The sequence below is a fragment of the Streptomyces ossamyceticus genome (assembly GCF_001418475.1).
GTDB lineage: Bacteria > Actinomycetota > Actinomycetes > Streptomycetales > Streptomycetaceae > Streptomyces > Streptomyces ossamyceticus.
Map to the genome: position 1 here is coordinate 1 of NZ_LIQX01000002.1, position 54,363 is coordinate 54,363.

The 54,363-nt window shown below is 68.1% G+C and carries 39 protein-coding genes and 4 pseudogenes; 22 read left to right on the forward strand and 21 right to left on the reverse strand.

The window, feature by feature from the left end; genetic code table 11:
* Positions 1-494, reverse strand: a 494-nt coding sequence (locus tag AOK15_RS48695; RefSeq protein ID WP_055511301.1) for an L-rhamnose mutarotase, incomplete at its 3' end; no start/stop codon positions are given.
* Positions 495-823: 329 nt separating this feature from the next.
* A complete protein-coding gene (locus AOK15_RS00050) occupies positions 824-1,501 on the reverse strand; it encodes a FadR/GntR family transcriptional regulator (RefSeq protein WP_167738773.1) in 678 nt (225 codons plus the stop codon).
* A 213-nt stretch (positions 1,502-1,714) separates the two neighbouring features.
* On the opposite strand from AOK15_RS00050, the gene AOK15_RS00055 reads away from it, so the two are divergent.
* The 10 genes and pseudogenes from AOK15_RS00055 to AOK15_RS00095 all read left to right on the forward strand — a co-directional run bounded on the left by AOK15_RS00055 (position 1,715) and on the right by AOK15_RS00095 (position 11,122).
* Positions 1,715-2,830, forward strand: a complete 1,116-nt coding sequence (locus AOK15_RS00055; protein ID WP_055511306.1) for an enolase C-terminal domain-like protein — start codon at positions 1,715-1,717, stop codon at positions 2,828-2,830.
* 155 nt (positions 2,831-2,985) lie between these two features.
* Entirely contained in the window at positions 2,986-4,353 is a 1,368-nt protein-coding gene (locus tag AOK15_RS00060; RefSeq protein ID WP_107099295.1) for an ABC transporter substrate-binding protein, read from the forward strand.
* Positions 4,354-4,365: 12 nt separating this feature from the next.
* A complete protein-coding gene (locus AOK15_RS00065; protein ID WP_055511311.1) occupies positions 4,366-5,286 on the forward strand; it encodes a carbohydrate ABC transporter permease in 921 nt (306 codons plus the stop codon).
* A 77-nt stretch (positions 5,287-5,363) separates the two neighbouring features.
* Positions 5,364-6,248 carry a carbohydrate ABC transporter permease gene (locus AOK15_RS00070; protein ID WP_055511313.1) on the forward strand — a complete coding sequence of 295 codons (885 nt, stop codon included), beginning with the start codon at positions 5,364-5,366 and terminating at the stop codon, positions 6,246-6,248.
* 4 nt (positions 6,249-6,252) lie between these two features.
* Positions 6,253-6,585 (forward strand): L-rhamnose mutarotase, encoded by a 333-nt coding sequence (locus AOK15_RS00075; protein WP_055511315.1) that lies wholly within the window; start codon positions 6,253-6,255, stop codon positions 6,583-6,585.
* A 93-nt stretch (positions 6,586-6,678) separates the two neighbouring features.
* On the forward strand, positions 6,679-7,557 hold the full coding sequence (locus AOK15_RS00080; protein ID WP_055511317.1) for a fumarylacetoacetate hydrolase family protein: 879 nt from the start codon (positions 6,679-6,681) through the stop codon (positions 7,555-7,557).
* A complete protein-coding gene (locus tag AOK15_RS00085; protein ID WP_055511319.1) occupies positions 7,554-8,312 on the forward strand; it encodes an SDR family NAD(P)-dependent oxidoreductase in 759 nt (252 codons plus the stop codon). Before AOK15_RS00080 ends, AOK15_RS00085 begins: the two co-directional genes overlap by 4 nt.
* Positions 8,309-9,310, forward strand: coding sequence for an aldo/keto reductase (locus tag AOK15_RS00090; RefSeq protein WP_055511321.1), 1,002 nt, complete (start codon positions 8,309-8,311; stop codon positions 9,308-9,310). The genes AOK15_RS00085 and AOK15_RS00090 overlap by 4 nt, the downstream gene beginning before the upstream one ends.
* An 11-nt stretch (positions 9,311-9,321) precedes the next feature.
* Positions 9,322-9,640: pseudogene (locus tag AOK15_RS46345) on the forward strand (amidohydrolase family protein); the annotation flags it as partial.
* Positions 9,641-9,904: 264 nt separating this feature from the next.
* Entirely contained in the window at positions 9,905-11,122 is a 1,218-nt protein-coding gene (locus tag AOK15_RS00095; protein WP_055511323.1) for an IS110 family RNA-guided transposase, read from the forward strand.
* Positions 11,123-11,455: 333 nt separating this feature from the next.
* Here the strand turns inward: AOK15_RS00095 and AOK15_RS45980 are convergent, their stop codons facing one another.
* From AOK15_RS45980 to AOK15_RS00110, 3 genes are all read right to left on the reverse strand, one after another.
* Positions 11,456-11,608 carry a hypothetical protein gene (locus tag AOK15_RS45980; protein ID WP_205632061.1) on the reverse strand — a complete coding sequence of 51 codons (153 nt, stop codon included), beginning with the start codon at positions 11,606-11,608 and terminating at the stop codon, positions 11,456-11,458.
* A 917-nt stretch (positions 11,609-12,525) separates the two neighbouring features.
* A complete protein-coding gene (locus AOK15_RS48255) occupies positions 12,526-15,540 on the reverse strand; it encodes a right-handed parallel beta-helix repeat-containing protein (RefSeq protein WP_167738774.1) in 3,015 nt (1,004 codons plus the stop codon).
* A gap of 394 nt (positions 15,541-15,934) precedes the next feature.
* Positions 15,935-16,159, reverse strand: coding sequence for a hypothetical protein (locus tag AOK15_RS00110; RefSeq protein WP_055511330.1), 225 nt, complete (start codon positions 16,157-16,159; stop codon positions 15,935-15,937).
* A 422-nt stretch (positions 16,160-16,581) separates the two neighbouring features.
* On the opposite strand from AOK15_RS00110, the gene AOK15_RS00115 reads away from it, so the two are divergent.
* Together AOK15_RS00115 and AOK15_RS00120 are read left to right on the forward strand one after the other, a co-directional pair.
* Entirely contained in the window at positions 16,582-18,633 is a 2,052-nt protein-coding gene (locus AOK15_RS00115) for a family 43 glycosylhydrolase (RefSeq protein WP_055511332.1), read from the forward strand.
* Between the two features lie 171 nt (positions 18,634-18,804).
* Positions 18,805-21,990: a glycosyl hydrolase family 95 catalytic domain-containing protein gene (locus AOK15_RS00120; RefSeq protein ID WP_055511335.1), complete on the forward strand. Its 3,186-nt coding sequence runs from the start codon at positions 18,805-18,807 to the stop codon at positions 21,988-21,990.
* A 28-nt stretch (positions 21,991-22,018) separates the two neighbouring features.
* On the opposite strand, the gene AOK15_RS00125 is transcribed toward AOK15_RS00120, so the two are convergent.
* The 3 genes from AOK15_RS00125 to AOK15_RS00135 form a co-directional block, all read right to left on the reverse strand.
* On the reverse strand, positions 22,019-22,759 hold the full coding sequence (locus tag AOK15_RS00125; RefSeq protein WP_055511337.1) for an IS5 family transposase: 741 nt from the start codon (positions 22,757-22,759) through the stop codon (positions 22,019-22,021).
* Between the two features lie 381 nt (positions 22,760-23,140).
* Positions 23,141-23,371 (reverse strand): hypothetical protein, encoded by a 231-nt coding sequence (locus AOK15_RS45985; protein ID WP_055511339.1) that lies wholly within the window; start codon positions 23,369-23,371, stop codon positions 23,141-23,143.
* Between the two features lie 512 nt (positions 23,372-23,883).
* On the reverse strand, positions 23,884-24,816 hold the full coding sequence (locus tag AOK15_RS00135; protein WP_055511341.1) for an AraC family transcriptional regulator: 933 nt from the start codon (positions 24,814-24,816) through the stop codon (positions 23,884-23,886).
* A gap of 105 nt (positions 24,817-24,921) precedes the next feature.
* On the opposite strand from AOK15_RS00135, the gene AOK15_RS00140 reads away from it, so the two are divergent.
* Together AOK15_RS00140 and AOK15_RS00145 are read left to right on the forward strand one after the other, a co-directional pair.
* Positions 24,922-25,953, forward strand: a complete 1,032-nt coding sequence (locus tag AOK15_RS00140; RefSeq protein WP_055511343.1) for an aldo/keto reductase — start codon at positions 24,922-24,924, stop codon at positions 25,951-25,953.
* A gap of 79 nt (positions 25,954-26,032) precedes the next feature.
* Positions 26,033-26,449 (forward strand): pyridoxamine 5'-phosphate oxidase family protein, encoded by a 417-nt coding sequence (locus tag AOK15_RS00145; protein ID WP_055511345.1) that lies wholly within the window; start codon positions 26,033-26,035, stop codon positions 26,447-26,449.
* 102 nt (positions 26,450-26,551) lie between these two features.
* Here the strand turns inward: AOK15_RS00145 and AOK15_RS00150 are convergent.
* Positions 26,552-27,452 (reverse strand): annotated as a pseudogene (locus AOK15_RS00150) (MmyB family transcriptional regulator).
* Positions 27,453-27,861: 409 nt separating this feature from the next.
* On the opposite strand from AOK15_RS00150, the gene AOK15_RS44760 reads away from it, so the two are divergent.
* Positions 27,862-28,029, forward strand: coding sequence for a hypothetical protein (locus AOK15_RS44760; RefSeq protein ID WP_157870129.1), 168 nt, complete (start codon positions 27,862-27,864; stop codon positions 28,027-28,029).
* Positions 28,030-28,087: 58 nt separating this feature from the next.
* Here the strand turns inward: AOK15_RS44760 and AOK15_RS00155 are convergent, their stop codons facing one another.
* Positions 28,088-29,029 (reverse strand): aromatic alcohol reductase, encoded by a 942-nt coding sequence (locus tag AOK15_RS00155; protein WP_055511347.1) that lies wholly within the window; start codon positions 29,027-29,029, stop codon positions 28,088-28,090.
* A gap of 15 nt (positions 29,030-29,044) precedes the next feature.
* On the opposite strand from AOK15_RS00155, the gene AOK15_RS00160 reads away from it, so the two are divergent.
* On the forward strand, positions 29,045-29,530 hold the full coding sequence (locus AOK15_RS00160) for a MerR family transcriptional regulator (RefSeq protein WP_205632062.1): 486 nt from the start codon (positions 29,045-29,047) through the stop codon (positions 29,528-29,530).
* A 187-nt stretch (positions 29,531-29,717) separates the two neighbouring features.
* On the opposite strand, the gene AOK15_RS00165 is transcribed toward AOK15_RS00160, so the two are convergent.
* A complete protein-coding gene (locus tag AOK15_RS00165; RefSeq protein ID WP_079058218.1) occupies positions 29,718-30,257 on the reverse strand; it encodes a pyridoxamine 5'-phosphate oxidase family protein in 540 nt (179 codons plus the stop codon).
* 190 nt (positions 30,258-30,447) lie between these two features.
* Positions 30,448-33,240 carry a DNRLRE domain-containing protein gene (locus AOK15_RS00170; RefSeq protein ID WP_055511351.1) on the reverse strand — a complete coding sequence of 931 codons (2,793 nt, stop codon included), beginning with the start codon at positions 33,238-33,240 and terminating at the stop codon, positions 30,448-30,450.
* Positions 33,241-33,706: 466 nt separating this feature from the next.
* Between AOK15_RS00170 and AOK15_RS00175 the strand changes: the two genes are divergently transcribed.
* From AOK15_RS00175 to AOK15_RS48975, 6 genes and pseudogenes are all read left to right on the forward strand, one after another.
* Positions 33,707-34,717 carry a LacI family DNA-binding transcriptional regulator gene (locus AOK15_RS00175; RefSeq protein ID WP_338059871.1) on the forward strand — a complete coding sequence of 337 codons (1,011 nt, stop codon included), beginning with the start codon at positions 33,707-33,709 and terminating at the stop codon, positions 34,715-34,717.
* A gap of 101 nt (positions 34,718-34,818) precedes the next feature.
* On the forward strand, positions 34,819-37,776 hold the full coding sequence (locus AOK15_RS00180) for a glycoside hydrolase family 2 TIM barrel-domain containing protein (protein WP_055511375.1): 2,958 nt from the start codon (positions 34,819-34,821) through the stop codon (positions 37,774-37,776).
* 67 nt (positions 37,777-37,843) lie between these two features.
* A complete protein-coding gene (locus AOK15_RS00185; protein ID WP_055511355.1) occupies positions 37,844-39,151 on the forward strand; it encodes an ABC transporter substrate-binding protein in 1,308 nt (435 codons plus the stop codon).
* Between the two features lie 100 nt (positions 39,152-39,251).
* Positions 39,252-40,232 (forward strand): carbohydrate ABC transporter permease, encoded by a 981-nt coding sequence (locus AOK15_RS00190; RefSeq protein WP_055511357.1) that lies wholly within the window; start codon positions 39,252-39,254, stop codon positions 40,230-40,232.
* Entirely contained in the window at positions 40,229-41,119 is an 891-nt protein-coding gene (locus AOK15_RS00195; RefSeq protein WP_079058220.1) for a carbohydrate ABC transporter permease, read from the forward strand. Before AOK15_RS00190 ends, AOK15_RS00195 begins: the two co-directional genes overlap by 4 nt.
* A gap of 46 nt (positions 41,120-41,165) precedes the next feature.
* A pseudogene (locus AOK15_RS48975) lies at positions 41,166-42,615 on the forward strand (alpha-N-arabinofuranosidase).
* A 162-nt stretch (positions 42,616-42,777) separates the two neighbouring features.
* Here AOK15_RS48975 and AOK15_RS00205 read toward each other — a convergent pair.
* From AOK15_RS00205 to AOK15_RS00250, 9 genes and pseudogenes are all read right to left on the reverse strand, one after another.
* The gene (locus AOK15_RS00205) at positions 42,778-43,398 is read right to left on the reverse strand and encodes a histidine phosphatase family protein (RefSeq protein ID WP_055511378.1); all 621 of its coding nucleotides are present in this window, start codon (positions 43,396-43,398) and stop codon (positions 42,778-42,780) included.
* An 88-nt stretch (positions 43,399-43,486) separates the two neighbouring features.
* Complete coding sequence (locus AOK15_RS00210) at positions 43,487-43,702, reverse strand: hypothetical protein (protein WP_157870130.1); 216 nt, start codon at positions 43,700-43,702, stop codon at positions 43,487-43,489.
* A gap of 126 nt (positions 43,703-43,828) precedes the next feature.
* Positions 43,829-45,409, reverse strand: a complete 1,581-nt coding sequence (locus AOK15_RS46355; RefSeq protein ID WP_240508244.1) for an ATP-binding protein — start codon at positions 45,407-45,409, stop codon at positions 43,829-43,831.
* A gap of 351 nt (positions 45,410-45,760) precedes the next feature.
* Positions 45,761-47,824: an alpha-L-fucosidase gene (locus AOK15_RS00225; RefSeq protein WP_055511363.1), complete on the reverse strand. Its 2,064-nt coding sequence runs from the start codon at positions 47,822-47,824 to the stop codon at positions 45,761-45,763.
* Positions 47,825-48,459: 635 nt separating this feature from the next.
* Positions 48,460-49,338 (reverse strand): annotated as a pseudogene (locus AOK15_RS00230) (AbfB domain-containing protein); the annotation flags it as partial.
* A 515-nt stretch (positions 49,339-49,853) separates the two neighbouring features.
* Complete coding sequence (locus tag AOK15_RS00235; protein ID WP_055511365.1) at positions 49,854-50,555, reverse strand: FadR/GntR family transcriptional regulator; 702 nt, start codon at positions 50,553-50,555, stop codon at positions 49,854-49,856.
* A 91-nt stretch (positions 50,556-50,646) separates the two neighbouring features.
* Positions 50,647-51,690, reverse strand: coding sequence for an ABC transporter permease (locus AOK15_RS00240; protein ID WP_055511367.1), 1,044 nt, complete (start codon positions 51,688-51,690; stop codon positions 50,647-50,649).
* A gap of 2 nt (positions 51,691-51,692) precedes the next feature.
* Positions 51,693-53,306 carry a sugar ABC transporter ATP-binding protein gene (locus tag AOK15_RS00245; protein WP_055511369.1) on the reverse strand — a complete coding sequence of 538 codons (1,614 nt, stop codon included), beginning with the start codon at positions 53,304-53,306 and terminating at the stop codon, positions 51,693-51,695.
* 123 nt (positions 53,307-53,429) lie between these two features.
* Positions 53,430-54,363 (reverse strand): sugar ABC transporter substrate-binding protein (locus tag AOK15_RS00250; RefSeq protein ID WP_055511371.1); only part of this gene is annotated, 934 nt, incomplete at its 5' end.

Below are 54,363 nucleotides of genomic sequence, written 5' to 3' on the forward strand. Positions count from 1 at the left end.
AGTTCCGTCCACTGGCGGGAGTCGCCCCGGTCGGGCCACGGCTCCTGGCAGGGGTCGGTGAGCTTCCACCACTCCTGGGTCTCGGGGTCGGCTTCGAGGGCGGCCATGTCTGCCTCGGAGCCGTCGACGTACAGCTGCCGGGTGTCGAACCCGGTCCCGACGTCGGCCTGCCAGATGTTCTTCGCCGAGTCGTGCAGCGTCCAGCCCGTGGCCCGCCGCGCGCCGGTGATGACCGGACGGGCGCCCAGCGCGGCCTTCCAGATCACCGAGTAACCGCTGGTGCCGGAGTCCGCCGAGGTGAAGGTGAGGGGGTTCGTCAGCCGGTACGTGCCGTCGGCGACCTCCACGACGATGTCGCCCGTCATGGAGTTGTTCATGGCCCGGACGTTGGTCTTGGCCTGGGTGGGGGAGCACGGCTGGCTGGTCGAGCAGGCGGTACCGGTGCCGTTGGGGGACACGTGGAGCGTCGCGGCGGTGGCGGCGGACGCGGGCACGGCCTGCGCGACAACAGCACCGGCAGAGGCAGTGAGAGGCGCGAGTGCGGCAGGACATGGTCTGAGCCGGTCACGCACTGCGGGGCGAGAGCGGGTTGGGCGCATCTGAGACCTTCCGATGATGGAAGAGGGCACGCGCGGGGCGTCCTCCACTCATGGGGATACGGTCCTGCGGCGATTGCGAAGGTGATACGGCGACGTAACATTAGTCGTCATACGTATGCTGTCAATATGGTGCCGCAGACATAGATCTGCACCACAAAAGAAACCCGCCCCCGGCCTGATGGCTCGGGGGCGGGTTCCGGCGCACGCAAGGGCGCGGGACGCACTCAACCGGTGATACCGGGATGCGGGTTACGGCGGCGGCTCCAGGCCGCTTCGATATGGGCCGTCATGGCCTGCGCCGCACCCTGGGAGTCGCGGACGAGGAGCCGCTCGACGATCCGGCGGTGCTCGGCGTTCGCCTGCTCGCACGCGTGGCCGTCGGGAGTGCCGGTGTACAGGAACGTACTGCGGGCCTGGGTGTGGACGGTTCGGATGATGGAACGACCCAGCCTGTTCCTGGACGCCTGCATGATCCGGTCATGGAAGAGCACATCGGTCTCGACGAACCGGGCAGGAGTGGCGATCTCCTCGTCGAGGCGGTCGAGCAGCCCTTCCACCCCCCGGAGATCGTCATCGGTGGCGAGTTCGGCGGCCTGGGCCGCCATCTGCGCCTCAAGGGCCGAACGCACGCCGACAAGCTGGTCCAGTACGACGAGTTCGTCGTCGTGCTGGACGGTGGCCGCCAGGACGACAGGATCCAGGAGATTCCACTCCTCGGACTGGGTGACCGTGGTGCCGGAACCCTGCCGGGCCCGAACCAGCCCCTTGGCCTCCAGCGACTTGACCGCCTCGCGGATCGTGATGCGGCTGACGCCGAACGTCTCGCACAGTTCAGGCTCGACCGGCAAGGTGGAGCCGGGAGGGATGGCACCCGAGACAATGATGTCGGTAAGGGACTCCACCACCGCATGGGCCAGCCGTGCCGGTCGCCTGGGCCAGGGTTTCAGGGCCGACCGATCCTCGAGGCCGCTTCGGCCGCTCTTCGCCATATGGCCCCTTCGCCGGTGTGGACGATCGCTGAGTCTACTGCTCCGAACACCTTGACAGCATTCGTATGACGACTTACGTTTCACGAAAATTTCGCAGCAGTAGCTGCCGTTGCAAGGGGTACGACCGTGCGCATTGCCGACGTGGAGAGCTATTCGGTGCGGGTTCCGGGTGCCAGTCCGCCGTTCGTCTGGCGTGACGGGTTGCTGGGCAGCCCGCCGGACGGCGAGGCCGCCGTGCTGCGCATCTGCACCGATGAAGGGGTCGAGGGCATCGCGATGGCCCCCCGTCGGGGCAGTGCCGTCATCCTGGCGGACCTTCTGGACCGCTTCCTGCGCAAGGAGCTCGTGGGCCAGGACCCGCTGCAGCGGGAATGGCTGTGGCACCGCATGTGGGAGCTGGACCGCACCGAGGAGCTGCCCCTCTATCTGCTCGGCCTCGTCGACACCGCGCTGTGGGACCTGGCCGGCAGGCTCGCGGACCGGCCCACCTGGCAGATGCTGGGCGGTTTCCGCACCTCGATCCCCGCCTACGCCTCGACCGTCACCTACTCCTCGGTGGAGGAGTACCTGGACATCGCCGACCAGGCCCTGGAGCTCGGATACCCGGCCATCAAGCTCCACGCCTGGGGCGACGCACGCCGCGACGCCCGGCTGTCGGTGGCCCTGCGGGAACACGTGGGGGACGCGATTCCCCTGATGTTCGACGGGTCCGCCGGATTCGACCTCCCCGACGCGATCTACCTCGGGCATGCCTTGTCCGACGCGGACTACCTCTGGTACGAGGAGCCGATCCGGGAGTTCAGCATCACCGCGTACAAGCGCCTCTCCGACGCGGTGGCGGTGCCCCTGCTGGTGGCCGAGACCTCCGACGGGGCCCACATGAACTCGGCCGACTTCATCCAGGCCGGCGCCGCCACCTTCGGCGTCCGCGCCTCCACCCAACTGCGCGGCGGCTTCACCGGCGCCATGCGCACCGCTCACCTCGCCGACGCCTACCGGCTGCGCGCCGAGGTGCACGGGCCGGAGATCCCCAACCGACACCTGTGCATGGCCATCTCGAACACCACGTACTACGAGTCCCTGGTCATGGGCAATCCCATCAGCCGCGAGAGCGGCATCGACGCTCAAGGACTCGTCCACGCCCCCACCGGGCCCGGCGTGGCGCTGCCCGCCGGCCTGGACTACCCTCCCGTCCTTCAGCGGTTTGTCGACAAGGGGACTTTGACGCCGCCGAAGGCCTGATCAGCCCAGTCCACCCACTCCCGCCCCGCCGCTCCCACGATCGCCCCGTACCCGACCCTCCACGCCTTCGGTACCTGATCCCTCCACACCTCCTCTCTCCGGTGCTTGCGCCGACATCCCGCGGATCTCCGCAGAACGCAGACATGAGGTCAGTCATGAACAGCGACGTTCCCGTCACCTCCCGCCGCCAGGTCAGACGCGTTGCCGGCGCGGCCCTGGGCGCCGTCTCCCTTCTCGCGCTCTCCGCCTGCGGCAGCGCGGATCCCGCAGCCGCCGGGGCGTCCGCCTCCCCCGTGACCTTCAAGCCTGTGAAGCAGGAGGAAGGCAGCCAGATCACGGTCTGGGCGGACGCCGCCCGAGTCCCCGGCGTGCAGGCCTATCAGAAGGCTCACCCGGACGTGAAGATCAAGATCGTCACGTACAGCGGCGACGCCAACGGCGCCAATGACCTGCAGACAAAGGTCCGACTGTTCGACCGGACCGGCAGCGGCTGGCCGGACGTCGCCTTCAGCGCCAACGTCAACGACGGCAGTTGGACCACTCAGGGCAAGACCCCCTTTGCTGCCCCGGTCGACAAGGGCCTGATCCCCCAGTCCACCCTGAACGGCTTCGCGTACGGTGCGCTGAACCCCTGCAAGTTCAACGGCACCACCTACTGTCTGCGCAACGACCTGGCCCAGAACGTGCTCTGGTACAACAAGAAGCTCCTGGACAAGTTCGGCTACTCCGTCCCGACCACCTGGGAGGAGTACGAGGCACTCGGCAAGAAGGTCGCCAAGGAGCACCCGGGATACCTGGTCGGAACCGCCGGAGACGCCTGGAGCCCCGAGGTGTACTTCTGGGCGAGCCAGTGCCCCGCCAGCACCGTGACCGACGGCAACAAGGTCAAGGTCGACCTGCAGGACGCCAAGTGCACCCGGATGGCCAAACTGCTCGACAGCCTGATCGCCCAGGGCTCGGTGTCCAAGGACACCGTCTTCAGCGCCGGCTTCGTCAAGAACCAGGCAAGCAAGGTCCTGATGCTCCCCGGCCCCTCCTGGTACGGCCAGGTGCTCTTCAACTCCACCTTCAAGATCCCCAAGGGGCAGATCGCCGCCGCCTCGCCGCTGAAGTTCCAGGGCGACGCCAAGAACTACACCGGCAACGTCGGCGGCGGGCTGTGGTTCGTCTCCTCTCACAGCAAGAACCTCAAGGCGTCCGCCGACCTGGTCACCTGGATGACGACCTCCAACGAGTACCAGGCCACCGCGGGCACCTACCCCGCGTACAAGGAGGCAGCCGTCGCCTGGCTCGCCGGCCAGAAGAAGACCGGCTACTTCGCCCAGGACGTCGGCCCGGTCTTCCAGGACGCGGCGGAACTCGTCTGGCCCGGCTGGTCCGCCACCCAGTACAGCCAGGAAGCGATCTACTCCTCCACCGTGGTCCCGGCCCTGAACTCGGGCAAGACCCTCACCGACACCCTGGGCACCTGGCAGACGGCCATCACCGACAAGGCCAAGTCCCTCGGATACACCGTCAACTAGCGAAGCGGACCGATGACCACCCACCTCGCAACGGAGCGGAGCGGCCGCCGCGGCGGCCGCTCGGCCCGCAACCCGGTCGGACGTGCCGGTTACGTCTTCGTCTCCGGCTATGTCCTGTTCCTGCTCGCCTTCGGCGTCCTGCCCACCGTTTATGCGGTGTGGCTGGCGCTGTCCAACTCCCGCAACCAGCTCGTCGGGATCGGCAACTTCACCCGGACGTTCACCGACTACCGCTTCGGTCCGGCCTTCCTCCACATCGGCCTGTACCTGGTGGTCTGGCTGGCCAGTCTGATGATCCTGGTGGTGCTGCTCTCCCTGATGCTGCACGGACGCATGCGTAGGGCCTCCACCACCCTGAGGTTCCTGTTCTACCTGCCGGGCGCCCTCGCCGGGGTGGCGAGCGTACTGCTCTTCCTGATCCTCCTCGACCCGGCCGCCAGTCCGGTCGGCTGGCTGCTGAAGGGCTTCGGCTGGAACACCCTCGCCCAGGTCAACGCCCCCGGCCACCTGCCGGTTCTCTTCACCGTCATCGCCTTCTGGACCGGGGCCGGCGGCTGGATCGTGGTCATGTACGGCGCACTCAACAGCATCCCGGACGAAATCCTGGAGGCCGCCCGCATCGACGGCGCCAGCACGCTCCAGATCGCCCTGCGCATCCAGATCCCCATGATCACCAAGTGGATCGCGTACATGCTGATCCTGGCCTTCGCGGCCGGCACCCAGCTCTTCGTCGAGCCACAATTGGTCTCCCTCGCCAGCTGGGGCATGATCCCCGACAGCTGGTCACCGAACCAGCTGTCCTACCAGTACGCCTTCCAGGCCGGCGACTTCAACGGAGCGGCGGCGCTCTCCATCGACCTCCTCGTCCTGGGTCTGGCCTGCGCGGCGCTCGTCGTCTTCCGTACCGGCCTGTTCGACAGGGACGAACGATGACCACGGCTCCCACGACCACAGCCCGCCGAACCCAGCCGCCCCGAACCGCCGGCGCCTGCACCAATCCGAGGAAGCCCATGCACCGGACGCGCCGCCCACGCTCACTGGCCGCCCGGCTGGCCTGGCTCATCGTCATGGCCCTGGCGGTGCTGTTCTTCTGTGTGCCGGTGGTGTGGCTGCTGCTGGCCACGACCAAGACCGACGGCCAGATCGTGCGGGACAACCCGTTCTCCTTCGGTTCCCCCACCGCGATCGCCGACGCCTGGCACCATCTCTACGCCTTCCAGGAGGGCGCCATCCTCACCTGGCTGAAGAACTCGGCGCTCTACACGTTCGGCGCACTGGCCATCACCCTGGTGACATCGATCCCCGCCGGGTACGCGCTGGCTCTCACCCAGTTCATCGGGCGCCGGATGCTTTTGACCATCACCATGCTCGTGATGCTCATGCCGACAGCCGCCATGGTGCTTCCCCTGTACCTGGGGATGAACGCCGTGCACCTGGACGGCACGATCTGGTCGGTGATCCTTCCCTTCTCCTTCTTCCCGTTCGGGGTCTACCTCACCTACATCTACTTCTCTTCCAACGTCCCCGCCGACCTGCTGTCCGCCGCGCGGATCGACGGCTGCTCGGAGTGGCAGGTCTTCCGTCTCGTCGCGATGCCGCTGGCCAAGCCGGTGATCGCCCTGGTCGGGTTCTTCAACTTCGTCGGCAATTGGAACAACTTCTTCCTGCCGTTCGTGATGCTCCCCGACAGCTCGCAGTATCCGGCGCAGGTGGGGCTGAACAACCTGCTCGCCGCCTCGCCGCTGTTCAACACCTCCGGCGGCGCCGGCAACCAGATCATGCGGCCCGAACTGGCCCTGGCCACCCTGGTCACCATCGTCCCCGTGCTGATCGTCTTCCTCTTCTCCCAGCGCGCCCTCGTAGCCGGCATGCTCGCCGGCGCCACCAAGGAGTGACGACATGGCAGCTCCCCTACGTGTCGGCTCTGTGATCCGGCTGCGTCCGGACAAGGCCGAGGAGTACCTCGCACTGCACCGCGCCGTCCCGGCCCCCGTGCTCGCGGCACTGCGCAGAGCGCATATCACGAACTACTCGATCTTCCTGCGGGACGGCACCCTGTTCGCGTACTACGAGTACACGGGCGAGGACTACGCCTCGGACATGGCCGCCATCGCCGCGGACCCCGACACCCAGCGGTGGTGGACCCTCACCGACCCCTGCCAGCTCCCCCTTGACAGTGCCGCCGAAGGCGAACGCTGGGTCGAGGCGACAGAGGTCTTCCACCTTGACTGAGCGGCACGGCACCGACTCGGGCCGCCGCACGGCCCCCACCCGACGACCGGCCCGAGCCGACCCACGCGATTCCCGAAAGAGGAACTTTCCCCCATGAAGCTGATGAGGTACGGAGACGCCGGACTCGAGGTCCCCGCGGTCCTGGCCCCCGACGCCGACGGCCGAGAACGGGTGCTCGACCTGTCGCCGGTGACCCGCGACATCGACCGCGGCTTCTGGGAGGCCGGTGGTCCGCTGCTGGTGCGCGACGCCCTGGACCGAGACCTTCTCCAGGAACTACCGGTGTCCGGTCTGCGCGTCGGGGCCCCGGTGGCCCGCCCGGGGAAGGTGGTGTGCATCGGACTGAACTACCGTGACCACGCCGAGGAGACGGGAGCCGCCATCCCGGCGCGGCCGGTGGTCTTCATGAAGGACCCCGGTACGGTGGTCGGTCCCTTCGACACGGTGTCGATTCCCCGTGGTTCGACGAAGACCGACTGGGAGGTCGAACTCGCGGTCGTCATCGGCCGGCGCGCCCGCTACCTGGCCTCGCCGGACACGGCGCTGGAGTACGTGGCCGGCTACGCGATCAGCAACGACGTGTCCGAGCGGGAGTTCCAGCTCGAGTACTCGTCCCAGTGGGACCTGGGCAAGTCCTGCGAGGGCTTCAATCCCCTGGGACCGGCTCTGGTGTCGGCGGACGACGTGCCGGACCCGCAGTCCCTGGGCCTGCGTCTGCACGTGGACGGGGTACGGCGGCAGAACGGCCACACCAAGCACATGATCTTCGACGTGGCCCACCTGATCTGGTATCTGAGCCAGTACATGGTCCTGGAGCCCGGCGACCTGATCAACACCGGGACACCCGCGGGCGTCGCGCTGGGGCTGCCCGATGCCCCGTATCTGCGCGCGGGTCAGGTCGTCGAGCTGGAGATCGACGGCCTGGGCAGCCAGCGGCAGACCTTCACCGCGGCGGGCGACGCGACGGCATGAGCGAGCTGAAGGGCCTGCGGGCCGTCGTCACCGGCGGCGCTTCAGGTATCGGTGCCGCCACCGCCCGGCTCCTCGCCCACCGCGGGGCCGAGGTCTGCGTCCTGGACGTCGCCCCCCGAAGCGTCACGGAACCGCTGCACGGCTGTCAGGCCGACGTCAGCGACGACGCCTCCGTCCGCGCAGCGATCCAGGCCGCGGTCACCGCCATGGGAGGCCTGGACATCCTGGTCAACAACGCCGGCATAAGCGCGGTCGGCAGGGTGGAGGACAACCCCGACGAACTGTGGCACCGCGTGCTGGACGTGAACGTCCTGGGCATCGTCCGCACCACCCGGGCCGCCCTGCCCCATCTGCGCGCCTCCCGCCACGCCGCCGTCGTCAACGTCTGCTCCATCGCGGCCACCGCCGGACTGCCTCAGCGCGCCCTGTATTCCGCGAGCAAGGGAGCCGTACTCTCCCTCACCCTGGCCATGGCCGCCGACCACGTCCGCGAAGGCATCCGCGTCAACTGCGTCAACCCCGGCACCGCCGACACCCCCTGGGTGGCCCGGCTCCTGGACGCAGCCGACGACCCGGAGGCGGAACGCGCCGCCCTCGACGCACGCCAGCCCCTGGGCCGCCTGGTCACCGCGGACGAGGTGGCAGCGGCCGTGGTCTACCTGGCGAGCCCCGCCGCGGCGTCCGTCACCGGCATCGCCCTCGCCGTCGACGGTGGCGCGCAGGGGCTCCGGCTGCGCCCGGTGGCCGGTATATGAGAACGACCACGCTGGGCACCACCGACGTCAGGGTCACCGAGCTGTCGTTCGGGGCCGCCGGCATCGGCAACCTCTTCCGCCCGGTCACCGACGAGGCCGCGTCCGCCGCGGTGGAGGCGGCCTGGGACGCGGGCGTACGCACCTTCGACACCGCCCCGCACTACGGACTCGGGTTGTCCGAGCGCCGCCTGGGGGCCGCGCTGCGCGGCCGGGACCGCGACGTGTACACCGTCTCCACCAAGGTCGGGCGGCTGCTCGAACCCGACCCGGAGGGCGGCCGCGGGGACGATCTCGCCCACGGTTTCGCCGTGCCCGACACTCACCGCCGCGTATGGGACTTCAGCTCCGACGGCGTCCTGCGCTCCCTGGAGGCGAGCCTGGACCGCCTCGGCCTGGACCGTGTGGACATCGCCCTGCTGCACGACCCGGACCACCACGCCGAGCAGGCCCTCACCGAGGCGTACCCGGCGTTGGAACGGCTGCGCGGTGAAGGCGTCGTCAAGGCGATCGGCGTCGGAGTGAACCAGTGCGCGCTCCCCGCCCGCTTCCTGCGCGAGACCGACATCGACGTCGTGCTGCTCGCCGGCCGCTACACCCTCCTGGAGCAGGAGGGACTGGCGGAGGTACTGCCGGAGGCCGCCGCCCGTGGCAGGAGTGTCATCGTGGGCGGGGTGTTCAACTCGGGTCTGCTCACCGACCCCAGACCCGGGGCCATGTACGACTACGCGCCCACCCCGTCCCATGTACTGGACCGGGCGCTGCGCATGAAAGCGGTCGCCGACCGCCACGGCGTACCGCTGCGCGCAGCCGCTCTGCGCTTCCCGCTCGGCCATCCGGCGGTCGCGAGCGTGCTGTCCGGCGCGCGTTCCGCCACGGAGGTCCGGGACACGGTGGACCAGATGCGGCGAACTGTACCAACCGCGCTCTGGGACGAACTACGTGCCGAGGAGCTGCTGCCCCCGCACGTTCCCGTCCCCGCCGCCGCACCGGAGTCGTGAGGGTGACCGCCATGGGGACGAGCGCCGCTGAGGGCGTCATCGACCCACACCACGACGTGTGGGACCTCTGTCCGCGACCAGGACTGGATCACCGGACAGGAACTCGCCCTGCTGCGCCGCGACTTCCTGCTCGCCGATCTGGATTCCGCGGCCCGGGCCGCCGGCGTCACGGCGACCGTCCTGGTCCAGACGATCGACGGGCCGGAGGAGACACCCGAGTTCCTGGCGTTGGCCCAGGGCAGCGACCTGGTGGCCGGCGTCGTGGGCTGGACCGACCTGACTTCCCCGGATGTCGCCCGCGCGCTCGCGGCGCTGCGGGAGGGGCCGGGAGCCCCGTTATGTTCTTCGCGGTCCTGCAAGAGGACCGCTGGCCTCCGGGCCCGGCATGACTGGTGCCCCCTGTCGAACGGATGACCTGGGGGGTGGTGTCACCGGGCCTGGGAGGTGCCGTCGGAGACGCTGATGAGAGGTCCGGCCACCGCCCGGTCCGGCGCAATGCCGGGCAGTTCGCGGGCGGCAGGTCTGCATAACGTGGATGCGCGCGTACGACACCGCTGCCGAGGCCGGCACGTTCAACACTCCTGGAAGGGCGCGATGTTCGACACCGAAGACGTGGGCGTGTTCCTCGGCCTGGACGTCGGCAAGACCGCTCACCACGGCCATGGGCTCACCCCGGCCGGGAAGAAGGTCCTGGACAAGCAGCTGCCCAACAGCGAGCCGAAGCTGCGGGCCGTCTTCGACAAGCTGACCGCCAAGTTCGGCACCGTGCTGGTGATCGTGGACCAGCCCGCATCCATCGGCGCTCTGCCGCTGACCGTGGCCCGGGACGCGGGCTGCAAGGTCGCCTACCTGCCCGGACTCGCGATGCGGCGGATCGCCGACCTGTATCCGGGCGAGGCAAAGACCGATGCGAAGGACGCCGCGGTCATCGCGGATGCGGCCCGGACCATGCTGCACACCCTGCGCTCGCTGGAGCTCACCGACGAGATCACCGCCGAACTCACGGTCCTTGTCGGCTTCGACCAGGACCTCGCGGCCGAGGCCACCCGCACCAGCAACCGGATACGCGGCCTGCTCACCCAGTTCCACCCGTCGCTGGAGCGCGTCCTGGGCCCCCGCCTCGACCACCAGGCCGTCACCTGGCTGCTGGAGCGCTACGGCTCCCCGGCCGCACTGCGCAAAGCCGGCCGCCGCAGGCTCGTCGAGCTCATCCGCCCGAAAGCCCCGCGCATGGCCCAGCGGCTGATCGACGACGTCTTCAACGCGTTGGACGAGCAGACCGTCGTGGTCCCGGGGACCGGCACCCTCGACATCGTCGTGCCCTCCCTGGCCCGCTCTCTCGCCGCTGTCCACGAACAGCGCCGGGCCCTGGAAGCCCAGATCAACGCCCTGCTGGAGGCCCACCCTCTTTCCCCGGTCCTGACGTCGATGCCCGGCGTCGGCGTCAGGACCGCCGCCGTCCTGCTGGTCACCGTCGGCGACGGCACCAGCTTCCCCACCGCCGCACACCTGGCCTCCTACGCCGGTCTCGCCCCCACGACGAAATCGTCCGGGACCTCGATCCACGGCGAGCACGCGCCCCGAGGCGGAAATCGGCAGCTCAAACGCGCCATGTTCCTCTCCGCCTTCGCCTGCATGAACGCCGATCCCGCCTCCCGCACCTACTACGACCGCCAGCGAGCCCGCGGCAAGACCCACACCCAGGCCCTCCTCCGCCTCGCCCGCCAACGCATCAGCGTCCTGTTCGCCATGCTCCGCGACGGCACCTTCTACGAACCCCGCACGCCCACAAACGTCGGACTCGCCGCATGACCCCAGCAAGACCGAACCACCCCAAACCCGACAGGGGCGCCTTGACGAAGGACATAGAGGCACCCCCACCATCCATCACCGGCAGCCGCCGCGCCCTCGCCGACCTGAGCGCCCTGCGCCCTCCGTGCACCGCTCGCGGACTGGTCCAGGGCCTCGCGTCGGATCACGGAACCCCTTGTGGGTGCGGTGGCACGGTGGTAGCGGGTGGTTGGCGGGGTCGTCGGTGTAGGCGGTGATCCGTGCGGCGACCGTCTGGGCGCGGGCGAGGAGGGCGCGCTTGAGGATCTTCTCGCCCAGTATTCGGGGAGCCGGAGGGTGTGGAGACCAGGGTCATCAGGTCTTGGGAGTGAGGGAGTCGGTGAGCAGGCCGCGATGCTGGGCTTCACCCTGGACGGTGATGGGGTCGACCATGTAACTGTGGTGCACCCGAGGTGTGAGGCGATCGGCCTCCCCGATTTCACGTTGTGGACGGTAGCGGTCGGTCACTCCTACTCGCCTCGGCGGGAGGCCAGGTTGATCACCCCTGTCCTGTGGCCGATCATCGATTCCAACTCCGCGTAGTCAAGGGTGAGTTGCCGAAGAGCCTGCCAGTCCTGCTGTGCTGCCCACTGCTCGAAGGTTGTAGTGGTCAGGCCGTTGCGTACGGCATCGTGGGGCCGTGCGGGGTAGCCGACACGGTCCTGCCAGATCTGGTTGTCCGCCGCCGGCGCGCCGATGCGCTGCTCCTGCTCCTCCCTGGAGAGGAAGATGACGGTGATGTCACTGTGTGCAGCCTTGGGAGGACGGCCGCGATCTCGGTGAACGTCAGCGCGTCGCCTGCAAGGTCAATCTCGGCCCCGTGGAACCTCTCAGGGTCAGCCACGGCTGCGGCAAAGGCCTCATCGCGTTGACCGTCCCGGAGATCCGCCGTCTCGTCGATGCCGTCTCCCACTCGTCGGCATGCCGACGTGGCACCGCAGCGGCCCACCGATCCGCACCATCCCGTCCGCAGCAACGGCCCCCCGCGTTGACGCTCGCCATGCTCGCCCTGGCCTTCCTGACCGCTCTCGCAGCTCTCGGCGCTGGGCAGGCTGGCAGGCGGGACAGGAACCGCAGGGTCGAGCTGGACGGATCGACGGCCGAAAGAGGGGCGGCCCGCCGACACAGGCAGACTGCCCCTTCGCCAGACTCCTACGCCAACCGCATCCCGAGCGCGTCCAGGGCGGCGATCTGATCCTCGGAGAGCCTCCTCCGCCGTGCCCGCAGGTATCGCCTGTTCGTCGGCCGACGGCGGAAAAGATCTTGACCTGTTCCGGTTGCAGCTCCTGCCCCGCATGTGCCCGGCTGTTGCTGGGGTGGGCGCAGGGCGCCGCCCGTGCCGGTGGGTCGGCACGGGCGGCTGAGGTGCGGTCGGTGGCGGAGCGTCAGCGCACGTCGAACCGGTCGATCACCAGCCAGCTCCCTCCCGTCTTGGTGAGGGTGAGGGTGTGCCGTCCGAACGGCAGGCCGCTGACGGAGTAGACGGTCTGCTGGGCCTGGCGGCTTGCGGAGAACGCGTTGACGGTGCCCTGGGAGGTGCCGTCGAGGGAGACCGCGATGCTTCCTTCGTCGGAGTTGGTCTCGGTGACGAGGCTGATCCCGGTGCCGGTGAAGGTGACGCTGGCCGAGTCGCCGTTGTCCCTGGTCGCGTGGACGTCGTCCTTGTAGTCGCCCAGTCCGCGGTTGGCCGAGGAGCGCCAGGACCCACCGTTGTACGTGATCTTCGAATTGGTGTCGTTGTAGGTGCTGGCCACGTCGAAGGCGTCCAGAGTGGCATAGGTGCCGCTGCGCTTCACGACCTGGATCGTGTGGCTTCCCAGAGGCAGGCCGCTGGTGCTGTAGATGACGGCCTGAGCCTGGCGTGTGGCCGAGGCGGTGTCGAACAGTCCTTTGGACGTGCCGTCGAGGAAGACCTCGACCTGTCCCTGATCGCTGTACTTCTCGCCGAGGACCGAAACCCCGGTGCCGGTGAACGTCAGGCTTGCGCCATCGCCGTTGCCCCTCGTGACGTGGACATCGTCGACGTAGTCGCCGTAGCCGCGGTCGTTGCTCACGCTCCAGTTTCCGGTGTAGGTGATCGCGGAGTCGTCGTCGTTGATTCTGCCGGTCAGCCCCTCGCTGATGGGGTTGGGTGTGCTGGGGCCGGCGGCGGCGATGATGGACTGCGCTGCGGAGGGCCAGGCGCCGCTGGAGACGACGGTGGCCTGCTGGAGGGAGATGTTGGTGCCCTTGTTCGAGTAGTTCGAGGTGTCGGAGTAGATGTCGTGGAGGTTGATGTCGTGGATGGTCGGAGTCCACATGCTGACCCACCAGCCTGCGCCGCGGCGGATGACGTTGTTGTACGTATCCCAGTTCGAGCTGCCCTCGTCGTGGTATATGGCGTTGCTGCCCTTGTAGGTCTCATCGAGGTTGCCCGCGAGCACGGACCTGACGGAGAGGTCCCCGTTGCCCTGGCCGCCGAGGGTGTAGATGGCGCCGCCGTCGTGCAGGACACCCATCACGTCGTGGATGTGATTGTTCAGGATCTGGTTGTCGCCGGCGTAGATGGTGCCGTGTGCGCAGGTGCGCAGGCCCTGGGCGGACTGCATGGAGCACGGTGAGGCATAGCCCCAGCCCCAGCCGAGCGACATGCCGGAGTAGGGGGTGTGGCCGATGTCGTTGTGCGAGACGGTCAGGTCGCGGGTGTAGCCGGCCCAGATGCCGACCGCGTCGGAGTAGTCCTGGCCGACGTGGGAGATCCAGTTCTGGGAGACGGTGTCGCCGGTGGTCATGCGGTTGGTGTCGGTGAGGTAGTAGTCGTCCGCCTCGCCGACGGAGACGCCGCCGCCGGAGGTGTCGTGGATGTAGCTGCCGGTGATGGTGGAGTCCTGGGTACCGTCGGCGAGGTCGATGCCCGTGCCGCCGGTGTGTGTGACCTCCACGTCGTCGAAGGTGATGTCCGAGCCGCGGTGGACCTGGACGGCGGCGGGGATGCGGATGGGGGCGTTGTTGTTGCTGGGGTCCCACAGCACGCCGGCCTGGTTGTCGATGTAGCCGGCCGTGGAGGGCAGCGTCCAGGTGGTGTAGGCGAAGGTCAAGCCCCGGAAGGTGATGTCGTGGACGGGCGTGATCGTGTCCGGCACCACGGTGAAGCCGTCCAGGAGCATGGACGTCCCTCCGGTCTTGACCAGCTTGATGGTGTGCTGGCCCTTGGTCAGGCCGCTGACGGAGGCGACGACCTGCTGGGCGAGCCGCGAGGAGCCGGCGGCGGACACGGTCTGGACCTTGGCGCCGTCGACGTAGACGTCGATGTCGCCCTCGTCGCTGTTGGTCTCCGACAGCACGTCGATCCCGGTACCGGTGAAGGTGTAGCTCACCGAGTCGCCGTTGGTCGTGGTGGTGTGCACGTCGTTGTAAAGGTCACCCAGGCCACGCCCGCTGGAGGTGCTCCAGGAGCCGGTGTAGGTGATGTCAGGGTCCGTGTCGTTGACGGGGGCGAGGTGGCCGGGGGTGCCCTTCGCGTTCAGCAGCGTCTCGGTGGTGGGCAGTTCCACGTCGGCGGTGCTGAGGTCCTCACCGCTGCGCGGCTTGTAGTAGAGGAACCCCGCTGAGCTGTCGAGGTAGAACTCGCCCGGCGAGTCGAGCAGCTGGTAGGCGTTCTCCACGTAGCTGATCGCGGCCAGCTTCGGCAGTCCGGCGCCGTTGAAGGGGAAGCCCCGGTTGGGCACCGAGGTGTTGTTGTTCTTGAAGCACGCCGGGTCGACGTTGAGGCTGGACCCGCCGCCACTGGGCGCGGTGATGCTCGCCAGCGGGCAGCGCATGTGCTTCCAGTCCTTGTTGGCCACGATCTCCACGGAGGAGGCGTTGGTGAACGAGGTGTAGGAGGAGTCACTGGTGGTGAAGCTGGACCCGGAGAGGGTGAATCCCGAGGGGTTCAGCGGACCGCGTGCGCGCTGGGCCCGCACTCCGTCGACGAACAGCTGCCGGCTCTGCGTGCCGGCCGGCACGGCGGCGCGGTAGATTCCATTCGAACTGTCGAAGAGGGAGAACCCGGTGACCTTGGTCCCCCCGCTCAGCAGCGGCTTCTCACCGGGGTAGGCGGCGTAGACGACCTTGAAGCCGTTGCGCCCGGAGTCGGAGGCACCCAGGGCGAACGCCTGGGACAGCCGGTAGGTACCGCCGCGCAGATAGACGTTGATGTCGGCGGCCATGCCGGGGGTCAGGCCCGCCACCTTGCTCTTGGCGCCCTCCAGACTGCATGGCGCGCTCAGCGAGCATGTGCTGCCGGAACCGGAAGGCGATGCGTACAGCACGGTCGGGGTGGCGGCGTAGGCCGGGCTGGGCGCGGCGATCGCGGCGCATATGATCGCACCGACTGTCCCCAGCACACCAGGCAGGCCGATGGCTCTGGAACGGAACAACGGCATTGGTGCTCCTTCAAGGATGGCCGGGATGCCCGGCGGAGGCGCATCTCCTCGTCGTGGGACGTGACGGCATGCTGGCCGGACACCGTCCACGGGATGAGTAGATAGATCCGATGAATCTGCGGCTCTGCTTGAGCGGTGGAAGGAAAAGGCAGGAACCCGCTCTTCCCTTTCGCCAATCATCGGATGTCTGATTTCCGCAGGAGACTACGGCGACGGCCTGCCGCCGGGCAATAGGGTGGCGGGAAAAATCGTCGTCGTTCTCCTCGGCGGTCACGTGAGTCCGCCGGGGGAGTGGGGCCGGACGCGCTCGGTGCTCGGCGACAGCCCAGAGAGCACAACGCTGATGCGTCTCCCGCAGCATGGCGTTGCGTGCGGTGGCCGACCGGTGTCACGTCGTCGTAGTGCACCCCTTGCGCATCTGTGGGACAGCGGGGTCCGGCCGGTGGCCTGGGACCAGCTCGCCGAGCGCGGCGGCGTCGCCGTGCGGCAGGGCCAGTCGCAGCCGTGCCTCTCGCTCATCGGTCGGCACGATGAGCCAGGCGCGGGCATGCAGTGCCGCCATTGCGTGCGACCGCACATCCTCCACGGCGGAGACGAGGTCGAAGGAGGTCATGCCACCGGCCGGCCGCAGCGTGCAGGCGATGTGGCAGTCCTCGGGGGCAGGCCGTCGAGAAGCGTGAAGGCCCTCAACAACGCAGGACCACCCCCCAGGTCATCCGTTCGACAGGGGGCAGCAGTCCAACCGGGCCTGTGGCGGGTGCGCGCGTGACCGGTTGAGAAGGACCCGCAGTAACCCCACACCCCGGCGCCTCGCAGGCAGGCGCCAACAGGCAGGCCCGAAGCCGAGCACCTACTCCTGTGGGCAGGCACTCCTCTGATGGCGGTGTACACGAACACCGCACCTGCGGCACTGGCTTCCATCCGATGTTTCCGAACGAACATCTACTCGTACCTTAGAAACCGCGCTATGGTTCGCGTCGAAAAGCGCCAATACATCGGATGGCTGGCAGAGTTTTCTTATGTGAGGACGGGTTCGTGGACATCACCAGACGACAGCTCGGCCGGCTCGCCGCGGTCGGCACCGGGGCGTTCCTGCTGCCGGGCCTGCTCCCGGCGGGCACGGCGGCGGCAGCCGCACTCTCGGCCGGGAAGTGGGGTGACCAGGGCGACGGCACCTACGCCAACCCGATCGTCCCGGCCGACCTCAGCGACTGGGACTGCATCCGGGTCGGCGACGACTACTACGGCATCACCAGCACGTTCGGGTACTCGCCCGGCATGGCCGTCCTGCACTCGAAGGACCTGGTCAACTGGCGCCCGATCGGCGGCTCGGTCGACGACGTCACCCGCATCGGACCCGAGCTGAACTGGGACCGGATGAACCGCTACGGCCGCGGCGTGTGGGCCGGGGCCATCCGCTACCACGCGGGGCGGTACTGGGTGTACTTCAACACGCCCGACGAGGGCTTCTTCATGACGTCGGCCCCGTCGCCGGAAGGGCCCTGGGAGCCGCTGCACTCGATGTGGCGGACCTCCGGCTGGAACGACGTGTGCCCGTTCTGGGACGACGACGGCCAGGGCTACCTGGTCACCACGCACTACTCGGACAGCTACAAGGTCCACCTGTACAAGCTGTCCGCGGACGGCAAGTCGCTGGTCGGCCCGGCCCCGGTGATCCACCAGTCGAACCGCAGCGAGGCCAGCAAGCTGTACAAGATCGACGGTGTCTACTACCACCTCTTCAGCGAGGTGAAGCCCGAGGGCCGGGTGCTCATGATGAACCGCGGCTCCAGCATCTTCGGCCCGTTCGAGACCAGGCAGTTGCTGCACGTCAACACCTCGGTGGACCGCGAGCCCAACCAGGGCGGACTGGTCCAGACTCCGGGCGGCGACTGGTACTTCGTGACCCATCACGGCCACGGCGACTGGGAGGGGCGCGTGCTGTCCCTGCTGCCGGTGACCTGGGTGGACGGCTGGCCGATCATCGGTGAGGTGGGCTCGGACGGCATCGGAAGCATGGTGTGGACGGGCCAGTTGCCCGCCGCCGGCACCCCCGGCCTCCCCGTCGACGCGCTGCCCGCCGTCGTGACCAGCGACACGTTCACCGACACCCGCCTCAAGCCGCAGTGGGAGTGGTACTACCAACCCCGTTCGGGCTACTGGTCGCTGACCGAACGCCCCGGCTACCTGCGGCTGAAGGCGTTCGCGCCGCTGGCCGGGGACAACCTGACGAAGGTGGGCAACACCCTCACCCAACGCGTCCTGCGCACCGCGGGCGGCGCCACGGTGACCGTCCGCCTCGAACTGGCCGGCCTCGCCGACGGCCAGCACGCCGGACTGTGCCACTACGCCGCCACCTACGCCGGACTGGGTGTCCGGCGCACCGGGACCACCACCACGATCGAGCACAACGCGGGTGGCACCCTGACCAGCGGCGCGGCCATCACCCAGAACGCCGTGTGGCTGCGCACCACATGGGACGTGAACGGAGTCAGCCGCTTCTCCTACAGCCTCGACGGGAGCACGTTCACCCAGGTCGGTGGCACCTACCAGCTCACCTGGGGCGGCTACCGCGGCGACCGGATCGGCCTCTACACCTACAACCCGGGCGGCACCGGCCACGTCGACTTCGACTCGGTGCAGTACACCATCGCCCCCGCGCGGACGTACACCTGCGTCAGCGTGCGCAGCGGCAAGGTGGCCGAAGTCTCCGGTGGGTCCGGCGCGGACGGCGCCGCCGTGATCCAGTGGACCGACAACGGCGCGACGAACCAGCAGTGGGCCTTCCAGTCCACGGCCGACGGCTACCACACCATCACCTGCGTCCGCAGCGGCAAGGTCCTCGACGTCGCCGGATCCTCCACGACGGACGGCGCGCGGGTCGTCCAGGCCACCCCCGACGGCAGGACCAGCCAGCAGTGGCAGCTGCGCCCGCTGACCGGCGGTGTGTTCCAAGTGGTCAACCGCAACAGCGGCAAGGTCCTCGACGTCAGCGGAGGCAGCACGGCCGACGGCGCCGCGCTGATCCAGTACACCGACAGGGGCAGCACCAACCAGCAGTGGACCTTCCGCCGCGTCACTCCCTAGGGAACCCCTACCGGTCGACACCGTCGCAACGGGCGTGACGGACGGCATCAGTGGCATCAGTGCCCCACCCCCAGACAATCGCCCGGGATGGATGTCGCTGCCCTCGGCGGATGTCGATGTGGGTGCCCTTTTCCCCTGAAAGAACCGACCTGATGGTCAGGAGAACCAGCCGTGACCCATGAGCCGCAACCGCAGCGCAGAAGCATCCTGAAGCTCGGCGGCGCCCTCGCCCTCGCCCCGGTGATCACTCAGCTGGCCGGCGGAACCTTCGTCGGCCAGGCCGTCGCCGCCGAGGCCGCCGCCGCAGCGGCCATCACGTGGCCGACCCTGTCGCGCAAGGCGCTGAAGTACCCCGTCCCCGCCACCGACTGGCAGTCGCAGGCGCTGCCGATCGGCAACGGCCGACTCGGCGCCATGCTCTTCGCCGACCCTGACGAAGAGCGCATTCAGTTCAACGAGCTGAGCATGTGGGGCGGTGCCAACAACTACGACAACGCCCTCGCGGGCAAGCCGGACAGCACCTTCGACACCAGCGTGACCGGCTTCGGCTCCTACCGGAACTTCGGTGACGTCACCGTCACTTTCACTCCCCGCCCGAAGGTCACGGCGCCGGGTGGCCCGTACCGGACCTCCTCGACGGAGGGTCTCGACAAGTCCTACGACGGCAGCTCGGCCACCAAGTGGTGCATCGAGGGGCCGCCCGCGAAGGTGCAGTGGCAGATCGACCTGCCCAAGCCCATCGCTGTCGCGTCCTACCGTCTGACGAGTGCCAACGACCGGCCGGAGCGCGACCCCCAGGAGTGGACTCTCTACGGTTCCGTGGACGGCACCACGTGGGCGAAGCTCGACAGCCGCACGCTGGCGGCGCCCTTCGAGAGCCGCTTCCAGACGAAGGAGTTCACCTTCACCAACAGCACCGTCTACCGCTTCTACCGGTTCGACTTCGTCCCCAAGGCGGGAGTCACCCACTGGCAGGTGAGCGAGATCGCGCTGGCGGGCGCCCCCGCCGGGGCAGGCTCGATGTACCTGTGGTCGCCGAGCGGGCACTCCGCGGGATCCAGCACCGCGGCCACGGACATCTCGCGTTCGGTGGACGGCGACGCGGCCACCGTCTGGCGGGTCGACACCGCCCCGGCGACCGTCGTCTGGCAGACCAACCTGCCGCGCGCGTCCGCCGTCACCTCGTACACGCTGGCCGCCGCGGCCGACCGCCCGCTGGACGACCCCCGACGCTGGGCGCTCGAAGGGTCGCAGGACGGGCAGGCATGGGTGACCCTCGACACCCAGAGCCCCGGCGCGCCGTTCGCCGGCCGCGGGGAGAGACGGACCTTCCGGATCACCAACACCACGGCCTACCGCGCCTACCGGCTCACGTTCACCCCCGGCGATTCGGCCACGGGCTTCCAGATCGCGGACGTCGTCCTGGAGGGCAGCGGATTCACCACGCGCACGTTGCGTACGTTCACCGACTACCAGCGCGCGCTGGAGTTCGCCGACGGTGTCCATGTGACCCGCCACGGCGCGCCGGGCAGTCGCGTCCTGCGGGAGGCCTTCGCGAGCCGGGCCGCGGACGTCATGGTCTTCCGCTACACGACGGAGAGCGCCGGCGGTCTGTCCGGAACGATCTCCCTCAAGTCCGCGCAGGGCGCCACGACGACGGTCGACGCCGCAAACCGGCGGATCACGTTCCGCGGGACCATGGCCAACGCCCTCAAGCACGCCTGCACCGTCCAGATCGCGCACACCGACGGCACCTTCAGCGCCGACGGGTCGGTGCTCCGGTTCAGCAAGTGCACCACCCTGACCCTGCTGCTGGACGCCCGCACCAACTACAAGCTCGACGCCGCCGCCGGCTGGCGCGGAGCCGATCCCGAACCGGCCATCGCCACCGCGCTCACCAACGCGGCCGCCAAGACCTACGACGCGCTGCGCACCGAGCACACCGCCCGGGTCCGCGACCTGATGAACCGTGTCTCCGTCACCTGGGGCACCTCCGACGACGCGGTGCTCGCCCTGCCGACCAGCGCCAGGCTGGCCCGGTACGGGGCCGGCGGGAAGGACCCGAGTCTCGAGCAGACCATGTTCGACTACGGCCGGTACCTGCTGATCAGTTCCTCGCGTCCCGGGGGCCTGCCCGCCAACCTCCAGGGCGTGTGGAACGACAGCAACTCACCGGCCTGGGCTTCCGACTACCACACCAACATCAACGTCCAGATGAACTACTGGGGAGCCGAGACGACGAACCTGCCGGAGTGTCACGAGGCGCTCATCGGGTTCATCCGGCAGGTGGCGGTGCCCAGCCGCGTGGCGACCCGCAACGTCTTCGGCAGCGGGGTACGTGGCTGGACCGCCCGCACCAGCCAGAGCATCTTCGGCGGCAACGGGTGGGAGTGGAACACCGTCGCGAGCGCCTGGTACGCGCAACACCTCTACGAGCACTGGGCGTTCACGCAGGACCTGGACTACCTGCGCACCGTGGCCTACCCGATGATCAAGGAGATCTGCGAGTTCTGGGAGGACCGCCTCAAGGTGCGCGAGGACGGTCTCCTCGTCTCGCCGAACGGCTGGTCGCCCGAGCACGGGCCGCGCGAGGACGGCGTCATGTACGACCAGCAGATCATCTGGGACCTGTTCCAGAACTACCTCGACTGTCAGGCGGTGCTCGGGGTCGACACCGCCTACCGGACCAAGGTCGCGGACATGCAGGCGCGGCTCGCGCCGAACAAGATCGGCAGTTGGGGTCAGCTTCAGGAGTGGCAGGAGGACATCGACAGCCCCACCGACATCCACCGCCACACCTCACACCTCTTCGCGGTCTACCCGGGCCGCCAGATCACCCCCAGGACACCCGACTTCGCGGCAGCCGCCCTCGTCTCGCTCAAGGCACGGTGCGGTGAGAAGACCGGCGTCCCGTTCACGGCGGCCACGGTGTCGGGCGACAGCCGCCGCTCATGGACGTGGCCCTGGCGGGCGGCCCTCTTCGCCCGCCTCGGCGACGGACAGCGCGCCCAGACCATGCTGCGCGGACTGCTGAGCTACAACACGCTGTCCAACCTGTTCTGCAACCACCCGCCCTTCCAGATGGACGGCAACTTCGGCATCTCGGGCGCCGTGACGGAGATGCTCCTGCAGAGCCACGACGGCGTCATCCACCTGCTGCCGGCCCTCCCGGACGACTGGAAGGCAACGGGTTCCTTCACCGGTCTCCGCGCCCGCGGCGGCTACCGGGTCGACTGCGAGTGGCGGGATGGGAAGGTGACGACCTACAAGATCGTGGCCGACCGGGCACGCGGCACGGGGAGCGTCACCGTGCGGGTGAACGGCGCCGACACGAAGATCACGCCGGCCGTGCCCTGACGGCGACAACTGCTCACAGTCACATCGGTCAGGGCAGCGTGGGGCCGCCCCCGTGACACGGGGACGTGCCCGCCAGTTGCTCGGCGGCTGGGGCCGGGATGGCGATGCGGCGGCTCATGAGCATGGCCATCGAGAAGTAGACGAACGTCTCGCTGGAGGCGGGCAGCGTCTCGAAGTCCCGCACCAGACGCAGCGATCGCATCAGCCATCCCAGAGTCCGCTCCACGCACCACCGTCTGGGCAGCACCACGAAGCCGCTCATGTCGTCACTGCGCTTGACGATCTCCAGGGTGAGCTGGAGTTTCTCCCTGGCCCAGGTGACCAGGCGGCCGGTATAGCCGCCGTCCGCCCAGATTAGGGTGATCTTGCGGAACTTCTCCCGGAGCCGGGGCAGCATCACGCGGGCGGCCTGGCGGTCGGTGACGTCAGCGGCGGTCACCAGGACCGTTAGCAGCAGCCCGATGCTGTCCGTGATGATGTGCCGGCGCCTGCCGTTGATCTTCTTGCCGCCGTCGTAGCCGCGTGAGGTGGCGGGCACCGACGCCGCACCCTTGACCGACTGCGAGTCGATGATCGCCGCGGTCGGTTCCACGTCCCGCCCTTCGGCCCGGCGGGCCCGTTGGCGCAGGCGGTCGTGGAACTCGCGGGCCAGTCCCTTGTCGCGCCACCTGCGAAAGAACGCATACACCCGGTCCCACGCCGGAAAGCCGGCGGGCATCGCCCTCCACTTGACCGCGTTGTCCGTGACATAGCGGACCGCGTCCAACATCTGCCGGTGGCAGTAGCCTCCGGCTGTCCGCCCCGCTCTTCGAGCCAGGCCGGGACCGGCATCGCGTCGCGCACCACGTGCCACTCGGCGTCCGTCATGTCGGAGGGGTACTGCCGCACCCGGTCGGGGCGGTCGGCCGCGTTCCCGAACCGGTGAGCGAGGCAATCGCACGCCGACACGCGCGAGTTGGACGGGAACAACGTCGTCAGGCAAGACTGGGACAACAGGGCCTCCTGGTGCACGAGTTGGCTTCGCAACCCTCGTGCTGGACCGGAGGCTCTGCTTTCATGCGCCCGCGCGGCCAAGATCACCCGATCAGGGAACCCGTTCGATCAGAGCCGTCCTCATGATCGATAGGAATACGGCTTCTCAGCCAGCCCGTCAGCTCTGGTCTGTGGTGGGCCGCCACGACCTGCCGGTCTCGCGTTCGAAAGCCGGACGCACGTCAACGGTGTCGCACACGATGCGCAGCGTGGCAATACGGCCGTCCTCGGCGAGCTCAGCCAGGTCCACCACGTCAAACGGCGCGGCAGCTCCGGACGGCAGTGGCCAGTCAAAGTGGAACCAGAACGAGATCAGTGCGGCCCCCTGCTGGGTCCGGCCCTCCGCCACTCCCAGCAGAGTCAGGCCGGCCCGGCTGGTATCGGCGAAGAGCTAGGGATAGAACTCCGTGGCCGGTCGAGGGCCGTACAGCGGAGAGTGCACCATCGCTACGCGAACAACTCGAGCACCGCCTCGGCATCCGCCCGCTCCAGCGACGACAGGTAAGCCGACACAAGCTCAGCTGCAGTCATGATCACTCACTCAAGATCATGCCAAATCGACAGCCCATGCTCTCACCCACCACTTGCGCTCCGCCCATCAACCAGCACAACACCCCAACATCTCAAACACGTCTGACTAGGACTTCCGGGCCTACCTGACCAGTTGCTCAGTGCAGGTCGAAGATACGAAGGCCACCGCGAGCGCCAAGTGCGGGACGGCTTCCACGCAGGGACTGGTCATCAGGAGCGGGTCACACGCGGTGCCCGCATCGGCCAGTGCTCACCCAAGCAGCCAACCAGCGGACGCGCGCATCGGCCGGACCTCGCAGGAAGCAGAACGGGGCCGAGGCGTCATAGCGTCTAGGTCCGAACACGCTCGGTGGCGTCCTGTCGCACCCGCGCCCGGTAGCGCAGCGGCGACTCGCCGACGACGCGCTTGAACGCCGCACTGAAGGCGCTCTCCGAGCCGTAGCCCAACTCCTCGGCAAGCGCCGCGACGCGGGCGTCCCCGTCCCGGAGCGCGCGCTGAGCGAGCAGCATGCGCCACCGTCCCAGGTAGGTCAGCGGTGGCACACCGGCCGCCTCCCGGAACCGCTCGGCGAAGGTCGTCCTGGACATCGCGGCGGCCCGCGCCAGCTCCTCCAGCCCCCAGGGGCGCTCGGGGCGGCCGTGCAGCAGGTCGAGGGCCGGGCGCAGGCGCTCGTCGACGAGCAGCCGCAGCCAGCCGGAGGGCAGCGCGGACCGGTCGACATAGGACCGCAGCACTTCCAGCAGGAGGAGCTGACCGTACTGGCGGACCGCGAAGGCCGAGCCGGGCCGCTGCGCGGTGGCCTCGTCGAACATGCGCAGCAGTGCGGCGAGGAGCCGGTCGTCGTCACCGGCCGATTTGATGTGCGCCAGGGGCGGCAGTGATTCGAGGAGGAGCGTGCTTCCGGCCGCGTTCAGACCCACGCTGCCGCCGATCACGATGTCGTCGGCGTCGCGGTCCGCGGACGCGAAGCGGTCGGTGGAGAAGTCGGATTCCGGCTCCACCTCCTGGCGGGGTTCCGGGCCGGCTTCGAACGCGACCCAGGAACGGCCGGTGAGGATCGCCACGTCACCCACCACGAGGTCAACCGGTTCGTCGATCCCGTCGGTTGCCAGGCGGGCCCGACCACTGACGAGCGCGAAGAACTTGACCGGGTCGGAGAGCGGTGCGCGCAGCCGCCATCCGCCGCGAGCCGCGATACCGCCCGTGAGGACACCGCGGACCTCGACCAGATCGAGCGCTTCGGAGAGTCGATCGGTGACCATAACCGTACTCTCGCTCAAAAAATCGGGATCCTCAAGTATTCATCGTCCGGACGCCCTTCGGGAGACTGGTGGCAGCAGCCCGCAGACGGACCTACAGGAGGAAACATGCGTTACCGCGGCCTGGGCAAGACCGGGATCAAGGTGAGCCCTTACGCTCTCGGCGCGATGATGTTCGGGGCCATCGGCAATCCCGACCACGACGACTGCGTCCGCATCATCCACCGGGCGCTGGACTCCGGCATCAACCTCATCGACACAGCCGACGCGTACGGGCACGGCGAGTCGGAGGAGATCGTCGGCCAGGCGCTGAAGGGCCGGCGGGACGACGTCGTGCTCGCGACCAAGGCCCGGAAGCCGATGAGCGACGACCCGAACCACCAGGGCGCGTCCCGGCGCTGGCTGGTGCGCGCATTAGAGGACTCGCTGCGCCGCCTCGAGACCGACTATGTGGACATCTACCAGATTCACCGCCCGGACCCCGACACCGACATCGAGGAGACGCTCGGGGCTCTCACCGACCTGCAACGAGCCGGCAAGATCCGCACCTTCGGTACCTCGGCCATGCCGGCCTCCGACATCGTCCGCGCCCACTGGACCGCCGAGCGGCGCGGCCTTTCCCGGCCGCGTACCGAGCAGCCGGTGTACTCGATCCTCGACCGGGGCATCGAGCGCGAGGTGCTCCCGGTGGCGCAGGAGTTCGGCATGGGCACCCTGGTCTGGTCGCCGCTTGCCGGCGGGCTGCTGACCGGGCGCTACCGCAAGGGCCGGCAGGCTGCGACGCACCGCTCCTCGAACTACGACTTCGCACACCTCAAGGACGAACGGCGGCTCGACGCCGTCGAACAGCTCATCCCGCTCGCCGAGGAGGCGGGCATGCCGCTGACCCATCTGGCCGTAGGGTTCGTGCTCGCTCACCCCGGCGTCACCTCCGCGCTCCTCGGGCCGCGGTCCATGGCGCAGCTGGACGATCTGCTCACGGGCGCCGAGGTCACGCTCCCGGACGACGTCCTGGACCGGATCGACGCCATCGTGCCGCCCGGCACGGACACCGGCACACTCGACGTGGCCCACCAGCCGCCGGCCGTCCTCCAGCGGGAACTGAGGCGCCGGCCGCCGGTCGAACGCGCGGCGGCGTGACAGCACCGTGCTGTTGGTCTGCGATGTGATCCGACGGAGGTCCCGCCCACGGGACCCGTCTTATGGAAGGGATAGATCTATGTCTGATGCTCCGTTGCCCGAGGCCGCCCTGGCCTTTCTCCGTAAGCCGAACCCGGCCGTCATGGCGACGGTCACGGCGAAAGGTCGCCCTGTATCGGTGGCGACCTGGTACCTCATCGAAGATGACGGACGTCTCATGCTGTGCATGAACGCCGACCGCGCTCGCCTGAAACACCTGCAGAACAACGGCCACGTCTCGCTGACTGTTCTTGGCGCGGACGACTTCGGCACGCATGTATCCGTCCAGGGACACGTCGTGTCGATCAAGCCTGATGAGGGACTCGCCGACATCGATCGACTCTCAAGGCACTTCCTCGGCAAGGACTACCCTGCCAGAGAGAACCCGCTCGTGACGGTCCACGTGGCGATCGATCGATGGTTCGGTTGGTCCGGAGGTCGTCCCCTTCAGTACTAACCTCGATCTTGTACGAGGGCCCGTCAGCTTGCTGGCGGGCCTTTCGGCTCGTTCGATGTGAGGATTCCTACCGGTGTGCAGGCTGATGGCCCGGCTGCCGCGCTATCCCGCCACGGGGTACATCGCCGCGCGCCGCCCCTCCGGTGACGCCAACCACTCCAGCTTGCCTGCGGTGTCCGCTTCCTCCAGCGGTGGGTGCAGGACGATCGACAGATCCGGCCGCGCCGGCAGCCTCATCACGCTGGACTCGAAGTACAGCAGCCCGAGCACCGGGTAGATCATCTCCTTGCGGATCTGTCCCGGCCTCCTCGATGTCCCGCCGCTCCCACACCTCGGCGAACTCCGGGCTTGCCGCCTTCAGTTCGGCCGCCACTGACTGGAATCCCTCGTCGTCCGGGCTGGACAGGCTGGCTGCCCGGAACTGCGCGACGACCGTGCGCGCGTTCTGCTCCCAACTCCGTGCACGGGCGCGGTACATCGGGTTGGTGAAGAAGTCGACGAGGCAGTTCTGCGTGATGCCGGGCTTCATCCCGAGGACCGTCGCGGCCGCGTCGTTGAACAGCACGGTGTTGTAGTACAGGTCCATGATGTGGGCCGGATACGGCATCCACGCGTCGATCATCCGCTGTAGCCCCGCGAGGGTGACCCCTTGCCTGTCCGGCTCGGTCTCGGGTACGGGCGGGTGCAGCTCGGCGAGGACGTAGAGATGGCGGCGCTCGGTATGGGTCAGCCGCAGGACGCGGGCGACGGAGCCGAGTACCTGGGGGGAGACCGAGATGTTCCGGCCCTGCTCCGGCCGGGTCGGCTCCTCGTTGCACTTCCCGTACGAAACCGCCTGCTCGTCGGTCAAGAACTCCACTGGCATGGCACTGACGCTAACGACGCCCGCAGCTGTGCAAGCGATCTTCCGCCGAACCCCGGTGCAAGGCCGATCGGCTGTGCTAGAAGCCCCTGACCTCCGGCTTGGCGTAACTGCTGTTCCGTTGTGCCCAAGGCCGTCCAACGCGGGCGCGCGCGTGTCCGAGTCGAAAGCTGAACCGTTCACCTCCCGCCGGCGGACCGTGCGCCCGCAGGATCGCCCTTGATGAACTGGAGATCGTCCCGGAACGCGGGAAGGGCCCCAGGGCCGCTTGGATTCTAACGGCCCTCGCAACACCCGCGATTTGTAGGAGTTGTGAGGACCCCTTAAACCCGCCATCCGTGGACGACTCCGGGGCCCCGTTGGTGCCCGTGGCGCTCTCAGCGGCCTCCAGCACCACCGTGGGCCCCGTGGTGGCCACGGTGGTGCTCGCGCAGCATTCGCATGACGGTCGGCGGGGAAGGGTGCTGCCCCTTCTTGGCGCCCTTGGTGATGACGAGTCGGGCGGCGATCTCGCGCTGGCTCAGCTCCTGGTCCCGCAGGTGCGGGCGCCATGTCGAGCATGTCGTCGTCGGTGACGCTCGCGCCGCCGATCCCCTTCCCCCGCAGACGAGTCGACTCGTGCCCCTCCAGCGTCCGGTCGCGGATGTACTCGCGCTCCATGCCCGACATCGCGGCGAGCACGGTGAAGACGACGCCGCCCGGGTCATGGCTGCCCTAGAGGTCGCCGGTGAGGAACTGCAGGCCGATGCCGCCCGTGCGCGGGGGCTGGGGGTGCGTCAGCCGGCGAGGTTCTCCTTGACCCACTGGCGGAGGTCGGTCACGGGGATCGCGTGGCGTGCGTTGTAGGTGTCGTCCTTCGCCCACGCGACGCCGCGGCCCTGTGCGAAGACCGCCCGGTATTTCCGCGTCATGTTGTCCGGGTCGGCGGCCAGCTCGTCGAGCAGCGACGGAACCGTCCACACCTCACGGCGGAACGGACGCTCCAGCACGGTCTCGAGCGTCTCGGCCAGCTCGCCGTAGGTGATGGTGTCACCGGCGAGGTAGACGATCTCGTCGCGGATGCGAGGTTCGGCGAAGAGGATGTCCGCGGTGAGGGCGCCGATGTCTTCGGGCGTTGTCACGGTGACCGCCGTCTCGAGACTTCCCAGCGCGTTGACGGTGTCGTTGGGCAGGTCCACCATGCCCGAGCCGGGCTCGAAGAGGTAGTTCATGAACATGCCGGTGGAGATGATGACCCACTCGGTCTGGTCCTGGGACCGGAGCAGGTCACGGACGTCCAGCTGGGAGTCGAAGATGTCCTGCGGGCTTCCTCGGCCTATGACGTCGAAGTCGACGCCGAACTGCCACGGGAAGTACCGCGGGACCCTCGCCTGGAGGGCGGCCTGGGCGACCTTCATGGGGGTCTCGAGGCCGGCGGTGATGCCCGTGCACCCGATGACCGTGTCGTAGTCGGCGAAGAGGGAGGCGAGCTCGTCGACGGTGTTCTTCACGAGGTCGCCTTCGACGATCTTCACCCCAAGGTTCTTGATCTCAGCGACGTCGCGCTGCTTGTCGGGTGCCGTGGACGCGATCGCGCCGGCCCGCAGGAGCACGCTGACGGACGAGCCCTCCACGTCCCTCGCGCGTCGGACGACGTTGCGGATGACGGGCATGCCGAGCTCCCCGGCTCCGATGATGAGGATGTCCCGGGAGGTGGGGATCGAGCTGTCGTTGGTCATCTGAAGATCGCTCTCGTGTTCGCCTTTCCCCAGCGTGTTCTGGTCGCTGGGGTCTCGAGAAACACCGTAAACTTTGACATCAGTGTCAAGGTCAAGTCGCCGACTGACGAGGAGGAGCGAGGGATGAAGATCAGTGAGGCCGCCCAAAAGACAGGAGCCCCGGCTCGGATGCTCCGCTACTACGAGCAGCAGGGCCTCATCGAGTCGTCGCGGTCGACCAACGGTTACCGCGACTACTCCGAGGACCAGGTCGAGCATGCACGTCACGTCCGGGCGCTCGTCGAGGCCGGCCTGTCGACGAGGATGATCAAGATCGTGCTGGATATCGAGGCTCCCTCGAACCAGGACGCAGCGGGCGCGTGCACCCAGATCCTGGCAGAGGAGCTCGCTCGCGAGCTGCGCGTCGTCGAGAACAGGATCGTGTGCCTGGAGAAGAGCCGAGACGCGGTGATCGACTACCTCCGGCGAACGGGCCACGCAGACCTGCTGACCCCAGCATGATTCGCAACCCCCGGGACCCGAGGGCGGAGGGGCATGGCCCCGGCCTGTCGGCGACGTCGGCCTCAACGGCGTCGACGTCGGCCGCCTGGCCAGCGCCCGTGCGTTGTGGATTGGTGCAGCGGGTGAGAACACCGCAACCTCTGAGCGCGCCGTCCGTGCGGCGTTCCCAGCCTCGCGACGAGTCGGCTCAGTATTGGAGAGGGCGTCCCCCGGACCATCCGAACCAGCGGTCGATTGCGACGTGGACCGTGACGAGCGGGCTGTCCTTGGCGGGGTAGTCCCTGCCGAGGAAGTGTCGCGACAGCCGGTCCATGTCAGCCAGGCCCTCGTCGGACTTGATCGACACCACGTGACCCTGGAGGGAGATGTGGGTGCCGAAGTCGTCTGCTACGAGCACGGTCAGTGCCACATAGCCGTTGCTCTGCAGGTGTTTGAGACGGGCCCGGTCAGCGTTCATGCACAGCATGAGGCGACCGTGCTCCTCGATGAGATACCACGTCGCTACCGAGACGGGCCGGCCCTTCGGCGTGACCGTCGCCATAACGGCGGGATTGGGCTTGGGTAAGATCGCTAAAGCTGCATCCGGTAGAGGTTCATCAGATATCGATCGATCATCTCTCGCAGGCCACACGATGATCAGGACCACGCTCGCCTTGCGACCGCCTCGCGTGTGGCAGCCCTGACCGCCACCAACAGATGACCAACCACCGCCGCTTACCGCTGACATTCACAGCTCTGCTGGTGCACATCCGTCTTCCGCCGAATTCCGGTGCAAGGCCGATCCGGTCCTGGAAGTGGCCGGCGACGGCTGCCTCTACCACGACGGCAAGCTGATCACTCGGCGGGTTCGCCGTTCGCCACACCGGATGGCTGAGGCCGGCCCGTCCCACGCGGGCGGGCCGGCCTCGAACGAGTGTTTACGGGGTCACGGTGATCGCGGGCGCCATCTCGGCGGTCCCGTTGGTGAGCTTCCCGGAGCCGGTGGCGCCTTCGGAGCTGACGAAGCGCAGTTCGTGGTTGGTGCCCCCAGCGTTGCCGACGGCGAGCAGGAGCGTGGACTGCTTGGCCGAGTAGGCGTTCTGGACGAAGGAGGTGATGTCGACGGTGATGTCGCGGCCGTCGATGGCGTTGTCCTGGTGGGTCCCGCCGCCCTCGGGGACGAGGGTCGAACCGAGAGTGAAGGTGGCCGACTTGGCGACGGAGGAGGCCGTGGCGGTGAAGCTCGGCCGGTTCTGCCACGTCATGGTGTTGACAGGGCAGGACGTGCCGCCGCCGGTGCAGGTGGTGTCGCTGACGGGTTGCACGAGCAGCTGGTCGGTGTCGGTCGACGGCACCGACGAGTAGCGGTGGCCGACGTAGGTGAGATGGAGTGTCGCTCGGCTCGGTGCCCTGGTGAGGCTGTTGATGGGGAACTGAAGGTAGGAGAGCTTTCCGTCCCCGGCTCCTGTCGTGTACTGCTCGCCCAGCAGGCCGACCCCGGTGTTGCGGGTGATGAGGGTCAGATCCGTGGAGTTGTTCTTGGTCTGGTCGCCGGTCCACGCGCCCACCCAGGTGTCACCGCTGGTGAGGGCGCCGGGCTTGACGTTCTGAGTCTGTCCGTTCGCGTCCGTGTAGGTGCTGGTCAGCGTGCCGATCCGGCTCGGCGCCAGCGGGAACTGGCTGGTGTATTGGACGAGTTGGTCGGCGACGCGGAGGTTGTTGAGCGTCACGTTCGTGGCGCCGTTCAACGTGTTGCTCGTGTTCTGCTTCGAAAACCACACGTTGTCGAGGGTGACGGTGCCGATCGGGGTCTTGGTGTACGAGTAGGTGGTGCCCGATCCGTCGGGGTTGGGGGCGTACCCGTAGGTCGCCTGCTGGTCGGCGGTGATGGTCTGGGTTGATCCGTCGCCGCCGTTGAGCCAGAACGGTCCCTTGGTGAACCGGGAGGTGTCGATCGAGCTGTTCTTGATCACGACGCTCTGCGTGCGCGGGCCGTTGTTCAAGGAGATGCCGCCGGCCGACGCCGACAAGGAGTTGAAGTTGTCGAACGTGTAGTCGGCGAGCCGGTGTCCGTATGCACTCCCTCCGATCCGGATCGCATTGCCGGCACCGACGGACCAGTTCAGCGTGTTGCTGACCGCGATGTTCTTCGAGTCCTCGTAGGTCCAGTGGTAGTTGTCGAACCCGAGCGCGTCTACGACGGTGTCGTAGGCGGCCACTGCGTTGGCATAGCCCTGGAGGTCGGCACTGGAGGTGCCGAGCTGGAAGTTGTTCCACACGCCGGGCGCCAGCGGGGTGAACCCGTCGCTGGGGTTGTAGTGGCCGGAGGCGAAGGCGTCGTCGTTGCCGAGGGTGAAGACGCCGTTGGCGGTGATGTCCTGGCCGCTGGAGAAGTTCGTCCCGTCGATCCACGGCTGGCCGTACGGGGTGAGGGCCTTGATGTTGTTGAACCTCACCCTTTTGGCGCTGTGGGTCTCATAGTTCCACTGCTTCGTGTCGCGCACATACGTGTCGTTGAACGTGATGTCCGACGAGTGCATGACCATGACCCCGCCCTGGTGCTGGCTCCGGTAGGCGTCATGTGCGTCACCGATGCTGCGGGCGTTGTAGTTCGCCACGCCGTTGCCGTCGAAAACGCCGCGGCCGTTGAACTCGATGTTGCTCGAGTTGATGACCCCGACCGCCGGCTCGAACGCCTCCATGTACGCCTGGATGCGGTTCTTCAGCAGCGCTCCTCCATCGGTGTAGATCCTCAGCTTGCCGCCCTTGAGCTTGCTGCCGTCCAGACCCTTGACCAGGAGACCGGACGACACATACGTACCGTTCGGGAAGTAGAGCGTGTTGAGCGCCGTGGGATTGGCCTTGATGGTGTCGATGGCGGCCTGCAAGGCGTACGTGACGTCATTGGCGGCCATCGTCCGTACGCTCGGGTAGCGCACATTGACGCTGCTCGCGCTCACCAGGCTCCCGGCCGAGGTCTTCTGACCGGCGGGTATGGCGGTGCCGCCCACGGTCTTGCCGGCCATGGAGCTCGCCGTCGCGGCGGGAGGCTTCTGGGCCGCACTGTTCGGGTGCGCCGCGAGGTACTTCGCGGCGAATTCCTGGAAGTTGAGGACACCGGTCTGCCTGTTGACACCGGAACCGTCCGGTGCGCTCGTGGTGTCCGGACGCTGGCCCGCGCCTTCCAGAGGGTCGTTGATGACCGCCAGGTAGGGCTGTCCTGCGGCGTTGGTCGAGTCGCCGTTGACCATCACGATCGCCTGGTTCAACTTGGCGGCGGCTGACATGCGGAACGTCAGGGTGTGCTTGTCCGCGCTCACCGAGACGCTGCCGGACGGGTAGTAGCGGGCCGGGTAGACGTTCACCGTGTCGATCGTGGTGCTGGGCAGCGTGACCGTGATCGTCGGTGTGCGGGAGTCCGAGGCGAAGCGCGCGATGTCGAAGTTGTTGCGGTTCGCGGTGTACTTGACCGCCTCGACGGGCGTGCCGGCGACTTGCACCTGGTACTTCGTGGACGCCACGTCCGGGGACGTCGTCGTACCGCCCCCCACTCCCGTCGGTGCGTAGCTGTGGACGGTGGTGGCGGCGTGTGCGGGGACGGTACCCGTGAGCATGAGGCTCGCCGCCGCAAGGGTGGCGCCGGCAGCGGCTGCGATGAAGCGCTTGACGCGCGATCTGCGGCGCGCCGGGGCGGGGTTCGGGGCGGCGTCGCCGCCGGCCGGTCGGTTCATGGCTGTCTCTCCTCCGGACGAGACCTTCCAGGTCTGTTCAGGCGGTCGCCGCCTGCTGGAGGCGGCGCGGAGCATTCGCGATGTCGCGGCCGGACCGCGGCCGTTTGGGCCGTCGCGGCCGAGAGGACCACCCCGGCGCACCGGGAGCAGGGTGCGAGGTGGCATCGGGTGTTGGTGCGCGCAGTGGGTGTCGGCTGTTCGAGCCGCAGGGTGACGCCACCACCACGTTGACCGATCCACGAGATCGGTCAACGGCGGGGACGTTACTGCCGTGTTTTGGAGCCGTCAATGCTCCGTGCGCGTCCAGTTGCGGCAACAGCCATGACCTGCCCCTGGTGCCCTAACTGGCTCTGCAGCGGCTGAAATTACTGCCATTGCGCGAAGTCTTGCCCTGGCGCGACAGTCGCCCTACGCTGACGCCACTTTCGTGGATCGATAAATGTTTCGGGGAGACTACGTGGTGACAATGGCGGACGTGGCCGCGAGGGCGGGCGTCACCAAACAGACCGTCTCCAACGTGGTTTCGGGCAAGAAGGTGCGGCCGGAGACCTTGGCGAAGGTGAACAGCGCGATCGCCGAACTCGGCTACAAGCCGAACCTGGTGGCGCGTTCACTGCGCACCGGCAGCACCTCGACGGTGGGTCTGTTCGTGCCGTCGGTGGCCAACGCGTTCTATTCGGAGGTGGTCGAGGAGGTGGAGAACCTCCTGGTCGGCCGCGGGTACAACCTGCTGCTCGCCACGACGCGCGACGATCCCGACTACACCCGGGCCCACTTGGAGAACCTCACTGCCCGCTCGGTGGACGCCTTGCTGGTCGCCGGGGACAACGGCGTCGAACAGCAGCTGCCGATGCTCGCGGAGGCCAACTTCCCGGTCGCTCTGTTCGCGTGGGAGGGCGACCCGCCGACCACACTGCCCGTAGTGTCCATCGACTACCAGCACGCAGGTTTTCTGGCCGGGTCCTACCTGCGGGATCTCGGCCACCGCAACGTCGCGGTGATCGCCGACCTCCCCGCCCACACGCCTCGCATCGTCGGCTTGCGCCGGGCGTTCGCCGCCGACGGCCTTGACGAACGCATGGTGTTCGCCTGCACCAGCGACGACGCCGCCGGCGGTTTCGCCGCGGCCGGCGCGGCACTGGAGGCGGATCCGGAGCTGACGGCGATCTTCGCCACCCACGACATCCTGGCCGTCGGTGCCATAGAAGCCGTGGTCCGGTCCGGGCGACGGGTCCCCGACGACGTCAGCGTCGTCGGCTTCGACGACATCGCCCAAGTCGGGCGGATCCGCCCGGCATTGACCACGGTCACCTTCCCCAAACGCGAGATGGCCCAGCAAGCCGTCGAACTGCTGCTGCGGGCCGTCGACTCCGGCCGGCCGCCGACCAACGTCGTATCGCTGCTGCGCCCGACCCTGACGATCCGGGACAGCAGCGGCCCCGCCCGGCGCGCCCGCCCGGCGCCCGGCACCGCCTGACCTGCCACGGCACACCCCTATAGCCGCCGACGCGGTCCTTCCCAGTCATCTCCCGCCATCACGGGGCATTTCGAGAGGAAACACCTTTGCTGGTGAACGGCATGGACCCCAACAGCTACGTCGAAGACCGGTCGCCGGGCACCGGACGGCTGCGGCCACGCGCCGCGTTCGCCACCGACCTGCCCGCGATCGCGCTCGACGGCGACTGGAGATTCCGACTGGCGTCAGGGCTGGACGACCTCACCGGGGACTTCGCCGCGCCGGACTTCGACGACACCACCTGGGACCTGCTCGCCGTACCGTCCTGCTGGCAGATGACCGGCCTGCCCCGCGAGCCGCGCTACGGCGCCCCGGCCTACACCAACATCCTGTACTCGTTCCCCGTCGACCCGCCGCGGGTGCCTCGGCAGAATCCGACCGGCGAGTACCGCCGCGCGTTCGATGTTCCGGACGGTTTCCCGGCGTCGGCCGCGGTGCTCCGGTTCGAGGGCGTCGACTCCGCGTTCGCGGTGTGGCTCAACGGGATCCGGCTCGGCGACGGCAAGGGCAGCCGGCTGACCACCGAGTTCGACGTCTCCACCGCCCTGCGGCCCGGCCGGAACGTACTCGCGGTCCGCGTGCACCAGTGGTCGTCCGGCAGCTACCTGGAAGACCAGGACATGTGGTGGCTGTCCGGGATCTTCCGCTCGGTGTCCGTGGCTGCCCGCGGTGTCGAGGATTTCTTCGTCCGCGCCGCCTACGACCACGCAACGGGGCAGGGCACCCTGGCCGTCGACGTCACCGCCGCTTGCGGGGTGTCCCTGTCGGTGCCCGAACTCGGCATATCCGCCGCCGATCCGGCCGGCCCGTACGTCATCGACAGCATCGAGCCCTGGTCGGACGAACAACCCCGCCTGTACTCAGGGGAGTTGGTCTCCGATACCGGCGAGCGCATACCGCTGCGCATCGGCTTTCGCACCGTGTCCGTGGTGGACGGCGTGCTGACCGTGAACGGCAGGCCGGTTTCGCTGCGGGGCGTCAACCGCCACGAATGGCACCCGCTGACGGGGCGGACCCTGACCGAGGACGCCATGGTGGCCGACGTGCTGCTCATGAAGCAGCACAACATCAACGCGGTGCGCACCGCCCACTACCCGCCCGACCACCGTTTCCTGGACCTGTGCGACAAGCACGGCCTGTGGGTGTTCTGCGAGGGCGACCTCGAGACGCACGGCTTCGAACCCGGCGGCTGGCGGCGCAACCCCAGCGACGACCCCGCCTGGCGCGAGGCCTACCTGGACCGGACCGCGCGGCTGGTGGAACGCGACAAGAACCACCCCTCGGTCATCGTCTGGTCGCTGGGCAACGAGGCCGGCACCGGAGTCAACCTGGCCGCCTCGGCCGCGTGGATCCGCCGGCGCGACGACAGCCGCCCGATCCACTACGAGGGCGACTTCGCGAGCTGCGCGTACGTCGACCTGTACTCCCGCATGTACATCGGCGTGGACGAACTGGCCGCCGTGGGACGCGGCCAGGAGGCACCGACGGCTGATCCGGCCGACGACGCACATCGCCGCGCCCTGCCGGCCGTGCTGTGCGAGTACGGACACGCCATGGGCACCGGACCCGGCGGGCTGTCCGAGTACCAGCGGGTCGTCGAGGCGCATCCGCGCCTGGCCGGTGGATTCGTCTGGGAGTGGATCGACCACGGGATCGCCCGGCTCACCGAGGAGCAGGAGCCCCGCGCGTTCTACGCCTACGGCGGCGACTTCGGCGAGGAGGTGCACGACGGCGCCTTCGTCGCCGACGGGCTGCTCTTCCCCGACCGCACACCGTCGCCGGGCCTGGTCGAGTACAAGAAGGTCATCGAACCGGTCCGGATCCGCATCGATCCGGCAGCGCGGCAGCTCGTCGTGCACAACCTGCACCGCATCCGCGACACCGGCCACCTGGACTTCCGGTGGAACGCCGAGGACGGCGGCGAGCCGGTGGGCTCCGGCGAATTGAAGGTGCCCACGACCGCTCCGGGCGCGACGACCACCGTCGAATGGCCCGCGGAGGTCGCCGCGGCGCTCGATGCGGCGCGCGAGAACGGCTCCGGCGACGAGGTGTGGTTGACCGTGACCGCGGTGCTCGCCGCCGACGAGACCTGGGCCGGGGCCGGTCACGAGATCGCCTGGGCGCAGGGGCGGGTAGCTGCTTCCGCCGCCGTGCCAGCCCCCTCTGCCTCGGTGCCGGCGCTCCCCCACAACGGGCACATCACCCTGGGCCCCGCGCAATTCGACGCCCGTAGCGGGCAGTTGATCCGGCTCGGCGGCCTGGAGCTCGACGGGCCCAGGCTGGACATCTGGCGTGCCCCGATCGACAACGACCTGCTCAACGCGTTCGGCGAGCCGCAGATCACCGACTGGCTAGCCGTCGGCCTGCACCGGATGCGCCATGAGGTCCTGAGCGTCGAACCCGACGCACCAGGGCTCACGGTCACCGCCCGGCTCGCCGCCGCCGGATCCTCCTCGGCGCTCGGCGTGGTCTACCGCTGGACGGCCGGCGACGGACCGGACGCGGGACAGCACCGGCTCCGCCTGGAATGCGCCGTCACCCCTGACGGCGCGTGGTCGGTGCCGCTGCCCCGGCTGGGGATCGCACTGTCGCTGCCCGGCACCGACGCCGAGGTCGAGTGGTTCGGCCTCGGTCCCGGCGAGGCGTACCGCGACTCCCGTACCGCCGCTCGCACAGGCCGTCACCGGTCGACGGTGTCGGCGATGCAGACCCCTTATGTGCGCCCGCAGGAGAACGGCAACCGTCACCACGTGCGCCGCGCCCGGATCACCACCGCGGACGGCACCCTGCTCATCACGGGCGCCCCGGTCATCGACCTGACCGTGCGTCCTTGGAGCACCGCGGCGCTGGCTGCCGCGGCCCACCAGCACGACCTGGTCGGCGACGGCCGGCTCCATCTCCACCTCGACCACGCGCACCACGGCCTCGGCAGCGCGTCCTGCGGGCCGGGCCCGTCGGCATCGGACGTCCTGGCCGCGGTCCCGACGGTGTTCAGCGTGGAGTTCAGCACCGGTCGGTAGGCGGGCCTGGCCGCCTGCCCACCGACAGTCCAGCAAGTCAGTCCCCGTCACGAAGGGTTTCCCTCACATGGACCGCACCACCATACGCAGCCGCAGACTCCTGGCGCTCGCCACCGCGGCGGTCATGGCCTTCGGAGTCGCCGCGTGCAGCGATGACAAGAACGACTCGGCCGGAGAATCGGGCCACAGCGGGCCGGTGAAGATGGAGTTCTGGGGCTGGGCCGGCTACGAGAAGATAGTCGACCAGTGGAACGCCGCCCACCCGGACATCAAGGTCACCTTCAAGAAGATCCCGTCGGGCCCTGCGGGCGGCTACACCCAGATCAACAACGCGCTCGCTGCAGGCAACGGCCCGTGCCTGGCCCAGATCGAGTACCAGAACATCCCGTCGATGCTCGTGAAGAACTCGGTCATGGACATCACGCGATACGCGAGCGACGGCATGGACAAGTACGTCCCGTCGGCCGTCTCCGCCTCCAGCGTCGGCGACAAGATCTACGGGGTTCCGGTGGACATCGGCCCGATGGTCCTCTTCTACCGCAAGGACCTGTTCGACAAATACGGCATCAGTAAGCCGCCGGCCACCTGGGCCGAGTACAAGGCCGACGCCGAGAAGGTCAAAACCGCCGACCCTGCTGTGAAGTTCGGCACCAAGCTCGGCGACGGCGCCGGTTTGGCGTCCTTCACCCTGCAGACCGGTCAGTCCTGGTACTCGACCCAGGGAGACAGCTGGACCGTCAACATCGACAACCCCGGCACCCGCAAGGTCGCCTCCTACTGGCAGGACCTGAAGGACCAGGGTCTGGTGGCGAAGCACGGCAGCGCCTGGGACCCGCAGTTCAACAAGGCCTCCGAAGCCGGCAAAGTGCTGACGTTCGTCAGCGCCTCCTGGGCCGCGGGCGGTCTGAAGTCGGACCTGAAGGGCGAGGCCGGCAAGTGGAGGGTGGCCCCGATGCCGACCTGGGAGGCCGGCGACAACAAGAGCGCCAGCAGCGGCGGCTCGGCCACCTCGGTGATCACCGGCTGCAGGACGCCCCGTGAAGCGGTGCAGTTCGCCGATTTCCTCTCCAGTGACCCGCAGGCCGTGAAGACGGGCATCGAAGGCGGGCTCTACCCGGCGTCGAAGGCCGGACAGGACGACCCGTTGCTCACGGGCGGTGACCCGTTCTTCGGCGGCCAGAAGGTCGGTGACGTGTACAGGGCCTCCGCCGCGCGGGTACCCAGCACCTGGACCAACGGCCCGACCTTCCAGCAGGTCGAGACGGACTTCACCGGCGCCATCGGCAAGGGCACCCTGCCGGAGGCGGTCACCAAGGTCCAGACCTCGACGGTCGCCGCGATCAAGAAGCTCGGCTTGTCGGTGACCAACGGCTGAGGCGGCACGACTCCAGCCGCTCCGAAGGATTCCCGCGGCCGCCCGTATCCGGCGCCGCGGGGATCCGTTCCCTGACGACAAACCGCCCAGCGAGGTTTCCATGAGCAGTCCCAGCAGCACCCGGACCGCGTCACCGCCGCGGCCGGCGCCCGCGGTCACCGGCCGCGTCTTCCCCGCCGGCCGGCCGCGGCGCGCCGGCCTGCGCAGCGCGTTGACCGCGTCAGGTTTCCTGGCGCCGTTCGCGGTCCTCTTCCTGACCATGATGGTCGCGCCGATCTGTTACGCGATCTACCAGAGCTTCTTCACCGTCCGCCGCGCCGGGCTTTTCGGCGGTACGCAGTCCACCGAGTTCACGGGACTGTCCAACTACGCCGATGCCTTCGGCGACCACGACTTCACCGCGTCGATCGTGCGGGTCGTGCTGTTCGGCTGCGTCCAGGTCCCGGTCATGCTCGTCCTGGCCCTCCTGCTCGCGCTCCTGCTGGACTCCCGCTCGGCCCGGCTGCGGAAGACCTACCGGCTCACGTTCTTCCTGCCCTACGCGCTGCCGGGTGCGATCGCCGCGTTGATGTGGTCCTTCCTTCTGGTGAAGGACCTCTCGCCGTTCACCGGACCGCTGTCCCACCTCGGGATCGACGTCGACTTCCTGTCGCCGTCGTGGGTCCCGTTCTCGATCGGGAACATGATCACGTGGGGTTGGACCGGCTACAACATGCTGATCATCTACTCCGCGCTGCAGACGATCCCGGCGGAGGTGATGGAGGCCGCCGCGCTCGACGGTTGCACCGGATGGCGCCTGGCGTGGGCGGTGAAGATCCCGCTGGTGCGTCCCGCGCTGGTGCTGACCACGGTCTTCTCCATCATCGGGACGGCGCAGCTGTACACCGAGCCTGCGGTCCTGGTCGGCGCGCGCATCCCGGGCGTCGACCCGAAGTTCTCCCCGATCATGAACTCGACCGTGGCCATGGACGTGGGCGGCCAGAACCTGGCCGCCGCCCAGTCCGTCGTGCTCGCGGTGATCACCCTCGTGCTGTCGTTCGGATTCCTCAAGTACAACCAGCGCAAGGGAGCGATGGCATGAGCGTGATCTCGGCCGCCCGGCCCACCCGACCGACCCGGCCCGCCCGCCGCCGTGCCACTGACATCGCCAGCAAGACCGTCGTCAACGGCGTGCTGGGCCTGATGGCCCTGTACACGCTGATCCCGCTGTGGTGGCTGTTCGTCTCCTCGACGAAGGAATCGGGCTACCTCTACACCGGTACGCCGCTGTGGTTCTCCCACTTCGACCTGGTCACCAACATCAGGGACGTGTTCGCCTTCGAGGGCGGCATCTTCGCCACCTGGCTCGCCAACAGCGCGCTGTACAGCCTCGTCGGCGCCGCCGTCGGCACCCTGCTGTCCGCGATGGCCGGCTACGCGCTGTCCAAGTTCCACTTCCGCGGTCGCGAAGGCGTGTTCAACGTCGTCCTCGCCTCGGTTCTCATTCCGGCGCCGATGTTCGCCCTGCCGTTGTTCCTGCTCATGGCCAAGCTCGACATCACCAACTCCTACTGGTCGGTGTTGCTGCCGAGCTGTGTCAGCCCGTTCGGTGTCTACCTGTGCCGGATCTTCGCCGCGGCGTCCGTCCCGGACGAACTCCTTGAGGCCGCACGGCTCGACGGAGCAGGCGAACGCCGCACCTTCTTCCGGATCGCCCTGCCGCTGATGTCGCCTGCCCTGGTGACCGTCTTTCTTTTCCAGTTCGTCGGCATCTGGAACAACTACCTGCTGCCCTCGCTCATGCTCAACAGCCCCTCACTGCAGCCTGTCACGGTGGGCCTGGTGCAGTGGCGCGCGGAGAGAGCCAGCGGAGTGCCGACGCTGATGCCGATCACCGGTGCCTTCCTGTCGCTGATCCCTCTGCTCGTCGCCTTCATCTGTCTCCAGCGGTTCTGGCGCAAGGGCCTGACCGCAGGCGCCGTCAAGTAGCGCGTTCGCCGCCTCACACACCTCCTGAACTGCAAAGGATCCCGTCATCGCCCCTGTCCGGCGCCGCACCTTCGGCTCGTTCGTCGAACACCTCGGCCGCTGCGTGTACACCGGGCTCTACGAGCCGGAACACCCGACCGCGAACTACGACGGTTTCGTATGGACGTCGTCGCGCTCGTCAGGGAGCTCGGCAGCACGACCATCCGCTACCCGGGCGGCAACTTCGTCTCCGGCTTCCGCTGGGAGGACTCGGTCGGCCCGCGCGACAAGCGCCCGGTGCGCCGCGACCTCGCCTGGCACTCGCTGGAGTCGAACCAGGTCGGCCTGGACGAGTTCGCCCGCTGGCTCAAGCTCACCGACTCCGAGCTGATGCTCGGGGTGAACCTCGGCACGCGGGGCATCCAGCCCGCCCTGGACCTGCTCGAGTACGCCAACCATCCCTCGGGTACGGCGCTGCCGGATCTGCGTATCGCCAACGGCACGCCGGAGCCGCACAACGTGCGCATGTGGTGCTTCGGCAACGAGATGGACGGATCCTGGCAGACCGGCTTCATGACGGCCGACGACTACGGCAAGCTCACCCCCCCCGTACCGCCGCCGCGATGAAGATGGCCGACAAGGACCTCGAACTCGTGATCTGCGGCTCCTCCGGCTCCTGGATGCCGACCTTCGGCGACTGGGAGCGCACGGTGCTCGAGCACACCTACGACCACGTCGACTACGTCTCCTGCCACGCCTACTACCAGGAGCTCGACGGCGACCTCGGCTCCTTCCTCGCCTCGGCGACCGACATGGACTACTTCATCGACACCGTCGTCGCGACCGCCGACCACGTGGGGTACAAGGAAACGCTCCAAGAAGAAGATCAACATCTCGTTCGACGAGTGGAACGTCTGGTACCAGAAGGAGCACGCGGAGTCCGACGAGGCCAACGACGAGTAGCGGCACGCCCCCCGGCAGCTGGAGGACGTCTACTCGGTGGCGGACGCCGTCGTCGTCGGCAACCTGCTGATGACCCTCCTCAAGCACAGCGACCGCGTCACCTCCGCATCGCTCGCGCAACTCGTCAACGTGATCGCGCCGATCATGACCGAGCCCGGCGGCAGACCACCTTCCACCCGTTCTCGATCACCAGCCGGCTCGCCTCCGGCGAGGTGATCCGGCCCCTGATCCAGGCACCGGTGTACGAGACCGCACGCCACGGTGCGGCATCCGTCATCGACGCCGTCGCCACCGCCGACGAGGACCGGGCCGCGGTCTTCCTCGTCAACCGTGACCTGCACGAGCCCGCGCAGGTCACGATCGACGTCCGGAGCCTCGGCTCGACGCACGTCACCGAGGCGGTCACGCTCGCCGACGCCGACGTGTACGCCAAGAACATATTCGCGGAGCAGAACCGCGTGACCCCGGCCCCGAACACGACCGCGAAGCTCGCCGACGGCGTGCTCAGCATCGAACTGCCACCGCACGACGGCGGGCGCGGGAAAGGGCTCTGATCGACATTTCGGGATCGCCGAGCATGACGGCTCACGGCGTCGAGAGCTGTCCGGTCTCAGATAAGTCCGGGTGAGGCGGTCCCCTGACCTGCGGTGCCCGGACTTGAGCGAGACGGGTTTCGCAAGATCGTCTCACTCAAGTCCGGGCAAACGCCTTCTTGGTCAGATATGGAGTTCGGGCGGGAAGCCGGTCCAGCGCAGTTCTGCGGGCAGATGCCGCATGTCGTTGTAGAAGAGCACGGAGGCCGGCTTATCGGGTGCGTAGCGGATGACCGTCAGAGCCGCGTTGCTGTGGTTGAGGCCCATCCAACGCCACTCGGGCGCGTCGAGGGCAGCCCGGATGAGCCAGCCGATGAGGAAGTTGTGCGTGACAACCAGTTCATGGCGGGGGCGATCTCCGTCGACCGGACCTGTAAATTCGGCAAGTGCTTCCCGCGCCAGCGGTCCACCATTGCGCTCCTCTTCCGGAAACTGAGCGAGGAAGCTGAGCATGGCGTCGGCCGAATCCGGCGGCAGATCCTCCTTCGTAGGCAGGTAGGGGATGTAGTCACCGGCCAGTTCCGACTGGTGCAGTGGGACGGCGGCAAGTTGTGCACTGATCAGCTGGGCCGTCTGCTGCGCCCGAGGCAGCGGCCCGTGATATATCGCCGAAAGTGGGGTGCTCTGGAGTCGTTCTCCGAGCAGAACGGCTTGGCGCCGGCCGCTTTCCGTCAGGGTTGTCTCGTCTGCTGACGCTTCACCGTGCCGGGCGAGGTAGAGGTATCGAGTGGCTGTGTCTGTCATGTCCCGGGTCTCCGTTGCCATCCGTGATCTTGTATGCCGGGATGGACGCTGAGCTCGTTGTGCATAGTTCCGTCGCGGCTGAGCTGGCTCAGTTGGCGATGAGTGTGGGGACGCCTTCGGGGTTGCCGAGCCGATACTCGATCTCCGCGGCTGACGACTTCACAGTCTTCGTGAGCCAGATGCGGCTGGTCCCGCGAATCGGGCTCTCGGTGGGGAAGCGCTGATGGAACTGGACGATGCTGCTGAGAGAGACGTAGAAGTCGTCGCTCATCGCCAGTTTCCTCCAGTGGGGAGACGTGAACATGTGGATCAGCGCGACGCGTTCGGGGAATCCGGCTGCTGTCAGCCAGGGTTCCTTCCTGTCCGGCTCGACTTCGGGCCCTTTGACTCGGACCAGGTCGTGAAGGGTCTCGGCTCGGTGGACGAGCCGCTAGTGGCGGTGGGCGAGCCCGGCCCAGAGCCCTGCGGTGAGTTCCTCGCAGAGGTCGATGAGGGCTGTGCCGTGATGTCGGCGAAGGCGCCAGTACTTCTGCTGTGCTCGAACGACAGCGGGGGTGCGGGACAGATCGAGCTGCTCCTCGGGCGCGTGGACGTGCTGACCGACCCATAGTCTGTGGCGGATGCAGACGTTGTCGTGAATGGGTGCCCAGATCTGGGCGGGAAGTGTCGCGCCTGTGCGCGCGACGACGCAACGGCGGCAGGCCCAGCGAAGGACGTGGTTATCCGGGATGGCGGGCGGATCCGCAGGGCGGTCGTCGGTCTGAAGGTCAGGGAGTGTGCGGACCAGGTGTTGTCGAGTCTGGCCGCTGAGGATGCAGAGGACATCGACGCTGGTCAGGCGAGATTCCAGCCAGCGTGACGGTGCTCGCAGTCGGGCCAGAGGGACATGGTTGGCCAGGGCCAGTCGGGACCAGTAGGACGACTCGCACTCGCCGGGAAACGGCGGCAGCGGGATGGGCAGAGGACGGATCAGGGCCGGACGGAACACGTTCATCCCGTGTGGGGCAGGGATGAGGGACGGTTGTGGCCGGAGGATTCGCTGCTGTGGTCGATGCGGATGTTCTTGATCGTGGTCCGGGTGATGCGTTCGGTCCCGTCCAGGAACGCGGAGATCGCCGCAGCCCGGACAAGGTGGGAGAGACTTCCGATCATGCCGGCCCGTGCGCTGGTGCAGGTATTTCACCATCTCCACCAGGGTGTTGGGCTCGTGCCGGTGGAGGCGGAGGGTGTTCTCCATGGAGGCGATCAGGGACCGCCACTCGCTGTTGAGAGGGAAGGGGCCCGTGCGGATGAGGACGCAGCGGCCGGCGAGCTGCTTGCCGCGAATGCCGGTGAACAACCCGGACTGCTCGACGTCGATCCCGGCATAGACCAAGGTCGCGGGCAGGTGCTCGGTGAAGTACTTCAGGTGGTCGGAGAGGTCTTCACCGGCGATGGTGGCGTGGTTGAGCAGATGGATCTCGTCGACCAGGACCAGGTCCGTGCGGGCCTCGATGAGCACTTGGCAGACGGCGCTGGTGACGTCGATGGTGTTGTGCCTCGGGCCGATCACAGGCAGGCCGAGGAATCGGGCGAACTCCATGGCGAGTTTGGGCGGGGACCCCTTGGGCGGGGCGGTGATGTATACGACCGGGATGCGGGCGCTTCCCGGAAAGCGTTGCCGGACACGCAGTTCGTGCAGGCGGCCGAGCTGCTTGAGAGCGGTGGTCTTCCCGGAGGTCCACTCCCCGGAGACGATGAGTCCGCGACGGACGCCGTGCTCGCGCTGGTTGAGCAGGGTCAGCAGTCGTCCCTGGTGGGCGATGTCCTTGACCGTGGACGTGCGAACGACCTGGAGTTCGGAGTGGTAGGCGATGAGGGCCTCGGCGTAGGCGTCCCGCATCGGCGGGCTCAGGGCCTGCCATTGCTGTTCGGGCAGCAGGTCGAAGACGGCCGGGTCTTCTTCGATGAACCGGCGCCAGCCCTCCAGCCGCGTGGACGGGTCCGTGCGGTCCTCGCCGAGCCCAGGCACTTCCTCACCGTCTGTCTGCGCGGCGGCACCTAACGCCTGTCCCAGGCGTTCGCCCTGCCCGCGTCCGACTCCTGGCGCAACGGCTTCAAGGTGGTTACGCCACGCCCGGGCGAGAAGCGCGTCTTGAGCGGGGCGACCAACGTCAGCGGGTTCACCGTTTTCGACAGTGGCACGAACATCTACCGCGCCTCCGAACAGCTGCCGGCACGCAGAGCCGGCAGCTGTTCGTCGACGGAGTGCGGGTCCAGCGCGTTGCGAGGGCACCGGCTTGCCGTCCTGCAACGCCTACCCACCCGGTCGTGTGCCGCAGCCCCGACCGGGTGGGAAGGTGGGTCACCGGGAAGGCGCCGGTCAGGAGACCGGCCGGATCGTCCAGAGCAGGTTGTTGTTCTGCTGCCAGGTCCACTGCTTGGTCACGGACCCTGAGGTGACCTTGCCGCCGCTGTCGAGGACCAGTCCCGTGCTGCGATTGGCGATCGAGTACTGGCCCTGGCCGCGGGGGGTGATGCGCCACTGCTGCGTGTCGCTGCCGTCCCAGGCCTTCTGCCGGGCCGGATCGCCGTTGGCGGTGGAGCCCCAGCCGTCGGCGACCATGCCGTTGGTGCGGTTGACGAGCTTGTAGTAACCGTCGCCGAGTTCGACTGCCTGCCACTGAAGATTGGAGTAGTTTCCCGGCGACCACTGCTTCAGCCTCGAGCCGCTGGCGACATCGCCGCCGCTGTCCAGCACCAAGCGGCTGGTGACATTCGTCAGGCGGAAGTACTTGTCGGGCCTGAATGTCACCTTCAGTGATCGGATCGCGTCGTTGTTGCCGGTCGCCACGAGGTCGGGGTTGCTGGAGGTGAACGTCCAGGCGGTGCCGGTGAAGTTGTCGCCGGAGTAGCCCGTCACCTGGTAGCCGTCGGGTACCAGGATGGAGGAGGCCATGGCGGGCCCCAGGCCTGCGGCGGACAGCTGGGAGGACGTGTAGCTGCCCAGCGGCAGAATGGCGCTGTTGCCTTGATAGCTGACGTTCTGGAACACCGTCGCCGATGTGGAAACCCCGATGGGCATGCCCAAGACCTCGACACACACCACGGAGACGTTGGCGTTCGGCGCGGTGGTCGGCACGGTGACGTCGATGGTGCCGCCGCTGATGGTGTACGAGAGCGAGACCGAGGGGTTGTTCATCAGGTAGACGCGGCTGATCGTGTTGTCGATCGCCGGGATCCGCAGCTGGCCGTTCGTGGGCCAGGTGAAGACGTGGGCGAAGAGCTTGCCGCTCTTCTTGGTGACCTTCCCCCACGCCGGTTCGAAGGTGAACGGGCTGCCGCTGGTGCCGTGAATGCTGTCGCTGTACGTCGACATCCACGAGGCCAGGCCGTTCAGGACGGATTCCGTTCCGGGGGTGACCAGGCCCTCGCCCGTGGGGCCGATGTTCAACAGGTAGTTGCCGTCCCGGGAGACCACCGTGACGAGTTCCCGGACGAGGTCCTTCAGGGGTCTGTAGCGGGTCTCGAGGTCCGCGTTGTAACCCCAGGAGCCGTTCATGGTGGCGCACTTCTCCCACTGCCGGTCCATCGGCTGGGCGGGTATCGCGAACTCCGCGACGGCGTAGTCGCCGAGACCGAGGTCCCGCTTGACCCGTTCGTTGACGATGAGGCCGGGCTTGCGGGCGATCAGCCAGTTGTAGAGGTCGATGCCGTCCGATTTCAGCCACCAGTCCGTAAGGGTGGGGCTGGAAGGCTCGCCGGACCAGTCGCCGTCGAACCACAGCAGAGCCGGGTCGTAGCGGTCCAGCAGTTCCTGGAGCTGCGCCTTCATGTCGGCGATGTAGGCGGTGCGGGCGGCCTGCGAGGACATGGTGGTGAAACCGCCCTGGTAGCGGTCGACTTGTGACGGATGGTTCCAGTCGAGGATCGAGTAGTACAGGCAGAACTTGATCCCACGGCTCTCGCACTCCCTCTTGAGGTCCCCGAGCACGTCGGTCTGGAAGCCGCTGTAGTCATGCAGGTTGTACAGCTTGTCGCCGGTGGTGTCGGTGAAGCTCGCCACGCCGGAGTTCCACATCGCGTAGCCCTCGTGGTGCTTGGCGGTGATCACGAGGTACTTCATGCCGGCGTTCTTGGCCAGTTCGGCGATGGCGGCGGCGTTGAACTGGCTCGGGTCGAAAGGTTGGCTGACCTGGGTCTGGTAGTTCACCTTGCTCCACCGCTGCTGGTTCATCGCCCACTCGCCCTTGGCGAGATGCGCGTAGGACCCGAAGTGGATGAACATCCCGAACCGGGCCTGGTACCACCAGTCCATCTTCGAGGGGACGTCGTATGCCTCGGCGGTGGAGGGCCACAGGGCCTGCGGCAGCCCGAAGGCCGCCACTCCTCCGGCGAGGGCGGCGGCTTTCATCAGAGAGCGTCTGCTGAGGGAGGCAGAGGACATGGTGCGGCTCCATGTGTCGGGGGCGGGAGGGAGGAGAGCAGGGTGTGAGGAGCGGAACACCGGCGCGGTGGCTGTGTTCCGCTCCAACTTCCAGAAGACATCCGATGGATTTATAGATGAACCACGATGGCCGCGTCTACAGCTGAGTCGATACCCGTCCAAAGATCGATGCGGAGCGCTATACATCGGATCTATGGCGAGGAGCTATCCAACCTGGTGGGGTATAGGGGTGGCGGTTCCGTGGGGAATGATGGCGTGCTGTGGCCCGCAGCACGTTGTCCAGGCAGACGTCCACCACCAGTACTTGGTCAAGATGGTCAGGTCCCCGCTGGGTGCGGTCTGCGCTCGTCGGGGCCGACGCGGACGCGCTGGGAGTCAGAACCAGGACGGCAGCCGCCGCGGTGACGGCGGACTTCGACGCGATGGGGCGCATGAGAGGCCAACCCGCAGGACCGAGCGGGTAGAGGGCCCGCGCCCGCGATCACTCGCGGGAGCGAGCAGAGCCGCCTCACGGCCTTAAGGGGCGCCGGGAATGGCCATTGCCACGCGAGCGTGTGGCAGTGCCGGTCGGTGCGGAGGGCTCCGACCGTGGGGTCGGAGCCTTCCGGAGGGTAACGGACCGCAGTTGTGCCTCGCTGGCTGTAGAAGGTGGCGTCGGCCCGGGCGGTCGTCGTGCTCACAGCCTGGACATAATGGCGGATGTAGCGGCCCGGAAGGTTGAATGACTCGTAGGAGACCCCGGCGGAGTCCGCGAGGCCGGCCCGCGCGGTGAAGGAGGCGTCGCCCGCGAACAGCGCCGTCCCGTCGTTCTTCTCCACCCACACCTCGTTGTTCTTGCGGCGCAGGAAGTAGCCGGGGAAGCTCGCCGACTCCAGGGAGACGGTGCCGGTGAGTCCGGTGACGACGCGGAACTGCGAGTCGGCGAGTGGCGCGACGTTCGCCTCGATCTTGGCACGGTACTCCCGGTGCTGGACGAACCGGTCGGGGTGGTTGTACCAGGACAGCCGGATCGGGGTGAGGCTGTCGGCGGCCGGGACGCCGACGTCGGGCGTCCCGTCAGCCTTCCAGTAGATCTTCTGGACGCGGGTGCGGCGGTTGGGGCCGTTGAGCGGGGAACCGCTGATGTCCTTGTAGCTGCGGTCGTGGTAGACGAAGATGTCCGACTTGTCGTCCTCGGAGACCGTGAACTGGTTGTGCCCGGGGCCGTACTGGCCGGTGGCGACGAAACTGGCGATGACGGGGTTCGGGTTCTTGGTCCATGACGAGGCGCTGAGCAGGTCGTCCGACGCGGAGGCGGTCAGCATGCCCATGCAGTAGACGGCACTGGTGGTGGCGGCTGGGAAGGTCATGAAGACCTTGCCGTTCCGCTGGATCACTGCCGGGCCCTCGTTGACCGTCGCGCCTCCGGCGGTCTCCCACGCGGCGGTCAGCCGGCTGATCATGACCGGAGTGCCGGTGATGGTCCATGGGCTGGATATCTGGGCGATGTAGAGGTTGGTTCCGCGGTCGACGGCGGTACCGGCCGAGACACCGGTGATGGCGGCCGCGGCCGAGCCGGCGATCATGCCGAGGATTGTTCGCCGGGTCAGCGCGGGTCCCATAGGGTGCGCCCTCTGGTGCTGGCGGTGCGGAGATACCGTCGATGTCGGTATGCCGAACTCTGTTCGTAGAATCGACCGGAAGGCAGGTTTCTGCGCCTACTCCGGGCAACGCTTCTGTCACAGAAAAGGATGGTCGGTCCCCGTCCGCGACCAGCCGCCCGGAAACGACCCGCTTCCAATCCTGAGCTGGGCAAACGCCCAGCTCAGGATTCGAACAGCACTAACTCCCGTATGGCCGAGGAAGTTGTGCCGGCCTTGGCGGAGTTGCGCGACCAGGGCGTGCCTTGGAGTGGTCGGCGCCGGTGTGAAGCGGTCGGTTGGGCTCGCCCGTATTCTGCGCGAGGCCGCAGTCGTGGTGATGCCGGCCGGGCGCTTGGGTCCTCCTCGGTCAGTCGCGCTGGGCGATGTTCTTCCCGCTGCCGGGGCGGTCAGCAGGTGAGAGGTTCCTCAGGGACATCGGTCAGGCTGGTCGCCAGCCACTGCTCGACGGCGGTGATGTGCACCGTTGCGGCCGATGCGGCCAGCAGGGCGTCGCGTGACCGGAGCGCGTCGAGGATCTGCTCGTGGTCCCGGTGGGCGTTGTCCAGGGCGTCACGGGTTCTGCTGCCGCGGACGATGCGGACGCGCTGGGTGCGGGTGGAGAGCACCTGCAGCAGCATCGACAGCACGGGGTTGCCGACGGCTTCGACGATCCTGAGGTGGAAGGCGATGTCGTGGGCGACGAACTCCTCCACCGTGGTGACGGTCCGGGACCGGTCGAGGATGTTGCGCAGTTCCTGGAGGTCCTGCTCCTTCAGCAGCGGGGCGGCCAGCCCTGTCGCCTGCGGTTCGAGCAGGCGCCGCACCTGGAGCAACTGCAGGGCCGTGGCGCCCTGGGAGACGTCCGCGGCGAAGGAGAGGCTCTCCAGCAGCAGGTGCGGCTCCAGACTGGACACGTACGTGCCGTCGCCCTGACGGGTGATCAGGATCCGCATGGCGGTCAGCGCCCGAACGGCCTCGCGCAGAGAGTTCCGGGAGAGGCCGAGCTGTCCGGCGAGGATCTCCTCCTTGGGCAGCCGGGAACCGGGGGCGAGTTCGCCGGCGACGATCATTGCCTTGATCTTGTCGATCGCATCGTCCGTCAGGGCCACGAGGGTGCCTCTCGTTGTTGAGGATGAGTGGGGCGGCGACTCCGTCGGCCGCGAGCGGCTCGCGGCCGACGGAGCCGCTCGCGGGGCGTGGCTACTCCTGCTTCTCGCCGGAAGCGAACCGGGAGATGATCAAGGCGACGATGATGATGGCGCCGTTGAGGAACTGGTTCCACAGCGGGGGCACGCCCGCCAGCGTCATGACGTTGACGACGAGCTGCAGGGTGAGGACGCCGGTGAGGGCGCCAAAGACGGAGCCCTTGCCGCCGTTGAGGCTGACCCCGCCGATGACGGTCGCGGCGAAGACCTGGAAGATCCAGCCGCTGCCCTGGGTGGCGGAGATGGAGCCGTAGTGGCCGCTGTAGAGGATGCCGGCGAACGCGGCGAGGACGCTGCCGAGGATGAGGACGATCCACACGATGCGGTCGACGCGGATGCCCGCGGTACGGGCCGCCTCCGCGTTGCCGCCGATCGCGTACAGCGCCCGGCCGTGCCGGAGCCAGGCCAGTGCACTGCCGCCGAGGGCGAAGAGCAGCGCGCACACCCAGATGGCGGCAGGCACGCCCAGCCAGGACGCCCTGCCCAGGTACGTGAAGGAGGAAGGGAGCTCGACGATGGACTGGCCCTCGGACAGGGCGACTTGCAGGCCGCGGAGCATGGTGAGGGCGCCGAGGGTGACGATGAAGCCGTTGAGGCGCAGCTTGAGGATGAGGAAGCCGTTGACGGCGCCGATCACCGCGCCGACCAGCAGGCAGAGCGGGACCGCTGTCCACTCGGGGAACAGGCCGAGCCCGTTGAACCGGCCGCCGGCGGTCGGCAGGACGAGCCATACGGCGATGACGGGAGCCACGCCGATGGTGGACTCCAGCGACAGGTCCATCCGTCCGGCGACCAGGATGAAGGTCGTGGCGAGCACCAGCAGGCTCAGCTCGGTGGACTGCTGAGCCACACCGATCAGGTTGTCGGCGGTGAGGAAGGCCGGCGAGACGATGAACCCGATCAGACCCAGGACGAGGATCGCCGGGACCAGGGACAGTTCACTGAAGCGTCCGAGGTCGACCCGGTGGCGGGCGGTGCCGTCGGCGGCCGGCGCGGCTGTGCTCGCCGCGGGCTCGGTGAGATCTGTGGTGGCGGACATGACTACCTTCCGTGCTCGTCTGCGCCGGTTGAGGCGGGTACCGCGGATGCGGGGGACGCGGTGGCGGGGGGCATGTCACCGGAGACGCCCTCGATGGCGGCGACGAGGTCGTCGTCCTTCCAGCCGCGGTCGAACTCGGCGACGACACGCCCGTGGAACATGACGACGACCCGGTCGCAGACCCTGAGGTCGTCCAGTTCGTCGGAGACGATCAGCGCGGCCCTGCCGCCGTCCGCGACCTGCCGGATCCTGCCGAGCAGGAACTCCTTGGACTTGACGTCCACACCGTTGGTGGGGCGGATGGCCACCAGGACGTGCGGGTCGGTGGCCAGGGCGCGGGCGACGACGACCTTCTGCTGATTGCCGCCCGAGAGGGCGGAGACAGGGGTGGCGGCTCCCGGGGTCTTGATGTCGAGGTCCCGGATCATGCGCCGGGCGAACACCTTGGTGCGGGCCGGCAGCACCGTGCCGAACGGGCCGAGCTGGTCGGTGACGGTCAGCGTGGCGTTCTCCGCCACGCTGCGGTTGTTGACCAGTCCCTGGAGGTGGCGGTCCTCGGGGACCAGACCGACTCCGGCGGTGAGCGCGGAGGGCACACTGCCGGTGCGCACGGCTCTGCCGCCGACCGCGATGCGTCCTGTCCTGGCGCGGTGCAGACCGGCGATCGCCTCACCCACCTGCACATTGCCGCTTGCCGCAGCTCCGGCGAGCCCGACGACCTCGCCGGAGCGGACCGAGAGAGAGACGTCCTCGCAGACGTCGGGCAGCGTGAGTCCGTCGAGCGCCAGCAGTTCGGTGCCCTCCGCCCGTACGGCCGCGGGCCGGTCGGTGGTAGCGGTGACCGTGTGGGCGGATTCGCCGGTCATGGCCTCCACAAGGGCCTGGCGGCCGAGCTCGGCGACGGGCGCGGTGAGGATGTGGGCCGCGTCGCGGTAGACCGTGACCGTCGTGCAGAGGTCGTACACCTCTTGCAGGTGGTGGGAGATGAAGAGGAAGGCGACGCCCTGACGCTGGAGGTCGCTGAGCTTTCCGAACAGCCGGTCGATGCCGCGGGCGTCGAGTTTCGCGGTCGGCTCGTCGAGGATGATGAAGCGCGCGCCGAACGACAGGGCCCGTGCGATCTCCACGAACTGCCGCTGCTCCACGGTGAGGTCCCTGGCCCGCGCGGCGGGGTCGACGGCCACGCCGTACTCGCCGAGCAACTCCTCGGCACGCCGGCGCAACTGCTTCCACCGGATGGGCTGCACCGCTCCGGCGCTCTGCCGGTTCAGGAAGAGGTTCTCGGCGACCGTCAGCTCACCGATGATGGTGGAGCGCTGGTAAACGCAGGCGACGCGCGAGCGCCAGGCGTCGATGTCGCCGAAGGCGGGCGCAGGCTCGCCGGAGAATCGCAGGGTTCCGGCGTCGGGCTGCTGGATGCCGGTGAGGATGGACACGAGTGTCGACTTGCCGGCGCCATTGCGTCCGACCAGGGCGTGCGACTCGCCCGGGGTGACGGCGATACGGGCGCCGCGTAGCGCGACAGTCGCGCCGAATCGTTTGCTGATGCCGGTCGCTTCGGCCACCGGGGCCGGGGTGCCGGGGCCGGTCGCCTGGGCGGTCGCGGACTCCGCCATGGTGGACACCGTCCTTCGTGTACGGGCTGGGGGTGAGGGGTGTGGTGTACCCCCCTCCGGCGGGCGGGCGTCGGGGGACGAAGCTGTCCGTCCCCCGACGTGGCGGGCGGGAGCTGCCCGTCGTCAGCCGACGTTGTTGCCCCACAGGGTCTTGTCGTCGACGTTGTCCTTGGTGATCAGCGGCGCGGGCAGCTGGTCCTCCAGGCCGTTGGGCAGCTTGATGATGGTGGAGTCGTGGTCAGTCGCTCCCGGCTTGAAGGTCTTGCCCTTGGCCGCGGCCTCGGCGTAGTAAAGCGCGTACTTCGCGTACAGGTCGGCGGGCTGGGAGATGGTGGCGTCGATCTGGCCCTTGCGGATGGCGTCGAACTCCTGCGGGATGCCGTCGTTGGAGACGATCGAGATGTGGCCCTTCTCCCCGGCGGGCTTCAGCAGGCCCTTCTGCTCCAGCAGGGCCAGGGTCGGCTGCAGGAAGACACCGCCGGCCTGCATGTAGATGCCGTTGAGGTCCGGGTGCTGGGCGAGCAGGCTCTGCAGCTTGGCGGAGGCCACGTCGCCCTTCCAGTCGGTGGGCAGCTCAAAGAACTTGATCTTCGGGAACTTCGTCCTCATGCACTCCGCGAACGCCTCGGAGCGGTCCCGTCCGTTGATCGAGTCCAGCGCGCCCTGCAGTTCGGCGACCTTGCCCTTGCCGCCCAGCTGCTCGCCGAGGAACTCGCAGGCCTTGGTGCCGTAGGCCCGGTTGTCGGCGCGCACCACCATGTAGACGTCGCCCTTGTCGGGCCGGGTGTCGACGCTGACCACGGGGATCTTCTTCGCCGCCAGGGTGTCGAGGGTGGAGGCGATGGCGCCGGTGTCCTGCGGCGCCATGACGACGGCCTTGGCGCCCGTGTTCTGGAACACCTGCACGTTGGCGACCAGCTTGGTCACGTCGTTCTGCGAGTTGCTCAGCGGCAGGGCGTTGATGCCGTCTGTCTTGATGTCCTTCTTCACGTACTCGGCGTAGGAGTTCCAGAAGTCGGAGTCGGAGCGCGGCAGGTCGATGCCGATGGCGGGCTTG

Coding starts and splice junctions, on each gene's coding strand:
- AOK15_RS00180 (WP_055511375.1), top strand. CDS start 34,819: ATGGACCCCAACAGCTACGTCGAAGACCGGTCGCCGGGCACCGGACGG.
- AOK15_RS00175 (WP_338059871.1), top strand. CDS start 33,707: ATGGCGGACGTGGCCGCGAGGGCGGGCGTCACCAAACAGACCGTCTCC.
- AOK15_RS00225 (WP_055511363.1), bottom strand. CDS start 47,824: ATGTCCTCTGCCTCCCTCAGCAGACGCTCTCTGATGAAAGCCGCCGCC.
- AOK15_RS00205 (WP_055511378.1), bottom strand. CDS start 43,398: ATGACAGACACAGCCACTCGATACCTCTACCTCGCCCGGCACGGTGAA.
- AOK15_RS00085 (WP_055511319.1), top strand. CDS start 7,554: ATGAGCGAGCTGAAGGGCCTGCGGGCCGTCGTCACCGGCGGCGCTTCA.
- AOK15_RS00090 (WP_055511321.1), top strand. CDS start 8,309: ATGAGAACGACCACGCTGGGCACCACCGACGTCAGGGTCACCGAGCTG.
- AOK15_RS00145 (WP_055511345.1), top strand. CDS start 26,033: ATGTCTGATGCTCCGTTGCCCGAGGCCGCCCTGGCCTTTCTCCGTAAG.
- AOK15_RS00065 (WP_055511311.1), top strand. CDS start 4,366: ATGACCACCCACCTCGCAACGGAGCGGAGCGGCCGCCGCGGCGGCCGC.
- AOK15_RS00060 (WP_107099295.1), top strand. CDS start 2,986: ATGAACAGCGACGTTCCCGTCACCTCCCGCCGCCAGGTCAGACGCGTT.
- AOK15_RS00195 (WP_079058220.1), top strand. CDS start 40,229: ATGAGCGTGATCTCGGCCGCCCGGCCCACCCGACCGACCCGGCCCGCC.
- AOK15_RS00240 (WP_055511367.1), bottom strand. CDS start 51,690: ATGTCCGCCACCACAGATCTCACCGAGCCCGCGGCGAGCACAGCCGCG.
- AOK15_RS00125 (WP_055511337.1), bottom strand. CDS start 22,759: ATGTTGGACGCGGTCCGCTATGTCACGGACAACGCGGTCAAGTGGAGG.
- AOK15_RS00210 (WP_157870130.1), bottom strand. CDS start 43,702: ATGTTCACGTCTCCCCACTGGAGGAAACTGGCGATGAGCGACGACTTC.
- AOK15_RS00245 (WP_055511369.1), bottom strand. CDS start 53,306: ATGGCGGAGTCCGCGACCGCCCAGGCGACCGGCCCCGGCACCCCGGCC.
- AOK15_RS00185 (WP_055511355.1), top strand. CDS start 37,844: ATGGACCGCACCACCATACGCAGCCGCAGACTCCTGGCGCTCGCCACC.
- AOK15_RS00110 (WP_055511330.1), bottom strand. CDS start 16,159: ATGACCTCCTTCGACCTCGTCTCCGCCGTGGAGGATGTGCGGTCGCAC.
- AOK15_RS00075 (WP_055511315.1), top strand. CDS start 6,253: ATGGCAGCTCCCCTACGTGTCGGCTCTGTGATCCGGCTGCGTCCGGAC.
- AOK15_RS00095 (WP_055511323.1), top strand. CDS start 9,905: ATGTTCGACACCGAAGACGTGGGCGTGTTCCTCGGCCTGGACGTCGGC.
- AOK15_RS00170 (WP_055511351.1), bottom strand. CDS start 33,240: ATGAACCGACCGGCCGGCGGCGACGCCGCCCCGAACCCCGCCCCGGCG.
- AOK15_RS00070 (WP_055511313.1), top strand. CDS start 5,364: ATGCACCGGACGCGCCGCCCACGCTCACTGGCCGCCCGGCTGGCCTGG.
- AOK15_RS00165 (WP_079058218.1), bottom strand. CDS start 30,257: ATGTCAGCGGTAAGCGGCGGTGGTTGGTCATCTGTTGGTGGCGGTCAG.
- AOK15_RS44760 (WP_157870129.1), top strand. CDS start 27,862: ATGTCGAGCATGTCGTCGTCGGTGACGCTCGCGCCGCCGATCCCCTTC.
- AOK15_RS00080 (WP_055511317.1), top strand. CDS start 6,679: ATGAAGCTGATGAGGTACGGAGACGCCGGACTCGAGGTCCCCGCGGTC.
- AOK15_RS00140 (WP_055511343.1), top strand. CDS start 24,922: ATGCGTTACCGCGGCCTGGGCAAGACCGGGATCAAGGTGAGCCCTTAC.
- AOK15_RS00155 (WP_055511347.1), bottom strand. CDS start 29,029: ATGACCAACGACAGCTCGATCCCCACCTCCCGGGACATCCTCATCATC.
- AOK15_RS00190 (WP_055511357.1), top strand. CDS start 39,252: ATGAGCAGTCCCAGCAGCACCCGGACCGCGTCACCGCCGCGGCCGGCG.
- AOK15_RS00135 (WP_055511341.1), bottom strand. CDS start 24,816: ATGGTCACCGATCGACTCTCCGAAGCGCTCGATCTGGTCGAGGTCCGC.